Raw genomic sequence first — 55045 nt, forward strand, 5'->3', positions numbered from 1 at the left:
TTCGTCGACAGCTTCGAAAAAGTCGACCTGGCCCTGGCCAACGTCGCCGCCGTACGTGATGCGGTGGGCCCTAACGTCGGCATCGGCGTCGACTTCCATGGCCGCGTGCACAAGCCCATGGCCAAGGTGCTGATGAAAGAGCTCGACCCGTACAAACTGATGTTTATCGAAGAGCCGGTGCTCAGCGAAAACTACGAAGCGCTCAAAGAACTGGCGCCGCTGACCAGCACGCCGATTGCCTTGGGCGAGCGGCTGTTCTCGCGCTGGGACTTCAAGCGCGTGCTCAGCGAAGGTTACGTCGACATCATCCAGCCGGACGCCTCCCACGCCGGAGGCATCACCGAAACCCGCAAGATCGCCAACATGGCCGAAGCCTACGACGTGGCCCTGGCCCTGCACTGCCCGCTCGGCCCGATTGCCCTGGCGGCGTGCCTGCAACTGGACGCGGTTTGTTACAACGCGTTTATCCAGGAGCAAAGCCTGGGCATTCACTACAACGAGAGCAACGACCTGCTCGACTACGTGCGCGACCCGGGCGTGTTCGACTATGACAAGGGCTTCGTGAAGATCCCCAACGGGCCAGGCTTGGGTATTGAGATCAACGAGGAATATGTGATCGAGCGTGCGGCCATCGGCCACCGCTGGCGCAACCCGATCTGGCGCCATGCCGATGGCAGCTTTGCCGAGTGGTAAGCCCCTCCTGAAGAAACACCGTCAATGTGGGAGCTGGCTTGCCTGCGATAGCGGTGGGCCAGCTTGTATCTCTGGCACTGGCACACCGTCATCGCAGGCAAGCCAGCTCCCTCACTGACCGTCCCCGTCCTCAATAAACATAAGAAGAGGCACCCCCATGCAACCTGAGTCCTTCACCGGGCAGGCTTCTTTAGTCACGCCCAGCAGAAAGCGTTTCTTCATCATGGTGCTGCTGTTTATCACGGTGGTGATCAACTACCTCGACCGCAGCAACCTGTCGATTGCCGCCCCGGCGTTGACCAGCGAGCTGGGCATCGACCCGGTGCACGTCGGGCTGATCTTCTCCGCCTTCGGCTGGACCTACGCCGCCATGCAGATCCCCGGCGGCTGGTTGGTGGATCGGGTGCCGCCGCGCATTCTCTACACCGTCGCCCTGCTGTTGTGGTCGATTGCCACCGTGATGCTCGGGTTTGCCGCCAGCTTCATCGCGCTGTTTGTGCTGCGCATGGCGGTCGGCGCCTTGGAAGCACCGGCCTACCCGATCAACAGCCGTGTGGTCACCACTTGGTTTCCTGAGCGCGAGCGCGCCACGGCGATTGGCGTTTATACGTCGGGGCAGTTTGTCGGGCTGGCGTTTCTCACGCCGGTGTTGGCGTGGCTGCAGCACGCGTTTGGCTGGCACATGGTGTTTGTCGCCACCGGTGGCGTCGGCATTCTGTGGGCACTGGTGTGGTACGCGGTGTACCGCGAGCCGAAGGATTTCAAAGGTGCCAACGCCGCTGAAATCGAGCTGATCCGTGAAGGCGGTGGTTTGGTGGATATGCAGGCGCAAGCCACCAAGGCGCCGTTCAGTTGGGTCGACCTGGGCATCGTGCTGAGCAAGCGCAAGCTGTGGGGCATCTACCTGGGGCAGTTCTGCCTGAACTCCACGCTGTGGTTTTTCCTGACGTGGTTTCCGACCTACCTGGTGAAATATCGCGGGATGGACTTCATCAAGTCCGGCCTGCTGGCGTCGCTGCCCTTCCTGGCGGCGTTTGTGGGCGTGCTGTGTTCGGGGATTTTTTCTGACTGGCTGATTCGCCGGGGCGCATCGGTAGGCTTTGCGCGCAAGCTGCCGATCATTGCCGGGTTGCTGATTTCCACGGCGATCATTGGTGCCAACTATGTGGACTCAACGGCGTGGGTGATTGCGTTCCTGGCAGTGGCATTTTTCGGCAATGGCCTGGCGTCGATCACCTGGTCACTGGTGGCCACCCTGGCACCGGCGCGCCTGCTGGGGCTGACCGGTGGGGTGTTCAACTTTATCGGCAACCTGTCAGCAATAACCACGCCGATTGTGATTGGCTTTTTGGCCAGTGGTGATACGTTCGCGCCGGCGATTACCTACATTGCGGTGCTGGCGTTGCTGGGGGCGCTGTCCTACGTGTTGCTCGTAGGCAAAGTCGAACGCATCGAACTGAATGAATAACCTGTGGCCAGCCCGCTCGCCACAACAAGCCCGCCTGCCACAACAAGCCCGCCTGCCACAAAAGCACGGGCGTTAGTTGAGCACGCCGTCCAAAATCTCGTAGACGATGCCCGTGCCCACCGCGATCAACACCACGTCTGGCCCGGAGCGGCGCCATTCGTAACCTTGGTAAACCGGCAGGCGCGCCAGGGCGCGGTTGTCCAGGCGTTCGCCATAGTAACCACGTGGCAGTGGCTGGCCGCGCACCAGGCGTAGATTCGGTGGTGGCGGTGCACCACGGGAGAACTGGCCGTGGTTGTCGTGGATGATCTGCCGCACCGGGCCGAAGTCCTGAGGCGGGCCGCGGCGATTGTTCTGCGGGCCGCGATGGTCGTCGCCACGTTGCTCGTGTTGGCCTTGCGGGCCGCCACGGCCAGGGCCATCGCCATCACCGCGTTGGTCAGGCGGCGCTGCCTGCACCAAGGCACTCGCACCGAGCATCAGCACGCCGAGGCCAGCGATCAAGCGTTTAGGCATTTTCATGGGGTGTTTCCTCAGTACTTCACGAACAAAAAAGGGATTTCGAACGAGGTTCGAAATCCCTTGGTCTTGCCAGTTTAGGTACTGATTCGACAGTATGATTCCTCTGTATCCGGAACTTTACCTACCGCTACACGGCGTTTACTTACGGGCGTTACGGACACCTTCCGACAACGCCGCGCACAAGCTCAACACGCCATCAATTGCCTGCTGATCATTTTTGGCATTGGCGATGTGGTCGATCAGTGCCGAACCCACCACCACACCATCGGCCAAGCGCGCGATGGCGGCTGCCTGTTCTGGCGTGCGAATACCAAAACCAATGCTGATCGGCAGGTCGGTATGCCGACGCAGGCGAGTCACGGCTTCTTCAACGTGTTCCAAGGTGGCGGCGCCAGCACCGGTCACACCGGCCACCGACACGTAGTACACAAAGCCGGAGCTGCCGTTCAGCACGGTCGGCAGGCGCACGTCATCGGTGGTCGGCGTGGTCAGGCGGATGAAGTCGATGCCCGCCGCCTGGGCCGGGTCGCACAGCTCGCCGTTATGTTCAGGCGGCATGTCGACCACGATCAGGCCGTCCACGCCGGCTTCTTTGGCGTCAGTGATGAACTGCGGCACGCCGTATTTGTGGATCGGGTTGAAGTAGCCCATCAACACCAGTGGCGTGTCGTTGTTGTCTTTGCGGAACTCGCGAACCATTTGCAGGGTTTTGGCCAGGTTCTGCTTGGCTTCCAGCGCGCGGATGTTGGCCAGTTGGATGGCTGGGCCGTCGGCCATCGGGTCGGTGAAGGGCATGCCCAACTCGATCACATCGGCGCCGGCTGCGTGCAAGCCCTTGAGGATCGCCAGCGAGGTGTCATAACCCGGGTCGCCGGCGGTGACGAAGGTCACCAGGGCGGCGCGGTTTTGTTCTTTCAGCTGCGCAAAGCGGGTTTGCAGGCGGCTCATCAGTGTTTCTCCTGCTTGGCTGGCTCTTGTGGAGAGTTTTCCATGTGGTGCATCACGGTCTGCATGTCTTTGTCGCCACGGCCAGACAAGTTCACCACCATCAGGTGATCTTTCGGCAGGGTCGGTGCGCGTTTGAATACTTCGGCAAGGGCGTGGGCAGTTTCCAGTGCGGGAATAATCCCTTCCAGGCGGCAGCATTTGTGGAATGCTTCCAAGGCTTCGTCGTCAGTCACCGACGTGTACTGGGCGCGGCCGATGTCATGCAACCAGGCGTGTTCCGGGCCGATGCCGGGGTAGTCGAGGCCGGCGGAAATCGAGTGGGCGTCGATGATCTGGCCGTCGTCGTCCTGCAGCAGGAAGGTACGGTTGCCGTGCAGTACGCCCGGTACGCCGCCGTTGAGGCTGGCGGCATGCTTGCCGGTTTCGATGCCATAGCCTGCCGCTTCAACGCCGATGATTTCGACGCTGGTGTCATTCAGGAACGGGTGGAACAGGCCCATGGCGTTCGAGCCACCGCCGATACACGCCACCAGGCTGTCCGGCAGGCGACCTTCCTGGGCTTGCATCTGGTCACGGGTTTCCTTGCCGATCACTGCCTGGAAGTCGCGCACCATTGCAGGGTACGGGTGCGGGCCAGCCACGGTGCCGATCAGGTAGAAGGTGTCATCAACGTTGGTCACCCAGTCGCGCAGGGCTTCGTTCATCGCGTCTTTGAGCGTGCCGGTGCCGGACACTACCGGGATCACTTTGGCGCCCAGCAGCTTCATGCGGAACACGTTGGCCTGTTGGCGCTCGATGTCGGTGGTGCCCATGTAGATCACGCAGTCGAGGCCGAAGCGCGCAGCCACGGTGGCAGTGGCCACGCCGTGCATGCCGGCGCCGGTCTCGGCGATGATGCGTTTTTTGCCCATGCGCCGCGCCAGCAGGATCTGGCCGATGCAGTTGTTGATCTTGTGCGCGCCGGTGTGGTTCAGCTCTTCGCGCTTGAGGTAGATCTTGGCGCCGCCGCAGAACTCAGTCAGGCGCTCAGCGAAATACAGCGGGCTTGGGCGTCCGACGTAGTCGCGCTGGAAGTAGGCCAGTTCTTTGTTGAAAGCCGGATCAATCTTGGCCGCTTCGTATTCGCGGGCCAGTTCGAGGATCAACGGCATCAGGGTTTCAGCGACGTAGCGGCCGCCGAACGCGCCAAACAGGCCGTTGGCGTCAGGGCCGTTGCGTAGATCGGTCTGGGACTGAGTCATGGGGCGCTCCGATAAAGAATGTGAGGAGAGGCAATGACGGCCACTCTACCCCTGACGCGCTACGCTGAAAACCGATAAGATCGCCGTAACCTGTCAGGAAAACTCACAGATGAGCCGAGACCTTCCACCTCTCAATGCCTTGCGCGCGTTTGAAGCCACAGCCCGGCTCAACAGCGTCAGCCAGGCTGCCGAGCAACTGCATGTGACCCACGGCGCCGTCAGCCGCCAGTTGAAGGTGCTCGAAGAGCATTTGGGTGTCAGCCTGTTCGCCAAGGACGGTCGTGGCCTTAAACTCACAGATGCCGGGGTTCGGCTGCGGGATGCCAGTGCGGAAGCCTTCGAACGTTTAAGGGATGTGTGCGCCGAACTGACCCAGGCCAGCGCCGACGCGCCGTTCGTGCTGGGCTGCTCGGGCAGTTTGTTGGCGCGTTGGCTGATTCCGCGCCTGGGTCGCTTGAACGCCGACCTGCCGGACTTGCGCCTGCACCTGTCGGCGGGTGACGGCGATCTCGACCCCCGGCGCCCCGGCCTTGACGCCCTATTGGTGTTCGCCGAGCCGCCGTGGCCGGCGGATATGCAGGTGTACAGGCTTGCCAGCGAACGCATCGGGCCGGTGATGAGCCCGCGCTTTGTCGGTTATGAACGCCTGCGCCAAGCCCCGGCACAGGCTCTGTGCGGCGAAGCCTTGTTGCACACCACATCCCGCCCGCAAGCCTGGCCCAGCTGGGCGCAGCAACACGGCATCGCGCCCGGCGCGTTGAAACACGGCCAGGGGTTTGAGCATTTGTATTATTTGTTGGAGGCGGCCGTAGCCGGTTTAGGCGTGGCGATTGCGCCAGAACCGCTGGTAGCAGAGGACCTGCGCGCGGGCCGCCTGGTGGCGCCGTGGGGTTTCAGCGAAACCCCGGCGCACCTGGCGTTGTGGCTACCCAAGCGCGCCGCAGACGGGCGCGCGGGGCAGTTGGCGCAGTGGCTCAAAGCTGAGCTGTTGCGCCAGCCGCTATAGCCGGTCGGTCAATCAGTCACCGCGTTTGCACAGCAGGTAAGCCGCCAGCAGGCCCAGTGCACCAACGGCGACGCCGGCGGTAGTCCATGGGTGCTCTTGTGCGTAGTCCCGGGTTGCAACACCGGTTTCGCGGATTTTGACTTTGCTTTCTTCGTAGGCATCGCTGATCAGATGGCGGGAGTGCTTGAGGGCATTCTCGGCATTGCTTTTCAGGGCCTTCAGCGTTTTGCGCGACTCGTCGGACGCATCGTCCTTGAGGCTCTCAAGGGATTTGAGCAGGCTCGAAATCTCGGCTTCCATGCTTTCCAGCGACGCTTTGCGTAACGAAGTGTTGGCCATGTGGACATCTCCTGAAGTGATTGAGTGGCATGTGTAGATACCGACTCCAGCGTTTTCAGAAAGTGCAGTAATTCTGAACTTTCGTGTAGGAACGGCCGCCAGAAGCAGTACGAACATTGACTGCTACGCTCACTAGAGACCTCAGGAGAAAACGCTATGTCTGATCATCACACGTACAAGAAAGTCGAACTGGTGGGTTCGTCGACGACCAGCATCGAAGACGCGATCAACAACGCCATCGCTGAAGCGCACAAGAGCATCAAGCACTTGGAGTGGTTCGAGGTGACTGAAACCCGTGGCCACATCAAGGACGGCAAGGCCGCACACTTCCAAGTCACGCTTAAGGTGGGGTTCCGAATTGCCAGTAGTTGATCACGCTGGTTGAACTTTGAGGACTGGCCGATTGCCATAACCTGCGCTACAACCTTGGGGTGCCGATGCGATGCGTCGGCACGCTCTTTTGGATCAGCGCAAGGAAAGTATCGGATGAAGAAGCTTCTGTTAGCGGTAGGTTTGTTGAGCATTGCGGGGACAGCAATGGCGGCGGGCAAGCCTTGTGATGAGCTGAAAAGCGAAATCGCGGCGAAAATCGACGCCAAAGGTGCCTCGGGTTATTCGCTGGAAGTGGTAAACAAAGGCGCGACACCCAGCGACCACACAGTTGTCGGCAGTTGCGAAGGTGGCACCAAGGAAATCGCCTACAAGCGCGGTTAACCCTGTGTTCCAGACATAAAAAACCGACGCGAGTGCGTCGGTTTTTTTTCGCCTGTGGGTTATCAGCCCTTCATCAACTGCGCCAACAGCTCGTAGGAATGAATCCGGTCGGCATGCTCGTAGAGGTCGCAGGTAAAGATCAGCTCATCGGCGCCGGTCTGCTCGATCAGTACTTCCAGTTTGGCGCGGATCTTCGCCGGGCTGCCGACCATCGCCAGGCCGAGAAAGCTGCCGACCGCGTCTTTTTCATGGGGCAGCCACAGGCCGTCCATGGTTTTCACTGGTGGGCGCTGCACCAGGCTTTGCCCGCGCATCAGTGCGAGGATGCGCTGGTACACGGAGGTTGCCAGGTAGTCGGCCTGCTCGTCGGTGTCGGCGGCTACCAGCGGGATGCCGAGCATCACGTAGGGTTTGTCCAGTACGGCCGAAGGCTTGAAGTGATTGCGGTACACGCGAACCGCCTCATGCATCAAGCGCGGTGCGAAATGCGAGGCGAAGGCGTAGGGCAAACCGCGCTCACCGGCAAGCTGTGCGCTGAACAGGCTGGAACCCAGCAACCACACCGGCACGTTGGTGCCGGTGCCCGGTACGGCGATCACCCGTTGGTCGGGCGTGCGCGGGCCTAGGTACGCCATCAGCTCGGCCACATCTTCGGGGAAGTCATCGGCGCTGCCCGAGCGCTCACGGCGCAGGGCGCGGGCGGTCATCTGGTCGGAACCGGGCGCGCGGCCCAAGCCCAGGTCGATACGGCCGGGGTACAGGCTTTCCAGGGTGCCGAACTGTTCGGCGATCACCAACGGTGCGTGGTTGGGCAGCATCACGCCGCCGGAGCCGACGCGAATGGTCGAAGTGCCGCCCGCCAGATAGCCCAGCAACACCGAGGTGGCCGAGCTGGCGATACCGTCCATGTTGTGGTGTTCGGCCACCCAGAAACGGTTGTAGCCAAATTTTTCCACGTGCTGGGCCAGGTCCAGCGAGTTGCGCAGCGACTGCGCCGGGCTGCCATTGGCGCGCACGGGCACCAGGTCCAGGGTCGAGAACTTCACGTCGGACAGCGATTTCATAAGCCTGCTTCTCCAATAGGTGCGCAGGCTTATAGACGAACCAAAACCTGCCGCTTCATGTGCATGTTCTATGCAATGAGGGCATATACCCGAGATTCAATAGCGGTTAGGGATATTTCCTACTATATCGCTAGGTTTCTCCGACAAGATGAACTTTGGCGGGCCGTCTATCCTCAGAACCCTTACTGAAGCAAAACCACCGTTCGAGGAGAAAGCTATGAGTATCGTTAAAAAGGCATCCGCGCATTGGGAAGGTGATCTGAAGACTGGCCTGGGTTCCATTTCCACGGAAACCGGCGTTCTGCGCGAAGCGCCCTACGGCTTCAAGGCCCGTTTCGAGGGCGGCAAGGGCACAAACCCTGAGGAATTGATTGGTGCGGCCCACGCCGGCTGCTTCTCCATGGCGTTTTCTATGATTTTGGGCGACGCCGGCCTCAAGGCTGACAGCATCGACACCCAGGCCGAAGTGACGCTGGACCAAGTCGACGGTGGTTTTGCGATTACGGCCGTGCACTTGGTTCTGAAAGCCAAGATCCCAGGAGCGAGCCAGGCGCAGTTCGATGAACTGAGCAAAAAGGCCAAGGAAGGGTGCCCGGTGTCCAAGGTGCTGAATGCGAAAATCAGCCTGGATGCCACGCTCGTCAGCTAATGCGGACTGCGTAATACCGTAGATCGCTGTGGGAGCGGGTTTGTGTGGGAGCCGGGCTTGCCCGCGATAGGTACACCTCGGTTTTGCAGTTGCACCGAGGCGCTGCCATCGCAGGCAAGCCAGCTCCCACACAAGCCCGCTCCCATATTTAGTTCTGCGTTAAATCAGAACTCGTGTTTCCCAAGTGTGGTCCTATAGGCTATGCAGCCTAGGCGCACACCCGTGCGCAGTGCATTCAGGGAGCTACACACATGAAACGTTTTGCCTTGGCAATCATCTGCGGTGTTTTGGCCACGTCGGCTGTGGCCGCGCCAAAAGATTGTGAAGAGCTCAGGAAAGAGATCGAGGTCAAGATCCAGGCTAACGCCGTTCCGTCCTACACCTTGGAAGTGGTCAGCAAGGAAGAAGCCGACAAGCACGACAGCGCCATGGTCGTCGGCAGCTGTGAGAACGGTACTAAAGCCATCGTCTACCAGAAGAACAACGACTGATCAGATGCAGTTCACGCTGCGTTCCTCCGCCAACAACTGCCGCGCGGCGTTGTAGAGCCGGATGTTGGGCGTGAAGGCCAGCGAGCGACCTTCCAGTACGTAGCGCTGGCCCGCCTGGAAGTTGTCGTACTGCAAGGTCATGAAGCAGGTCCGGTCCTGGGTCTGCGACAACCCGCCCAAACTGCCGCCGGTCGGTACTTCGAAATCAAAGCGCACCATCAGCTCGTGACTGCCCGGCGGGACCTGGAAGAAGCGCCCATCGTTGAGGTTTTTCCCATCCACACGTTGCGCCATCACCAGTTTGGCCCCCGGTGTCGGGGTGCTGAAATCGACCCAGGCCTGGTGCGGGTCGGCCGGCGGTATCGGCGTCAAAGCACAAGCGCTTAGAAACAGGGCGGTGACGAGTAGCAAGAGCTGACGCATGGCAGGTACTCAACGGTAAGAAGGAGTTGAGCCCGGCGCCGATGGCAGCAGACTCGTGATGAGTATAAACATGCTGAGCATGGAAACATTCCGTGCAGGCAGGATAGTCTGGCGAGCCAATCACCCAGGAGCAGTCGGAGCATGTTGAGGGGTTTTCTTCCAGGGTTAATGGTTGTGCTGCTCAGCGGCTGTTCCAGTGTCAGTTATTACAGCCAGTTGGCCGGCGGCCAGTGGCAATTGTTGCGGGCGCGCGAGCCGGTTGCCGAGGTTATCGCCGACCCTTCCCGCCCACAGGTATTGCGCGATCACTTGGTGCAAGCGCAGAAGGCGCGTGCCTTTGCCAGCGAGCACCTGCATTTGCCCGACAACCAGAGTTACCGGCTGTACGCCGACATTGGCCGGCCCTATGTCGTCTGGAACGTGTTCGCTACTACGGAATTTTCCCTGTCTCCCCAGACCCATTGCTTCCCAATCGCCGGTTGCGTCGCTTATCGCGGTTATTACAATCAGGGCGCAGCCCGCGGTGAGGCGGCGTTGTTGCAGCAAAAAGGCATGGATGTGTCGATTGGCGGTGTCGAGGCCTATTCGACCTTAGGTTGGTTCAACGACCCGATCATGAATTCGATGATGAACTGGGGCGATGAACGCCTGGCCACGCTGATCTTCCATGAGCTGGCGCACCAGCGTTTTTATGTGCAGGACGACACCGAGTTCAACGAATCGTATGCCAGCTTTGTTGAGCAGGAAGGCACCCGCCAATGGCGCGCGGCGCGTGGCTTGGCGCCTTTGAACAATGCGGCGTTGCAGCAACGTGACCAATTTATCCGGTTGGTGCTCGATACCCGTAAGCGCTTGGAAAAACTCTACGCGCAACCGTTGTCGGCTGAGGTGATGCGCGTAGCCAAAGCCGCCGAGTTCGAGCGCTTGCGCACTGAATATCAGCACCTGCGTGACAGCCAATGGGCTGGGGATAAACGTTACGACGTGTGGATCAACCAGCCGATGAACAATGCGCGGTTGTTGCCGTTTGGGCTGTATGACCAATGGGTGCCGGCGTTTGCGGCGTTGTTTGCGCAGGAAAGTGGGGATTGGGTGAAGTTCTATACGGCGGTTGAGAAGTTGGGTGGGTTGCCGGTGGAGCAGCGTAAGGCGGCGTTGAGGCAGTTGGAGGGTGGGGGCCGTTAGGGCCTCATCGCAGGCAAGCCAGCCCCCACACTTGATCTGTGTACGCCGATCCAATGTGGGAGCTGGCTTGTCGGGTCGCCGCATCGCTGCGATAGCGGTCTCAAGCGCGCTGCAAAAACGCCTGATGCATCTCCTCCAACGTCTCAAAATGCCAAGTCGGCGCCTCAGCACTCAGCTCTTCAAAACTGCCAAACCCATACCCCACCGCCGCCGAATCCAGCCCATTGCTGCGCGCGCCGATCAGGTCATGCTTGCGATCGCCAATCATCAAGGTGGTCGCCGGGTCTAGGCCTTCCTCGCTCATCAAGTGCGCAATCAACTCAACCTTATTGGTGCGTGTGCCATCGAGCTCGCTGCCGTAGATCACCTTGAAGTGCTTGGCAAAATCGAAATGCCGCGCAATCTCGCGGGCAAACACCCACGGCTTGGACGTGGCCACATACAGCTGGCGACCCTGGCCATTCAGCGCTTCAAGCAGCGGCATCACGCCGTCGAACACGCGGTTTTCGTACAGCCCGGTGACCTTGAAGCGCTCGCGATAGAAATTCACCGCGTCCCACGCCTTGGCCTCGTCGAAGCTGTAGAACTGCATGAAGGCTTGCAGCAACGGTGGGCCGATGAAGTGTTCCAGTTTGGTCAGGTCCGGTTCGTCGATACCGAGCTTGCCAAGCGCGTACTGGATCGAGCGGGTGATGCCCTCACGCGGGTCGGTCAGGGTGCCATCCAGGTCAAACAGGACGGTTTGGTAACGCTGGGTCATTGGTCGAATCCTTCAGCCAGGTGCAGGTCTTTGAGCTTCACGTAGTTCGCCGCGCTGTAGGTGAAAAAGGCACGCTCCTTGTCAGTCAGCGCACGGATTTGTTTAACCGGGCTGCCCACGTACAAAAAACCGCTGTCGAGTTTTTTGCCCGGTGGCACCAGGCTGCCAGCGCCGATGATCACGTCGTCTTCGACCACGGCGCCGTCCATCACAATGCTGCCCATGCCGATCAGGATGCGGTTCCCCACCGTGCAGCCATGCAGCATGACTTTGTGGGCGATGGTCACGTCATCGCCGATCAGCAGCGGGAAACCGTCAGGATTAAAGGGACCTGCGTGGGTAATGTGCAGCACGCAGCCGTCCTGCACGCTGGTGCGTGCCCCGATGCGGATGCGGTGCATGTCGCCGCGAATCACCGTCAGCGGCCAAACCGAGCTGTCGGCGCCGATTTCGACATCGCCGATCACCACCGCCGAAATATCGACAAAAGCCCCGGCGCCCAGGGTTGGCGTGTGGTTCTGATAAGTGCGAAGGGTCACGATAGCCTCTCTCTTATGTGCTGATAGCTGCGGTGGGCGTTGATTGTAATTAAGATGGCCCCATCTTTGTTCTTACATGTTTCTTCAGCCAAGGTGCCAACCGTGAGCGCGAACAACCCTCTTCTGCAGTCCTACGACCTGCCGCCGTTCTCGGCGATCCGTGCCGAGCACGTGCAGCCGGCCATCGAACAGATCCTCGCCGACAACCGTGTTGCCATCGAAGGCATCCTGCAAAGCCAGGGCAAAAATCCGACATGGGCCGGCCTGGTGCTGGCCATGGACGAACTGAATGACCGCCTGGGCGCCGCCTGGAGCCCGGTCAGCCACTTGAATGCCGTGTGCAACAGCGCCGAACTGCGTGAAGCCTACGAGTCGTGCCTGCCGGCATTGAGCGCCTACTCCACTGAGATGGGCCAGAACCGCGCACTGTTCCAGGCCTTTGAAGCCCTGGCCAACAGCCCGCAAGCGGCTGGTTTCGACGTGGCGCAAAAAACCATCCTGGAACATTCCCTGCGCGACTTCCGCCTGTCGGGTATCGATTTGCCGCCTGAGCAGCAAAAGCGTTACGCCGAAGTGCAGAGCAAGCTCTCCGAGCTGGGCAGCAAATTTTCCAACCAACTGTTGGATGCCACCCAAGCCTGGACCAAACACGTCACCGACGAAGCCACCCTCGCCGGCCTGACCGACTCGGCCAAGGCACAAATGGCCGCCGCCGCCCAGGCCAAAAGCCTCGACGGCTGGCTGATTACCCTGGAATTCCCCAGCTACTACGCCGTGATGACCTACGCCCACGACCGTGCCCTGCGTGAAGAAGTCTACGCGGCCTACTGCACCCGTGCGTCGGACCAAGGCCCGAATGCCGGTAAGAATGATAACGGCCCGGTAATGGAACAAATCCTCGACCTGCGTCAGGAGCTGGCCAAACTGCTGGGCTACGCCTCGTTCTCCGAACTGAGCCTGGCCACCAAGATGGCCGAGTCCAGCGACCAGGTGCTGAGCTTCCTGCGCGACCTGGCCACGCGCAGCAAGCCGTTTGCTGCCCAAGACCTGCAACAGCTCAAGGCTTACGCTGCCGAGCAAGGCTGTGCTGATCTGCAAAGCTGGGACAGCGGTTTCTACGGCGAGAAGCTCCGTGAGCAACGTTACAGCGTGTCTCAGGAAGCGCTGCGCGCCTACTTCCCAATCGACAAAGTGCTGGGCGGCCTGTTTGCCATCGTGCAACGCCTGTATGGCATTGAGATCGCCGAGCAAAAAGGCTTCGACACTTGGCACCCGGACGTTCGCCTGTTTGAAATCAAGGAAAACGGCCAGCACGTCGGCCGCTTCTTCTTTGACCTGTACGCCCGCGCCAACAAGCGTGGCGGTGCCTGGATGGACGGCGCTCGCGACCGTCGTCGCACGGTCGACGGCGTGCTGCAAAGCCCAGTGGCTAACCTGGTGTGCAACTTCACCCCGGCCGACAGCGGCAAACCTGCCCTACTGACCCACGATGAAGTGACCACCCTGTTCCACGAATTCGGCCACGGCCTGCATCACCTGCTGACCCGCGTCGAGCATGCCGGCGTTTCTGGCATCAACGGCGTGGCTTGGGATGCGGTGGAGTTGCCGAGCCAGTTCATGGAGAACTGGTGCTGGGAGCCGGAAGGCCTGGCGCTGATCTCCGGCCACTATGAGACCGGTGAGCCGCTGCCGCAGGACCTGCTGGAAAAAATGCTCGCGGCGAAAAACTTCCAGTCCGGCCTGATGATGGTGCGCCAGCTGGAATTCTCGCTGTTTGACTTCGAACTGCACGCCACCCACGGCGATGGCCGCGCCGTGGCGCAGGTGCTTGAAGGCGTGCGTGATGAAGTCTCGGTGATGCGCCCACCGGCGTACAACCGCTTCCCTAACAGCTTTGCGCACATCTTTGCTGGCGGTTACGCGGCGGGTTACTACAGCTACAAGTGGGCTGAAGTGTTGTCGGCGGATGCCTTTTCCAAGTTTGAAGAAGACGGCGTGCTGAATGCCGAGACTGGCCGCGCATTCCGCGAGGCGATCCTGGCCCGCGGTGGTTCCCAGGCGCCGATGGTGCTGTTCGTCGACTTCCGCGGACGTGCGCCGTCGATTGACGCACTCTTGCGCCACAGCGGCCTGAGTGAGGACGCGGCAGCATGAGCGAAGGGCCTGTGATCACCAAAAAGCAATTTATCGCCGGGGCGGTTTGCCCGGCGTGCAGCGAGCCGGACAAGTTAAAGATGTGGACCGAAGACAGCGTGCCACACCGTGAGTGTGTGGCCTGCGGTTATACCGACACGTTGAATGACCAAGGTCTGTCGGTGCCCAAGGAATTGGGCACCCGGGTTAATACATCGGCGTTGAAAGCGCCGAACCCGAAGGTGCAGCCGGTGCAGTTTTTCCCCAATCCCAAGCTGAAAAAAGACTGAGGCCCTGTTAGGGCGTCAGTACCAGCTCAGTCTCTTTCTTTGGTTCAACACGGCTACTGCTGGTCGTGTTGAGCCAACTGTTCATCGAGCACAGCGCAAACGCGCTGGTGCTGCAATCGCCATTCGCCAGCGCTTTACGCAACTTGTCGACATCGGCCTTCATCATGTAGCGAACGCCGTCCTTGAAGCCATTACTGGTGCCGAAACCGCCTAAGGTCATCTCGTTCAGCGCGTCTTCTTTACTCCAACCCTGGATCACCACGCGGTACATCGCCGCCATCAGGCCGGTGCGGTCAGAGCCGTGTTTGCAGTGCATCAACACCGGACCGTTCGCTTGCGCTTCCTGAATAGCTCTTAGTGCTGCCAGCACGTCGGAATCGTCGACATGGTTGGTGCGATAAGTCAGCTGTACCTGTTTGATATCAGATGTTTTCAACCACGCCGCATCAGATTCCGGCAGGAAGTTGATCACCGTACCGATCTTGAGATTCTCCAGCACAGGCACCGCACTGCTGTCGGGCAGTGCGCTGCGATACAGCGTGGGCGTCATCTGGTGCAGGTTGAATTGGTCGCCCACCGGCTGGGCCCATTCCGGTGAGCGCAGCGAAGAGGCGCCGTCGGCTTGGGCGTGAGCGGTGGCGAACAAGGCCAGGAACGCCATGCCGAGGGCAGGCAGCAATCGAATCTCGAACATGCGTTGGGTGACCGAATAGGGAGTTGGCTGATGGGTCACAGATTCGCTTGCCGGGAGTCAACGCCGCGTGAGGTGCTCGTCAAAGGATCGTGAATATTCGGCCTGATCCGGTGTTTTTATCGCTGAATCGGTTCTTCTAATTCTTAGCCTGCTATCATTTGTAACTATTGTTTGCCAGTGTGTTCTATCCCTTTGGATCCCATTTCCTCGGCAAGCCTTCACGCTGCTCCCAGAAGCGGCTGATAAACCCGTGACCACATGATGAGGTGCACCCATGTCTGATCAAGATCAAGACAACCCCCGGCGTGACTTTTTGCGCAAATCCTTGACCTTGATCCCGGTGGTCACGGTTGCCAGCACCGGCTTTGGTGGCTCGATGCTGATGGCCACACCGGAATCGGCCCAGGCCGCCGAGGCTAAACCGCCCGCGAGCGACAAGGCCTACGAGCCGAGCTACTTCAGCGCCGAAGAGTGGGCGTTTATCAACGCCGCCGTCGCACGCTTGATTCCCGCTGACGCCCAAGGCCCTGGTGCTCTGGAAGCCGGCGCGCCGGAATACATCGACCGCCAGATGAACACGCCGTATGCCGCCGGCGCGCTGTGGTTCATGCAAGGCCCGTTCAACGCCGATGCACCGTCGGAGATGGGCTGGCAGAGCAAATTGGTGCCCAAGGACATCTATCGCTTGGGCATTGCTGCGACGGATGCTTGGTCGAAGGCGTTCAACGGGAAGCCTTTTGCTGCGCAAGACAGCGCTACCCAGGACGACATGTTGCGGCGCATGGAGGCGGGCGGCAGCGAAATGACTGCACATTTCGAGGCGGTGCCGGCGAAGATGTTTTTCAACTTGCTGCTGCAAAACACCAAGGAAGGGTTCTTCTGTGACCCGATCCACGGCGGCAACAAAGGCATGGTTGGCTGGACCATGATCGGCTTCCCCGGCGCCCGCGCCGACTTTATGGATTGGGTGGAACGCAACGAGCAATACCCCTTTCCGGCTGTTTCCATTCGCGGCGAGAGGGCATAAACGTGGCGACCATCATGAAGAAAGTCGATGCGGTGATCGTGGGTTTCGGCTGGACCGGCGCGATCATGGCCAAGGAGCTGACGGAAGCTGGCCTCAACGTGGTAGCGCTGGAGCGCGGCCCGATGCAGGACACTTACCCGGACGGCAACTATCCGCAGGTCATCGACGAACTGACCTACAGCGTGCGTAAAAAACTCTTCCAGGACATTTCCAAGGAGACGGTGACCATTCGCCATAGCGTGAACGACGTCGCCTTGCCCAACCGGCAGTTGGGTGCGTTCCTGCCGGGCAATGGCGTGGGTGGCGCGGGCCTGCACTGGTCGGGCGTGCATTTTCGCGTAGACCCTATTGAGCTGCGCATGCGCAGCCATTACGAGGAGCGCTACGGCAAGAACTTCATTCCCAAAGACATGACCATCCAGGACTTCGGCGTGAGTTACGAAGAACTGGAGCCGTTTTTCGACTACGCGGAAAAAGTCTTCGGCACCTCCGGCCAGGCCTGGACGGTTAAAGGTCAGTTGGTGGGCGAAGGCCGTGGCGGCAACCCGTATGCGCCGGATCGCTCCAACCCGTTCCCGTTGGAATCGCAGAAAAACACCGTCTCCGCACAGCTGTTTCAGAAGGCGGCTGCCGACGTTGGTTACAAGCCCTACAACCTGCCGTCGGCCAATACCTCGGGGCCATACACCAACCCCTACGGCGCGCAGATGGGCCCGTGCAACTTCTGCGGTTTTTGCAGCGGTTACGTGTGTTACATGTACTCCAAGGCCTCGCCGAACGTAAACATCCTGCCGGCGTTGCGCCAAGTGCCGAATTTTGAGCTGCGGGCCAATTCCCACGTACTCAAGGTCAACCTCGACAGCACCAAGAGCAAAGCCACCGGCGTGACCTATATCGACGGCCAGGGTCGCGAATGCGAGCAGCCGGCGGATCTGGTGATCATCGGTTCCTTCCAGTTCAACAATGTGCGCCTCATGTTGCTCTCGGGTATCGGCAAGCCCTACGACCCGATCACCAATGAGGGCGTGGTGGGCAGGAACTTCGCCTACCAGAACATGGGTACCATCAAAGCCTTCTTCGACAAGGACACCCACACCAACAACTTCATCGGTGCGGGCGGCAATGGCGTGGCCATCGACGACTTCAACGCGGACAACTTCGACCACGGGCCGCACGGCTTTGTTGGCGGTTCGCCGATGTGGGTCAACCAGGCCGGCAGCCGGCCGATTGCCGGTACGTCCAACCCGCCGGGCACCCCGGCGTGGGGCAGTGCATGGAAACGCGCCACCGCCGATTACTACACCCACCAAGTGTCGATGGACTCCCACGGCGCGCATCAATCCTACCGGGCCAACTACCTGGATCTGGACCCGGTGTACCGCGATGCCTACGGCCTGCCCTTGCTGCGGATGACGTTCGACTGGCAGGAAAACGACATCAAGATGAACCGTTTCATGATGGAGAAAATGGGCAAAGTCGCCGAAGCGATGAACCCCAAGGCCATTGCTGTGTTGGGCAAAAAGGTCGGTGAGCACTTCAACACCGCGGCTTACCAGACCACCCACCTCAACGGTGGCGCGATCATGGGCACCGACCCGAAAACCAGTGCCTTGAACCGTTACCTGCAATCTTGGGACGTACACAACGTGTTTGTCCCAGGCGCGTCGGCTTTCCCACAAGGCTTGGGCTACAACCCTACCGGCCTGGTAGCGGCGTTGACCTATTGGTCGGCGCGGGCGATCCGTGAGCAGTACCTTAAAAACCCCGGCCCACTGGTTCAGGCATAAGGAGCGATGACCATGAAAGCACTCGTTATCGCCTCCTTGGCGCTCTTCAGCAGCTGCTCGGTGAGCGCCGCCGAAACCGACCTGGTCAAACAGGGCGAATACTTGGCCCGCGCCGGTGACTGCGTGGCCTGCCACACCGCCAAGGGTGGCAAGCCCTTCGCTGGCGGCCTGCCGATGGAAACCCCGATCGGCGTGATCTACTCCACCAACATCACCCCGGACAAGACCGGCCTGGGCGACTACAGCTTCGAAGACTTCGACAAGGCCGTGCGCCATGGCGTCGCCAAGAACGGTAGTACGCTTTACCCGGCGATGCCCTACCCGTCTTACGCACGTGTCAGCGACAGCGACATGCAGGCGCTGTATGCGTACTTCATGAAGGGTGTTGAGCCGGTCGCCCAAGCGAACAAGGACAGCGATATTCCTTGGCCCCTGAGCATGCGCTGGCCGTTGGCGGCCTGGCGGTGGATGTTTGCGCCGACAGTGCAAGAGCATCCGGCACAAGCGGCTGCCGATCCGGCGGTTAGCCGTGGTGCGTATTTGGTTGAAGGCCTCGGCCACTGTGGCGCCTGCCACACGCCGCGCGCGCTGACCATGCAGGAAAAAGCCCTGAGTGCCACTGACGGCAACGCCTTCCTGTCCGGCAGCGCGCCGTTGGAAGGCTGGATCGCGAAAAGCCTGCGTGGCGACCACAAGGACGGCCTCGGCAGTTGGAGCGAGGAGCAGTTGGTGCAATTCCTCAAGACCGGCCGCAGTGATCGCAGCGCGGTGTTTGGCGGCATGAGCGATGTGGTGGTGCACAGCATGCAGTACATGTCCCAGGACGACCTGACCGCTATCGCCCGTTACCTCAAAAGCCTGCCGGCGGTGGACCCTAAAGATCAGCCGCACCAGTACGACAAACAGGTGGCCGAGGCGCTGTGGAAAGGTGACGACAGCAAGCCGGGCGCGTCGGTGTACATCGACAACTGCGCGGCCTGCCACCGTACCGACGGCCATGGCTATACGCGGGTGTTCCCGGCACTGGCGGGTAACCCGGTGTTGCAGACGGCAGATGCTACGTCGCTGATCAACATTGTGTTGAACGGCGGCACCTTGCCGGCCACCCACACGGCACCCTCGACGTTCACCATGCCGGCATTCGCGTGGCGGTTGTCGGACCAGGAAGTGGCGGATGTGGTCAGTTTCGTCCGTGGCAGCTGGGGCAATAAGGGCGCGCCGGTAAAAGCCAGCGACGTGACGGACCTGCGCAAGAGTGATATGCGCAAGAGTGATATGCGCACTACTTCGGGCGATGACCTGGGGCAAGTGACGCAAAAGCACTAATCCTGTGCTCGCCGCCAAACGGCACTGGTCATAACGATGATGCCTCTATACTGTACATAAAAACAGTATAGAGGCATTTTCATGTCTACACCTCTGCCGCCCCGTGGCCGGGGCACGGCTACCAACCTGCATAACCGTTTTGCGCCTACCGTCAGCGTGGCCGAAGACGACGGCTGGTTCCAGGAAGTGCCGCCGACCCAGGGCACCGAAGTGCGTATCGAAACGGCCAAGAGCATCATCACCCGCAATAACTCGCCGGACTTGCCGTTTGATCGCTCGATCAACCCCTATCGCGGCTGCGAGCACGGGTGGATATGTTCAGCGATAGGTTCCGTGACGCAGAAAAACTTTGTCAGCCCATCAGTGCTCATGTAAAGATGACTCTTATTACTCGCACATCCACATAGGATAGAAAGCATGGGTCATGAGTTGTTTCAATATCCAGACGGTAAAACTAATTATCAAATTATTAACGAGCTTGGCGAAAAGACAACTATCACACTTGAAAAATGGGTCGCCGATGTTATTCAATTAGAGTTTGATGATGTCCATGGAAGACTTCAAAAAGCTTATGATAAAATCTTAAATGATAAACCAGAGCTTTCTCGTCGTGAGCGAGGTAATGCAATACGTCAAATGGCGGAACGCTCCGCTAATAACTTCCAAGCCTCGAAAAAGAAAGTTCTTGGGTGGAATGATGATGAGCTTTTTGCTCTTTTATAGTGTATTTCTGGAAGTGTTTATATGAATAATGGAACTAGGGCTGCGGTTATATTTTTAGGTTTAATGGCATCGTTTCATGCACATGCGTGGAGCTATAATTTAGTTCAAGACATGGGGGTTCAAGGGACTGTTCGTTACTGTAAATATAATAATGGAGAAATTTACACAACCAACGCCACAGACATTTGCAAAATTTCTATCAGCGACAGCTCGCCGGGCTTTGGCAAAGGACAAGGATTTTTAAAGGGCGAATATGCTGATGGAATGAATAAGGTTTGTGTTTATGATGTTCTTGGTGAGCAAAAAGCTATTCGTATAAGTAGTGTTTCAATATGCCCACTGAATGCTGATTTTTAATATCGTAGCTGGATTAATTCAGCGATAGGTCCATACTCCAAGCAAGGTCGATTTTTGTGTTTGAACTTGTTCAAGCATAAAAATTGAGCACATAGAAAATTCATAAATGAAATTTGTGCTAAATCAAAAACAAGTCTTTTACAACCGCAAATCTCATCCTCGCACGGCAAGCATTAAAATGCTATTTTCAAAAAAAATCTAAAAGTTTTTTCATGCCTTTATATGAAATTATTGATAGTTTGATTTTTCTAACCATCAATTAATGGCTTATATACGGTAAAAAACGCTGTCAATAGCAAATCGAAAATATATTTATAGTCCGACCTTATTCGGATTTACGGGTCAACCTTGTTTGACTTTTTCTTAATTGAGTTTTGCAACTAACCACCTGAATAAAAATCATCGATACGCTTAAAAATCGCTCCCAGTTTAATTTCACCAAAAAACGTGTGGGTGGGCCACCCCCAAGAATGAAAAATTTCAAACCCTGCCACTCGATTTGAAAATAAAACACAACTTATAAAAACGACCATAAAAATCATTATTTCAGTTAATTGATATTAGGGTAGCGTAAAACGCTTACCCTCTCTAAAAACGTCTTTTACGTGAGTTTGTATTTTTAAGAGCATTTCGCTGCTTTTCTAAAAGCGAAGCTACCAGAAGCTTTGGACTTTATTCCCAGTTCAATCCGATAGGGAAAAGGGTTTATGATTTTCAAAGTGTCACACACACGGTAGTAAAGCACTGGAAAAACTACGTTTTATGATTTGCTTCGCTTCGCTACTCAAATCTACGAACTTCGTTCGCCTTTCCCAGATGCTTTTGACTTTTCGCCCCGAACGGGGCATGGCTTTTGATTTTGATTGTAAAAGTATTTAAAAGTAATTAAGAGTATTTAAGGGGGCTGTTTTAGGTTGAAAATAAGCAAATTTTCAGGTGCATAAGGGGGTCGTTATATGCAGATAGGGGGGGCGTTATATGGTGATAAGGGGGGCGTTATATGAAGTATAAGGTGGTCGTTATATGTAGCATTAAAATACTAGGTGTCCGTTATTCTATTGACTTACTCCAAATCTATGATTAGATAGTATTAGCAGAATAACAAAAGGAGCCTAAATGGAGTTAATATTTAACCATCTTGAAACCAAAAAAAAGATTTACGCACAAGATGCATACATGACGTTTGCCAAGTCAATCCTTCACTTACCAATATTTCAATCAGTTAAAAATGGCGAACGCAAAAGAACCGAGTTAAAAATTGACAGCCTTTATGGTTATAAAAATGTTGAGATGCGTTTTTACCCTTTGTCAGTGGGTTTTGATTTTGACGTATTCTATTACATTCTTCAAAAAAAGATAAAATCCGAAAAACTTTCATTCACAATCAACCTCAATCAATTTATGAAGTTTCACAAGGTTCACCCGAGCAACAAAAAGGTTTACATAGAGAAATTAAAGCAGTCGCTTGATAACATGCTTGATTTCTACTTAAAATTTTCATACGGCCCTAACACATACAAATGCCATTTATTAACCCACGTTGAAGAAAACGAAGAAAATAGAGAGGAGATAAAGATAACTTTCAGCAAGTTTTTTGAAAATTTCTACAAGCATGACCCGGACTTGATTTTTAATCTTCAACTTGACCAATTCAAAGAAATAAGTGGCGACTATGCAAAAATGCTTTACATGTTCTACTTCACAAACAAATACGAAGCTGCCGTAGAGTTTAAAATTGAAAGCATAATGAAACGACTGAACTCCGAGGGATACGATAGAAAGGAGGTCTTAAAAAACATCAAGAAAGCCCATGAGCAACTAATAAGCATTGGTTTTTTGAAGAGTGCAACGCCAATTAAAAAAGGACGTGAGCTAGCAGGGTATGAAATTGAATTTGAAAAAAGAAGAGGAAAACCATTGTCTGAGCCAAAAGAAACAGAGAAAAATATCACTGCTGACTTATCGTTATGTGATGAAGAACTGCCATTTTAACGTAGATAAAAAAGCCCTGATGGGCTTTATTTTTACATTTTCAATTTGAATTTTCTTTTGTTTGTCTGTTTCAACTCTCCATCAATTGGAGCACCTGAGCCGTCATCATCAATTAATTTTTGAACATAAGCTGAACATATCTCACGCTCGTCATCATCCAGCTGGTCAATCTTTTCAGTAATATCAAAGTAAATAACTGCGTCAGCTATAACATTTCCATTTTGCTCTAAAACATCTCGAACATATTTCAATATTTCAATTTCTTTGTAATTGTCATGCTTGTTAACCAATTCATCAATAAATATATGGAAATCACTTTCTACATTTTTAACATGTGCAGCGATAAGTTCCTTTTGATGCACATGTGTTGATGTGTCTTGTGTGATAGGCTCAAACTCTTTCATCAAGTCGTCAATCAAGTCGTCACTGGCAGGTCCAACCTGTTCTTGTTCAACCTGCTTTATAGGCTCTGGCGGCTTCTCTGGGGCGTTTTGAACAGGTGTAGGCGTGACGGGTGGAATAATGACAGTTTCGACTGGTTTAGGCTCTTCTATGGCTTTCTTGGCCTTCCATTTTTGAGCTTGTAATTCATAGTCAGCTTTTCTTTGTTCAAGCTCATTCAAGTCTTGTTGCGTAGGTTTATATCCTGCCAATGTGAAACCCTTATCTTCAAGGTTCATCATCTTGAACTCCATCCACATTTTCTTTTTTGCGTAGTCTGGGCCATGAACATATAACGGTCCCGGCTTCTTCATGTCAGTTGTTAGGCGTTGAAGCCCAGCTTTTACACTGTCCCTTGATAAGTCTTGAAATGTAACTTTTGAAGGGTCTTTATGGTATTCAAAAGCCTTCTGGCTGGTAGAGTTTTTAAAGAAATGCTCCACATTGTTGCCGGATTCTTGATGTGTAAATTTCTTTTCAAGGACGGTTTTGTATTTATTCTTTTTAAGAAACTCAATATCTTCATTTGTAGATAGATTTAATTCCTCATTGTATCTACGAGATTTTTTTGAATAGTGCTCCATCAGTTCACTAAATTGATGCTGTTCTTGAAGCTTGTTTTTTAGCTTCGAGTGTTGAATACCTAACTCACTGGCTTTGAATACTTGGCCTTCTTTCTCTAATGAATAGGCGTTTTGTCCATTCGGGATAATGTCAAAGCCTTGCTTGTGAAGGTTAGCAAGGAAAGCCGTTGTTGTAGTTACACCAATGAAAGCTTTTTCAATTTCGGACTTGAATTGTTTCTTGTGTGATTTGATACCCCTGACTTCAAGAGCTTTTTCGTTCCTGCTCTCTTGTGGTTTTGTTTCTAAGTCGGGGTTTAAAGATTTTCTGTTAGTGACTTGAAGTAGTCCGTGTTTCTTTTCGAGTTCAGTTAGCTTCTGCTCTATGATGAGATAATCATCAACCTGATTATATATTTTATTGTTGAAATCTCTGGGTGCCCAAATAAAGTGAACGTGGATTTGTTTAGTATCTGTATGAACAGCAAAAGCGTGCTCACGGTTTAAGCCGTGAGTATCTGAATAAAGTTCTTTTGCTATGGCAAGGGCTTGTTCGGGTGTGATTTTGTCGGATGGGTCAAAAGATACCATTTCGTGAAAGCTGGTATTTCTCTGCTTACCTTTACAAGATTTATCAATTTTTTTCGCTAAGAACTCAATGAACTCTTGCGTTGTTCCGGTTTGGAGTCTGTTGCTATCTATGAGAATAGATTTTTTCAAACCATACCCGAGTGTGTTCTGTGTCTCGCCTTTACTTTTCTGCGTGCTGAGTTTTTTCCTTATCATATTATCCTTATGTTGTTAGTTCAATTTTTTGCGTATTTTGCTCAATTTTTGAATAGTAGATACCAAAGGCTTTTATGGCACTCTGGAAAATACTCATATTAGAGTCGATTATATTGGCCTTCCCTGAGTTTATTGCGGCAGCTATTTGGTTTAAGTTAATGCCGATTTTATTTAAAACTGCTTCTTGCTGTTCCATGTAGCTAACAAACTCATCATTCCTAATTTCAATTACCTTGCAGCCTTCCAATGCTAATTTTTCAATATACTTGGCTTGACTAATTTCTAGCAGTTTTGCATTGGCGACAATTTTGTCTTTTGCTTCTTTTGATATCCTGATATTGAATTGCTCACCATTTCTTTTTTTCTTACTCATAGTTATCCTCGTGATTGGTTTGTGTTTTTCTGGAATGCCCGAAGGCATTGCAGCTACCTGATTTTGCTTTTGTATTTTCAAACGAAGTGTAGAAAATCGAGTAGGGAAGTAAGTGAAAAATGTCGAAGACTTTTGAGCGGTAGGATAAAACGAAGTTTTGTCCTATACATTCCCATTGCTCGCCTTCTTTTTCTTGACTTCATATTATTATGCTAACTCAAGTTTTAAAGTTTTCAATAGTGTACAGGAACAATAGTTCTTGATGATGTGCCTAGGAAGCTACCTAGGAGACTACCTAGGACTGGTATAGGAAAGGTGTAGGAATAAAAAAAGGCCACCTTAAAGGCAGCCTTAAAAAGCAATCTGGTGAAAATCTAGGCGTCTGGATTTATATAGTCCTTGTCATAGTTATAGATGGTTGTGAAATCATCGGGGGGGACAAAGTCTTTTTCGTATTCAAGAACGTTCCCATCACCACCAACAAGCCTCACGATTTTGTTAGTGAACTCTATTTCCATTACTGTCTCTAAGAAGTCAATGCGAATATGGTTTATGATATTCTTCAATTCATTATTGTAGGAAACTCGTTTCGCTACTGCTTCCTCTGTTTTGTCATAAATGATTTTTTCAATATCAATATCTTTTAAGTCATAGAATGATTTAAAAGATGAGAAAATTTGTTCAAGCTCTTTTTTCTTGTCTTCGATTTCTACATCAATGCTGGTAGTGGAGGTTTCTAATTCAATAATTATTTCATTGTAAGTTTCTGAAATGGCTTCGCCATCCATAATCATTGCTTTGATTTTAGATTTGAAATCATGAAGCCTGATGTTGATTTTGTTTCTGTTGTTCTCCAACTTCATAATCGAGTTTTTGACTTCGTCGGCATTGGAGTTTTCTTCTAATAATGTGCCGATATTTATTCCATCGGTGAAGCGAAAAAACATATTGAAAAGTTTTTTGCCGCGAATGGATTGCTGACCAAAATGGCTATTCAAATCACATTTGCCGGTCATCGAGTTTGTGCAAATGAAATAGTCCCTTTCTCCTTTATTCATATATCTAATGGTTCCACCACACCACTTGCAATAGATAAGGTCACGAAAGACGTTATATCGTTGATTTGAGTATCTGCCGGAGAAAGGCTTTCTTGACTTTATGACTGACTGAGCTTTTAAAAAAAGCTCTTCATCAATAACGGCTGGGTAATAGTTAGGGATTGGTTCCCCTTCATCTTTTCTTATGAGCTTTCCATTTTCGTCATAATGGATTTTTTGCGGGCTATGCTCTCCGATAAGCTTTCGATTGCTCAATAGATACTGAGCTTGATGAATGGCAATTTTATCAATGAATAGCTGATTATATTCTTTGGTTGCTTCTTGTAGGCCTTTTGACAAAGAAAGCTTGAAGAGTGTTCTAATTCTTTCTACTTTTTCCTCGTCAATTATGAAGGTGTTATTTTCAACTTTTAACCACGTCGGAACTTTTTTAGTGACGATTTCACCATCACGCATTTTTTTACGATTGTCTTTCCAAGCCTTGCTTGAAAAATCGCTTTTCCGCTTACTCTCTGCGTTAGCTCGTGCAAACTCTACTTGTGCATTAATCCAGTCGCCGACATCAAGGTTATCTGCGTCATAGACCTTGTTTCTATCAAGGATGACAATCTTGATACCGGAAAATAAAAGGTCTGTAAAAATCTTATTACTACGAACCATCTTGTCTCTTGACAGGCGGTCGAAGTTTTCAATGAGCAGGTATGAACCTCGCTCAATTGCACCTTTTCTGACTTCTTGAAGAAACTGACCGAGCACACCCTCAGCACTGGCATTTTTACCGTGGTATGCAGACGTTCCAGCGTCTTCAAGGTGTCGATCTACCTCCAAGCCATGCTTGGACACGAAAGCGTCTATAAGCTCATTCTGGCGTGTTCTGGTGCTGCCATCCTCTTGACGTTTAGATGAGAATCGAACGTAGGGATAACATTTTTTGGTCATTTTTTGAACAGCCAGAGACTATGGAACGTATAGCCTAGCACGTCTGCATCTACTGCTACGCGCGGCCCAGCCATGCCTATTGGGATATGTCGCCGGGGCTGGATTTCGAAACCAAACTGATCGCCAAGACCAATGCCGCCGATGTGCTGGAACAACAGCTGTCGAAGCCGGGCTATGTGTGTGCGCCGATCAACCTGGGCTCCAATACCGACCCGTACCAGCCCATCGAGCGCGAATACAAGATCACCCGGCAAACCCTCGAAGTGCTGCTGCGCTACCGCCATCCGGTGACCATCATCACCAAGGGCTCGCTGATTTTGCGCGATCTCGACCTGCTGACCGAGCTGGCCCGGCAACGGCTGGTGGCGGTGATGATCAGCCTTACCAGCCTGGACGACGAGCTCAAGCGCATCCTGGAACCGCGCACGGCGGCGCCCAAGGCGCGATTGCGGGCGATTCGGGTGATGCGTGAGGCCGGCATCCCGGTGGGCGTGCTGTGCTCGCCGATGATCCCCATGATCAACGACAGCGAGCTGGAAAGCCTGCTGACCGAAGCCCACGCCGCCGGTGCGCAAAGTGCAGCCTATATGATGCTGCGCCTGCCGCTGGAGGTGGCGCCGCTGTTCGAGGAGTGGCTGGCGGCGCATTACCCGCAGCGTGCGGCCCATGTGATGAGCCTGGTGCGCCAGGTGCGCGGGGGTGAGGTTTACGACAGCCGCTTTGGTGTGCGCATGCGTGGCGAGGGGCCATTTGCCGATCTGTTGGCGCAGCGTTTCAGCAAAGCCATCAAGCGCCTGGGGCTGAACCGGCGGGAAGGGTTTAATCTGGATTGCAGCGCGTTCTGTCCACCGGGCAGGCAGATGGCATTGTTGTAAACTGAAGAGGCAATGCCGTTCGATTTTGTAGGAATAGTCGCGTATTGATATCACCTAAACCCGCGATTTAGAGCGGTTCATTCAGTTTGAGTTAAGTTTAGACGGCTACCTTGTTCAGTGAGTGACTGACGGGTCGAAACCTGGGTCTTTGGCGTTCACAACTATTCCACTGGCTCAGCGTCGAATTGATCTGAACACTCTCCCTGCATTAATCAAGAGGATGAATCATGAGTGATAAGGATAAACAGCCGTCGGCTGCGTCGGCTTCAGCCTCTCAGGTGGCGGAAACCGCCGATGCAGCGCTAAAGCACATTGTTGACGGCTTTTTGCATTTCCATCACGACGTCTTCCCCCAGCAGGAAGAACTCTTCAAGAAACTCGCCACGGCCCAGAGCCCACGGGCGATGTTCATCACCTGCGCCGACTCGCGGATCGTGCCGGAGCTGATCACCCAAAGCTCCCCCGGCGACCTGTTCGTGACCCGTAACGTGGGTAACGTGGTGCCGCCCTACGGCCAGATGAACGGCGGTGTTTCCACGGCCATCGAGTACGCGGTACTTGCCCTGGGCGTGCAGCACATCATCGTGTGTGGGCATTCCGATTGCGGCGCCATGCGGGCGGTGCTCAACCCCCAGAGCCTGGAAAAGATGCCGACGGTACGGGCCTGGCTGCGACACGCCGAGGTCGCCAAGTCCATGGTCGAGGACAACTGCGACTGCGCCAATGAAGGCGAAAGCATGAAGGTGCTGACCGAAGAAAACGTCATCGCCCAGTTGCAGCATTTGCGCACCCACCCTTCCGTGGCTTCGCGCATGGCCAATGGTCAGTTGTTTATCCATGGTTGGATCTACAACATCGAGACCAGTGAAATCCGCGCTTACGATGCGGATCAAGCGGCGTTCCGACCGCTGAGCGGCGACGGGCCAATCCCTTGCGCGACGCCTAAAGCGCGCTTCTAAACACTTCCCTGCCGGGTAATGCGGTGGCTGTCATGGATGCAGCCAGGCATTGCCGCGCCCGGCGAATGCCTCGGGAGAGTCATCATGCGTGCTGCTCAATTAAAAGCTGTATTGCCGCGGGAGCTGCTCGCCTCCGTGGTTGTGTTTCTGGTTGCCCTGCCCTTGTGCATGGGCATTGCGATTGCTTCCGGTATGCCGCCGGCCAAAGGGCTGCTCACTGGGATTATCGGTGGTTTGGTGGTGGGCTGGCTGGCGGGTTCGCCGCTGCAAGTCAGCGGCCCCGCAGCGGGCTTGGCGGTGTTGGTGTTCGAGCTGGTGCGCCAGCACGGCATGATGATGCTCGGGCCGATCCTGCTGCTGGCGGGGTTCCTGCAACTGGTGGCCGGGCGTTTGCGCCTGGGCTGCTGGTTCCGTGTCACGGCGCCGGCGGTGGTGTACGGCATGCTGGCGGGGATCGGTGTGTTGATCGTGCTGTCCCAGGTCCACGTGATGCTCGACGGCGCACCCAAGCCTTCAGGGCTGGATAACCTGGCGGGCTTCCCGGCAGCAGTGATCGAGGCGATCCCGACCCTCGGCGGCGGCCTTGGCTGGCAAGCCGGGTTGCTCGGCCTGTCGACGATGCTGGTGATGTACCTGTGGGATAAATTCCGCCCGCAAAAACTGCGTTTCGTGCCCGGCGCCTTGTTGGGCGTGGGCTTGGCAACCGTCACCAGCCTGGTGCTGGCGTTGCAGGTCAAGCGCGTGGAAGTCCCGGAAAACCTCGCCGATGCCATTGACTGGCTGCGCCCCAGCGACCTGCTGAACCTGGCCGACCCACAGCTGTTGATCGCCGCGTTCGCTGTGGCGTTCATCGCCAGTGCCGAGACGCTGCTGTCTGCCGCAGCGGTTGACCGCATGCACAGCGGTCAGCGTTCCGATTTCGACAAAGAATTGTCTGCTCAAGGTGTGGGCAACATGCTCTGTGGTTTGGTCGGCGCGCTGCCGATGACCGGCGTGATCGTACGCAGCTCGGCTAACGTGCAGGCCGGTGCGACCACGCGCTTGTCGGCGATGTTCCACGGTGTGTGGCTGCTCGGGTTCGTGCTGCTGCTGTCGAGTGTGCTGCAAAGCATTCCGGTGGCGAGCCTGGCGGGTGTGCTGGTGTACACCGGGATCAAGCTGGTGGACGTGAAAGCATTCCGAGCGCTGGGCCGCTATGGGCGGATGCCGATGTTCACCTATGCCGCAACGGCGTTGGCGATCATCTTTACCGACCTGCTGACCGGCGTGTTGGTGGGCTTCGGGCTGACGTTGGTCAAACTCGCCTTCAAGGCGTCGCGACTGAAAATCAGCCTGATCGACCTGCCCCAGGACGGTGAGATGGAGTTGCGTCTGACCGGTGCGGCGACCTTTCTGAAAGTGCCGGCGCTGACCCAAGTGCTGTCCTCGGTACCTGCGGGGACTACGTTGCATGTGCCGCTGAGCAACCTGAGTTACATCGACCATTCCTGCCTGGAGTTGCTGGAGGAATGGGGCCGGGCCAATGCGGCCAAGGGCTCGAAGCTGATGATCGAGGCGCGCGGGTTGAAGCGCCGGCTGGAAGGCCGGGTGCGCACGACGGTGGGGATTGGTTCGGCCCCTGTCTGAGCACCACAAAACAATGTGGGAGCCGGGCTTGCCCGCGATGAGGGAGTGTCAGTCAACACATTAGCTGACTGACCCACTGCCATCGCGGGCAAGCCCGGCTCCCACATTTGGCTCGCGTCCGATCGGAAGTTTAAGCCGGCTGATCCAACGCCAACTCAACCCCCAACTGCCGCGACAGGCACGGCCAGCGCTTCCACGCCGCTTCCGTTTCCGGGCTTTTCAGCTGTTCGCGATACGCCTCGACCGACTCCAGCGCAAAGCTCTCCTCGTTGAGCATCTCATCCACTGCCAGGTGCACGGCTTCATCCAGCTTATTGGCGAATGTTTCACCAATCAGCTGATGGGCAATCACGTTAGCCACAGTGGTGTCCGCCGGAATAAGCGGCTGGCCGAAATGCTTGATGTACAGATCGTTGACCTCTTCCACCAAGCGGTGAGCCAGGTAAGCCTCGTCCAGCAGGCTGTCGAGGCCTTCATGGCCGGCCAGGATCGCGGGCGGCTGCAGGAAGAAATGCTCGGCGATTTTCAGCACCGGTTTGATCTGGCTTTCGATGCCGGCTTCGCGGGCCACGTCATTGGCGGCTTCGAGCAAGTCCGGGACGAGTTCGATGTAGGCAGTAACAAAACGGGTCATGACAATGTTGCGATCACCGTCAGTCAGGGAAATGGCCGAATGCAGGTGCGGCAATTGTTTTTCCAGTTGCTGGGCAAGCTGGCCAGTGCTGGCTTCGTGTTGATGGGCACGGGAAATCTGCTCGCGCAATGCGGCGGTGTTCATGAAAACTCCAGTGAAACAGGCGTAGGAAAAGGGAAAGGACAAGGTAGCTCGTTTATACGAGAGCCTAAGACGCGTTTGTCATAATTATTTCATGGTTATGCGCATGCGTTATATCGAATTGCCATCGTTCGTCGGATAAACGTTTGCGGCCCCGTAGTTATTAGGTCCGCCCGTCTGTTTTTGCTCATTTGGCCTTACACATTGCGGGGTTGGTGCGGCTGTCTATACTCGGTTTTGTACGCAATTAGCTGATGACGCCCAACTGCATGACGCAGGCAAGGCTTGGCGGTTGTAAGCAGTATGGAAGCCGCTCCCTTCGCCGCAGGTGCAAACCGGCGGGATAACAAGAAACATAAAGGGGAACCCGCAATGACGCGACATCCACACGTTTGGATGGGCCCACTGTTGTGGTCAGTATTCGGCCAGGCGCACGCCGCCTGGACAACGAATATGACGCCAGGGGCTACTGAAGTCAGTCACGCCGTGTTCGACCTGCACATGACCATTTTCTGGATTTGTGTGGTGATCGGCATTGTCGTGTTTGGCGCGATGTTCTGGTCGATGATCCTGCACCGTCGGTCCACGGGCCAGGTGGCCGCCAAGTTTCACGAGAGCACGACCGTGGAAATCCTCTGGACCGTGGTGCCCTTGCTGATCCTGGTGGCGATGGCGATTCCGGCGACCAAGACCCTGATCAATATCTACGACAGCAGTGAGTCGGATATCGATATCCAGGTCACCGGCTACCAGTGGAAGTGGCATTACAAATACCTGGGCCAGGACGTGGAGTTCTTCAGCAACCTGGCCACACCCGCCGAGCAGATCCACAACCAGGCCACCAAGGGCGAGCACTACTTGCTCGAAGTCGACCAGCCGCTGGTGCTGCCGGTGGGCGCCAAGGTGCGTTTCCTGGTGACTGCCGCCGACGTGATCCATTCCTGGTGGGTGCCGGCCTTTGCAGTCAAGCGCGACGCCATCCCCGGCTTCGTCAACGAGGCGTGGACTCGGGTCGAGAAACCCGGCATCTACCGTGGCCAGTGCGCCGAATTGTGCGGCAAGGACCACGGCTTCATGCCGATTGTGGTCGAGGTCAAATCCAAGGCCGACTACGACACCTGGCTCGGCGAGCGTAAGGCAGAAGCGGCCAAGCTTAAGGAGCTGACCTCCAAAGAGTGGACCCTCGAAGAGCTGGTGGCACGTGGCGACAAGGTCTACCACACCACCTGCGTGGCCTGTCACCAGGCAGAAGGCCAAGGCTTGCCGCCGATGTTCCCGGCGCTCAAAGGCTCGCCGATTGCCATCGGACCCAAGGAAGACCACCTGCACCGCGTGTACTTCGGCAAGCCCGGCACCGCGATGGCCGCCTTCGGCAAACAGCTGTCGGAAGTGGATATCGCCGCCGTAGTGACTTACGAGCGCAACGCCTGGGGCAACAACAAAGGCGACATGGTCACGCCTAAAGACGTGCTGGCCATCAAGCAGGCGCAAAGCAAATGACAGCCCTTACTGCGTATGCCACGAAACGCCTCGCCCACTTGCCTGCAGGAGAACGGCCATGAGCACTGTGATCGATGACCATGGTCACACCGACCATGCCCACGGCCCCGCCAAAGGCCTGATGCGCTGGGTGCTGACCACCAACCACAAAGACATCGGCACGATGTACCTGTGGTTCGCCTTCACTATGTTCCTGCTCGGCGGCTCGTTCGCCATGGTGATCCGCGCCGAGCTGTTCCAGCCCGGCCTGCAGATCGTGCAGCCGGCGTTCTTCAATCAGATGACCACTATGCACGGCCTGATCATGGTGTTCGGTGCGGTGATGCCGGCCTTTGTCGGCCTGGCCAACTGGATGATCCCGCTGATGATCGGCGCGCCGGACATGGCCCTGCCGCGCATGAACAACTTCAGCTTCTGGCTGCTGCCGGCGGCGTTCCTGCTGCTGGTCTCCACCTTGTTCACCCCGGGCGGCGGGCCGAATTTCGGCTGGACCTTCTACGCCCCGCTCTCCACCACCTACGCGCCGGAAAGCGTGACGTTCTTTATCTTTGCCATCCACCTGATGGGCATCAGTTCGATCATGGGCGCGATCAACGTGGTCGCGACCATTCTCAACCTGCGCGCGCCGGGCATGACCCTGATGAAAATGCCGCTGTTCGTCTGGACCTGGCTGATCACCGCGTTCCTGCTGATCGCGGTGATGCCAGTGCTGGCCGGGTGCGTGACCATGATGCTGATGGACATCCACTTCGGCACCAGCTTCTTCAGTGCGGCCGGCGGCGGTGACCCGGTGCTGTTCCAGCACGTGTTCTGGTTCTTCGGCCACCCCGAGGTGTACATCATGATCCTGCCGGCCTTCGGCGCCGTCAGCTCGATCATCCCGACCTTTTCGCGCAAGCCACTGTTCGGCTACACCTCGATGGTCTACGCCACAGCGAGTATCGCGTTCCTGTCGTTCATCGTGTGGGCGCACCATATGTTCGTGGTCGGCATTCCCTTGGTGGGCGAGCTGTTCTTCATGTACGCCACGCTGCTGATCGCCGTGCCGACGGGCGTGAAGGTGTTCAACTGGGTGAGCACCATGTGGCAAGGCTCGCTGACCTTCGAGACGCCGATGCTGTTCGCCGTGGCCTTCGTGATCCTGTTCACCATCGGCGGCTTCTCCGGGCTGATGCTGGCGATTGCTCCGGCGGACTTCCAGTACCACGACACCTACTTTGTGGTGGCGCACTTCCATTACGTACTGGTGCCCGGGGCGATCTTTGGCATCTTCGCCTCTGCCTACTACTGGCTGCCGAAATGGACCGGCCACATGTACGACGAAACCCTGGGCAAGCTGCACTTTTGGCTGTCCTTCGTGGGCATGAACATGGCGTTCTTCCCGATGCACTTTGTGGGGCTGGCCGGCATGCCGCGCCGGGTGCCGGACTACAACCTGCAGTTCGCCGACTTCAACATGGTTTCCTCGATTGGCGCATTCATGTTTGGCGCCACGCAAATCTTCTTCCTGTTCATCGTCATCAAATGCATCCGCGGCGGCCCGCCAGCCCCGGCCAAACCGTGGGATGGCGCCGAAGGTTTGGAATGGAGCATTCCCTCGCCTGCGCCGTACCACACGTTCACCACGCCGCCGGAGGTCAAGTGAACACTCTGGCCCAGGCTACCTCGCTCTCCTGTGGGAGCTGGCTTGCCTGCGATAGCGGTGTGAACTGCCAAACCCTCATCGCAGGCAAGCCAGCGCCCACAGAAAGTCAAAAGCGGGGTGGCTGCCATGCTTGAGTCCGTGCCCATCAAGCGCCTGGTCACCCGCCTGCTGATCCTGGTGGTGGCGATGTTCGCCTTCGGTTTCGCCTTGGTGCCGATCTACGACGTGATGTGCAAGGCGTTCGGCATCAACGGCAAAACCGCCGGGCAGTACGAGGGCGAGCAGATGGTCGACCCTACGCGCCAGGTGCGCGTGCAGTTCCTGTCGACCAATGCCATCGACATGGTCTGGGAGTTTCATTCCAAGGCTGACGAGGTAGTGGTCAACCCCGGCGCAGTCACCGAGATGCTGTTCGTCGCCTACAACCCCACCGACAAGGCCATGACGGCACAGGCGGTGCCGAGCATTTCCCCGGCCGAAGCGGCGATGTATTTCCACAAGACCGAGTGCTTTTGCTTCACCCAGCAAGTGCTGCAGCCAGGTCAGCGCATCGAAATGCCGGTGCGTTTCATTGTCGACCGTGACATGCCCAAGGATGTGAAGCATTTGACCCTGGCGTACACCCTGTTTGATATCACTGCGCGCCAACCGCCGGTGGCTGTCCACACCGGCGGCTAGCTACTGTTTGCCCCCTCAATCAGGAGAGCGAATACATGTCGTCTCATGATACGTACTACGTACCAGCACAAAGCAAATGGCCAATAATTGCTACGTTTGGCATGTTGATCACCGTGTACGGCCTGGCCGTGTGGTTCAACGACCTGAAGGCGGCGCGCCCGGAATCCCACGGCCCGTGGATCTTTTTCGTCGGTGGCCTGCTATTGGCCTACATGCTGTTCGGCTGGTTTGGCGCGGTGATCAAGGAAAGCCGTGCCGGTTTGTACAGCCCGCAGATGGACCGCTCGTTTCGCTGGGGCATGACCTGGTTCATCTTTTCCGAGGTGATGTTCTTTATCGCCTTCTTCGGCGCGTTGTTTTATGTGCGGCACCTGTCGGCGCCGTGGTTGGCGGGTGAAGGCTCCAAAGGCGTCGCGCATATGCTGTGGCCGAACTTCGAGTTCGCCTGGCCGCTGCTCAACAACCCGGACCCCAAACTGTACCCAGCGCCGGAGGGCACTATCAGCCCGTGGGGCCTGCCGCTGGTCAATACCATCCTGCTGGTGAGTTCCAGTGTGACCATCACCATCGCCCACCATGCCTTGCGCAAAGGCCATCGCGGCGCGCTGAAAATCTGGCTGGCGATCACAGTGCTGCTGGGGCTGGCGTTTCTCGGGTTCCAGGCTGAGGAATATATCCACGCCTACAAAGAACTGGGCCTGACCCTCGGCTCGGGCGTTTACGGCGCGACCTTCTTCATGCTCACCGGCTTTCACGGCGCCCACGTGACCATCGGCACCATCATTCTGTTTGTGATGCTGATGCGCATCCTGCGCGGGCACTTCAATGCCGAGCACCAGTTTGGCTTCGAAGCGGCCAGTTGGTATTGGCACTTTGTGGATGTGGTGTGGATCGGCCTGTTTTTCTTCGTTTATGTGCTGTGAGGCGCCTTACCACGGCGCATGAGACACCAACTGGCCGCTGAAAAAGCCCCAGGCGATCAAGCCTACGGTGATCGCGGCCAGTACGACACGCACGGTCAAGGCAGTGACGAGGCGGTTGGAGTTGCCCTCGTCCTTGACCAGAAAAAACAAGCCACTGAACAGGCTCACGACAGTCGCGATCAGCATCAGGGCAATAGCTGCTTTGAGCATGGTCAGGTTCCATTCGGATGGGCGGGCAATGAAAACCAGTATAGCCAGCGCCATAAAAGACTTTCGCCCAGGGCTCGCACCCACGTTGGTGGTGCTGGTGCTGCTGCCGTTGATGGTGGGCCTGGGGTTCTGGCAATTGGCGCGCGGCCATGAAAAACAGCTGCTGGTGGACAGCTATGCCGAGCGGCGCGTGGCCGAGCCCATCGACAGTGTGCAACTCAATGGCAGGGCAGACCCGGCCTTTCGCCGCGTACGCCTGCGTGGCCAGTTCGACGCCGAGCACAGCGTGTTGCTCGACAACCGCATGCGCGATGGCAAGGCCGGTGTCGAGTTGTTGCAACCCTTTCACGACCAGGCCAGCGGCCTGTGGCTGTTGCTCAATCGCGGCTGGTTGCCGTGGCCGGACCGACGCACGCCACCGGTCTTCAGCACACCCGAGCAACCGTTGAATCTTGACGCCTGGGTGTATGTCGCCCCCGGCGAAACCTTCCAACTGCACGCCGACCCCGCGACCACGCAATGGCCGCGCCTGCTTACCGCGCTTCACCCCACCGCCCTCTGGGCTGAATTGGGCCGTAGCGGCTTTGCCTACGAGCTACGCGCGGAACCCGGCCCCGGTACGTACGACACCACCTGGCCGGTGGTCGCCATGGGCCCGGAAAAACACGTCGGCTACGCCGTGCAGTGGTTCGCCATGGCGCTGGCGTTGCTTGCGCTTTACCTCTACCTCGGCTGGCACAACAAAAAGGAGAAGTCCCATGGGAGCGGCCATGAATCCACCCAGCGCATCTGAGGCGCCCGACCGGCGCAAAGGCCGCTGGCAGCTGATTTTGATTTTGATGATGGTGATCGGCCCGATGGCGCTGGCCACCTTTATGTACAAACTGCAGTTCTGGGTGCCGGACAACCGCAGCTACCATGGCGAACTGATCGGCAATGGCCAGACCCGCGCCGACATCGGCGTGCAGGCCGATGAGGATCGCTGGCAGTTGCTGGTCACCGCGCCCGCTGCCTGCGCCGCCGACTGCCAGCAACTGGTGTACCTGGCGCGCCAGCTGCAAATCAGCCTGGGCCGCGATGCGTCCCGCGCCAGCCATGCCTTGGCCAGTGCGCAGCCGGTGAGCAGCGATTACGAGGCCAAGCTCAAAGCCGAATACCCGCAACTGCAACGCTACCCGCTGGACCTGTCGACCTTCAGTAAAGACGCCGCCGCACCTGGCGATGCGCAACTGTGGATCGTCGACCCGCACGGCAACCTGGTGTTGCGCTACGACGCCAAGGTCAAGGGCAAGGACTTGCTCAACGACCTGCGCCTGCTGCTGAAACTGTCGAACATCGGATAAGGGCATCGTCATGGCCAAACCTGGATTTCGCCTCGCGTTGTTTGCCACCTTGCTGGCGCTGATCGTCGTGCTGCTCGGTGCCTATACCCGCCTGACCCACGCGGGCCTCGGTTGCCCAGACTGGCCGGGCTGCTACGGCTTTATCAGCGTGCCGCAAAGCGAAGCCCAGCTGGCGCACGCCGAGCTGCATTTCCCCGATGCGCCGGTGGAGGCTGACAAGGGTTGGGCGGAGATGACCCATCGCTATTTTGCCGGCACCTTGGGTGTGCTGATCGTGCTGCTGGCGGCGCGTTCGTGGAGCCATCGGCGTGATCCGGGCCAGCCGGTGAAGTTGCCGTTGTTCCTGTTGGCGGTAGTGTTTGCCCAGGCAGCGTTCGGCATGTGGACGGTGACGTTGAAGCTGTGGCCGCAAGTGGTCACGGGCCATCTGCTCGGTGGTTTTGCCACCTTGAGCTTGTTGTTTCTGCTGACCCTTCGGCTGTCCGGCGTGCTGCCTGCGTTGATCGTGCCCAAACGCCTGCAATATTGGGCAACCGCCGGGTTGGTGTTGGTGATCGGCCAGATCGCGCTGGGCGGCTGGGTCAGTTCCAACTATGCAGCGGTGGCCTGTATCGATTTGCCCACGTGCCATGGCGAGTGGTGGCCTGCGGCGGACTTTGCTAATGGCTTCCACCTCACCCAACACATCGGCCCCAATTACCTCGGCGGGCAGCTCGACAGTGAAGCGCGCACGGCCATTCACCTGACCCACCGGATCGGCGCGGTGCTGGTCACGCTGGTGCTGTTGGGCTTGGCCTGGCAGTTGCGCGCCGTGGGCATGACCCGGCTCGCGGGCTTGCTGCTGATCGCGCTGGCGGCACAACTCTGTCTGGGTTTGAGCAACGTCTACTTTCACCTGCCGCTGCCGGTTGCAGTCGGCCATAACGCCGGCGGTGCGGCGTTGTTGCTGACGCTGGTGCTGGTCAATTACCACGCGCGCACCAGCCTGGTCCGGGTGCGCCATCAGTTGCCGTTCGGCTGGCGCTTCATTCCACGCAAACACGTTTCGGGCCTCATCACCCTTAAAGGAGAGATGCCATGGCGACCTTGATCGGCGCGCGTCACGATCAGGCGATCTGGCGGGACTATTTGGAGCTGACCAAGCCGAAAGTGGTGGTGCTGATGCTCATCACATCGCTGGTGGGCATGTTCCTCGCGACCCGCGCCGGTGTGCCGTGGGCGGTGCTGATTTTCGGCAACTTGGGCATTGCCCTTTGTGCCGGTGGCGCGGCGGCGGTCAACCATGTGGTGGATCGGCGCATTGATGCAGTCATGGCGCGCACGCATAAACGGCCAATGGCAGAAGGGCGCGTGTCGCCGGTGGCCGCCCTGGCCTTTGCTTTGTTTCTGGCTGTTGCAGGTTTGGCCCTGCTGCTGGCGTTTACCAATCCCTTGGCGGCGTGGCTGACGCTGGCCTCGCTGCTCGGTTATGCGGTGATCTACACCGGGTTTCTCAAGCGCGCGACGCCGCAAAATATTGTCATCGGCGGCCTCGCTGGCGCCGCGCCGCCGCTGCTGGGTTGGGTTGCGGTTACCGGGCATATCAGCGCCGAGCCGCTGCTGCTGGTGTTGATCATCTTCGCCTGGACCCCGCCACACTTCTGGGCCCTGGCCATTCACCGCAAGGAGGAATACGCCAAGGCCGACATCCCCATGCTGCCGGTCACCCACGGCGAGCATTACACCAAGGTGCATATCCTGCTCTACACCTTCGCCCTGTTGGCGGTAAGCCTGTTGCCGTATGTGATCCACATGAGCGGCCTGCTGTACCTGGCGTGCGCGTTAGTATTGGGCGGGCGCTTTCTGCAATGGGCCTGGGTGCTGTACCGTGGCAGCAAGCCGCACGCGGCGATCAACACGTTCAAGTACTCTATCTGGTACCTGTTCCTGCTGTTTATCGCGCTGCTCGTAGACCACTACTTACTGTTGAACCTATGACTCGAACTCAAAAAACCGTCTTTATCCTGGTGGCCATCGTCGCGTTGATCATGGGCCTGACCGTTAACAAAGTGCTCAGCGGCAAGGGCCAGGGTGACCCCACCGCGCTGATCGACGCCGGCATCATCCTGCTGCCGCAAAGCCGCCAGTTGCCGCCAGTGACCATGACAAACCAGAACGGCCAGCCGGTGGTGGTCAATGAGTTGAAAGGCAAATGGAGCCTGCTGTTCTTCGGCTACACCTTCTGCCCCGACATCTGCCCGACCACCCTCGCTCAACTGCGTCAGATCAAGAGCGAACTGCCCAAAGAGGCTGTGGATAAGTTGCAGGTGATCCTGGTCAGCGTTGACCCAAACCGCGATACCCCGGCTCAGCTCAAGCAGTACCTGGGCTACTTCGACCCGCAGTTCGAAGGCCTGACCGGCGCGAATGTGGACGATGTGCAGAAGGTTTCGAATGCGGTGAGCATTCCGTTCATTCCGGCGGATACCAGCAAGCCCAACTACACCGTCGACCACAGCGGCAACCTGGCGCTGATCGGGCCGGATGGTACGCAGCGCGGGTTTATTCGTGCGCCGTTGAACAATCAAAAGCTGGTGGCGCAGTTGCCAGGGTTGTTGCAGCGTAAGTAAGCACGTAGGCGCTGATCGTTCCCACGCTCCGCGTGGGAATGCCTCTGGTGACGCTCCGCGTCACGACCTGAAGAGCGGACGCAGAGCGCCCTGGGTTGCATTCCCACGCAGAGCGTGGGAACGATCGGAGCAACACAAAACAAATGTGGGAGCTGGCTTGCCTGCGATAGCGATGGGCCAGTCACCATCTTCGGTGACTGACACTCTGCTATCGCGGGCAAGCCCGCTCCCACATTTTTGATCTTCAGTGTTTTGGAGATCGGGTCAGATCAGAACGCCGGCAGAATCGCGCCTTTGTACTTCTCAAGAATGAACGCTTTGACTTCCGGCGAGTGCAGGGCTGCTACCAGCTTCTTCACGGCGTCCGAGTCTTTGTTGTCGTCGCGGGTCACCAGGATGTTGACGTAAGGCGAGTCGTTGCCTTCGATCACCAGGGCGTCCTTGGACGGGTCTAGTTTGGCTTCCAGCGCGTAGTTGGTGTTGATCAGCGCCAGGTCGACCTGGGTCAGCACGCGCGGCAGGGTGGCGGCTTCCAGTTCGCGGAATTTCAGCTTTTTCGGGTTACCGGAGATGTCCTTGATGGTCGACAGGATGTCTGTCGGGTCCTTCAGGGTGATCAGGTTGTGCTTGGCCAGCAGCAGCAATGCGCGGCCGCCGTTGGTGGCGTCGTTCGGGATCACGACGTTAGCGCCGTCAGGCAGGTCTTCCAGCTTTTTGTACTTGCTGGAGTAGGCGCCCAGTGGCTCCAGATGCACAGCGGCGACGCTCACCAGGTGAGTGCCTTTGGTTTTGTTGAACTCATTCAGGTACGGCTGGTGCTGGAAGAAGTTAGCGTCCAGGCGCTTTTCAGCCACCTGGACGTTTGGCTGCACGTAGTCGGTGAAAACTTTGACCTGCAAATCCACGCCTTCTTTAGCGAGTGCAGGTTTCACGAATTCGAGGATTTGCGCGTGAGGCACAGGCGATGCGGCGACTGTAATAGTCTCGGCAGCGTGGGCGGAAAACGCGGCAACGGCGGCGAAAGCAACCAGTAGTTTTTTCATCCAACAAGCTCCTTGTTCGGGCATGTGCCGGCGGGGGCCGGGCAATGGCCGTTATTTTCGAGAATAGTGTGTCACCAGCTTGTCGCCGATGGTTTGCAGAATTTGTACCAGCACAATCAACATGACGACGGTGACGACCATGACATCGTCTTGGAAACGCTGGTAGCCATAACGGATCGCCAGGTCACCCAACCCGCCGGCGCCCACCACGCCCGCCATGGCGGTGTAGCCCACCAGGGCAATTGCGGTGACAGTGATTGCAGCAATGATGCCGGGCTTTGCCTCGGGCAGCAGTGCCTTGACGATGATCTGCCGCGTGGTGGCGCCCATGGCCTGGGTCGCTTCGATGATGCCGCGATCCACCTCGCGCAAGGCGGTTTCGACCAGCCGCGCGAAGAACGTCGAAGCGCCTACCACCAACGGGGGAATCGCGCCGGCCACGCCAAGCGAAGTGCCCGTGATAAAGATCGTAGTAGGGATCATCACAATCAGCAGAATGATAAACGGCAGAGAGCGTATAGCGTTGACGATGAAGGCCAGCACGCCATAAGTGGCTTTCTGCTCGAGCAACTGACGTGGGCTGAACAGGAACAGCAGAATGCCCAGCGGCAGGCCCACCAGTACGGTGAAAAACAGCGAAGTGCTGAGCATCAGCATGGTGTCGCCCGTGGCAACCCAGATATCAGCCCAGTCAACTTTGTCGAAGTAATGCAGTAACACGTCCATTAACGCAGGACCTCCATGTGCACATCGGCCGCAGTGAAGCGGGCGAACGCCGCTTCCATGTCACCACCGGTGATGGCCAGGGTCAGTTGCCCGTAGGGGGTGTCTTTGATGTGGTCGATGCGACCGGCAAGGATGCTGTAGTCCACCCCCGTTTCGCGGGCGACGGTGCCCAGCAGCGGCGCGTAAGTCGATTCGCCCTGGAACGTCAGGCGTACGATACGCCCCGGCACATGGGCGAACACGTCATGCTGCTCGCCTTCGTCGACCTGCTCGGCTTCTTGCACAAAGCGCTTGGTGGTCGGGTGCTTGGGGTGCAGGAACACATCGGTCACTGAGCCTTGCTCGACGATCACGCCGTCATCCATCACAGCCACCTGATCGCACACGCGGCGGATCACGTCCATTTCATGGGTGATCAGCACGATGGTCAGCTTCAGCTCGCGGTTGATTTCGGCCAGCAGTTTCAGCACCGAGGCGGTGGTCTGCGGGTCGAGGGCGCTGGTGGCTTCGTCGCACAGCAAGATTTTTGGCTTGGTCGCCAGGGCGCGGGCGATGCCGACGCGTTGCTTCTGGCCACCGGACAACTGCGCCGGGTACTTCTTGGCGTGGTCCGACAGGCCGACGCGGGCGAGCAACTCAGCCACGCGCAGGTCGATTTCTTTGCGCGACAGCTCACCGGCCAGGGTCAGCGGCAGCGCCACGTTGTCGGCAACGGTCTTGGAGGCGAGCAGGTTGAAGTGCTGGAAGATCATCCCGACTTGCTGGCGGAAGCGGCGCAGGCCGTTGGCGTCCAGCGCGGTGACTTCTTCACCGTCAACGTGGATCTGCCCACCGCTGGGTTGCTCCAGGCGGTTGATCAGGCGCAGCAGGGTGCTTTTACCCGCACCGGAGTGGCCAATGAGGCCGAACACCTGGCCGTTTTCGACGCGCAGGCTGGTGGGGTGCAGGGCGGGGATTTCCTTACCGGCGACGCGGTAGGTTTTATGGACGTTATGAAACTCGATCACGTAGCGAACCTTGTGGGGCGCATGGAAAAGGGATCAGCTGTTAGCCGGGCGCGCATTTTAGCCTGTCCGTATAGTGTTTCTTAGCATTTATTTCGCATTCAACCAGCGATTTGGCAATAACGCGATCAAAGGTCATAAAAAAGGAACGGTGCAAAACCGTGTCAGTCACTACTTAAGCAACTCAATTTCCCAGGTGCCGTGCCTGGGTGTTTGCTCAAACGAGCCGGGGACCGCTCTGGCCACTTTGAATAAGGAGTTTTGACTGATGAGTACCAAGAAGCCAGCTACCCCGCCGAAGAGTGAGCTTGCGGGCACCGACACCCTGGACCGTGGCAACACCAACGCCAAGCTGCAGGCCTTGGAGGAATTCCGTTCCGACGCGACCGGCCAGGCGCTGCGCACCAACCAAGGCGTAAAGATTTCCGATAACCAGAACACCCTCAAAGTTGGCGCCCGTGGCCCGTCGCTGCTGGAAGACTTCATTATGCGTGAAAAGATCACGCACTTTGACCACGAGCGCATCCCGGAGCGCATCGTGCATGCCCGCGGTACGGGCGCCCATGGTTACTTCCAGACCTATGAGAACCATTCGGCGCTGAGCAAGGCCGGTTTCCTGCGTAACCCTGAGCATAAAACCCCGGTGTTCGTGCGCTTCTCCACCGTACAGGGCCCGCGTGGTTCGGGCGATACGGTGCGTGACGTGCGCGGCTTTGCCGTGAAGTTCTTCACCGACGAAGGCAACTTCGACCTGGTGGGCAACAACATGCCGGTGTTTTTCATTCAGGACGCGATCAAGTTTCCCGACTTCGTGCACGCAGTAAAACCTGAGCCCCACAACGAGATTCCTACCGGCGGCTCGGCCCATGACACGTTCTGGGATTTTGTCTCGCTGCAGCCGGAATCGGCGCACATGGTGCTGTGGGCCATGTCCGACCGTGCCATCCCCAAAAGCCTGCGCACCATGCAGGGCTTTGGTATTCACACGTTCCGCTTGATCAATACCGAAGGTAAGTCGAGCTTCGTGAAGTTCCACTGGCATCCCAAAGTCGGCACCTGCTCGCTGGTGTGGGACGAAGCGCAAAAGCTTGCCGGTAAAGACACCGATCACCACCGTCGCGACTTGTGGGAAGCGATTGAGGGCGGCGACTACCCTGAGTGGGAGTTGGGCGTACAAATCGTTGCGGAAGAGGACGAACACAAGTTCGACTTCGACCTGCTCGACCCGACCAAGATCATCCCCGAAGAGCTGGTGCCGATTACGCCGCTGGGCAAGATGGTGCTGAACCGTAACCCGGACAACTTCTTCGCCGAAGTCGAACAGGTCGCCTTCTGCCCAGGCCACATCGTGCCGGGTATCGACTTCACTAACGACCCGCTGCTGCAAGGCCGTCTGTTTTCCTACACGGACACACAGATCAGCCGTCTCGGTGGCCCGAACTTTCATGAGCTGCCGATTAACCGGCCGGTGACGCCGTTCCATAACGGCCAGCGCGACGCCCAGCATCGCACCGTGATCGACAAAGGCCGTGCGGCCTACGAGCCGAACTCGATTGATGGCGGCTGGCCGAAAGAAACCCCTCCGGCTGCTCAGGATGGCGGTTTCGAGACCTACTACGAGCGCGTCGACGCCAACAAGGTGCGTGAGCGCAGTGAGTCTTTTGGCGACCACTTCTCGCAAGCCACGCTGTTTTTCCACAGCATGAGCCACCACGAGAAAGAGCACATCATTGCGGCCTACAGCTTCGAGTTGGGCAAGGTGGAGCGCGAGTTTATCCGTGCCCGTCAGGTCAATGAGATTTTGGCCAATATCGACCTGGAACTGGCCAAGCGCGTTGCGCAGAACCTCGGTTTACCGGCGCCGACCAAAGGCACTGTGGCGCCGCGTAAGTCCTCGCTGAAAGAGTCGCCGGCATTGAGCCAGGTGAACCTGCTCTCGGGCGATATCAAGACGCGCAAAGTCGCGATCCTGGCGGCTAACGGTGTAGAGGGTGCAGCGATTGCCGCGCTGAAGAAGGCGCTGGAGGCTGAGGGCGCACACGCCAAGCTGCTGGGGCCGACGTCGGCACCGGTGACCACCGCCGATGGCAAGAGCCTGAAGGTGGATGCGTCAATGGAAGGTATTCCGTCGATTGCGTTTGATGCGGTGTTTGTACCGGGCGGCGCCAAGTCGGTGCAGGCATTGAGTGGCGATGGCGTGGCGTTGCACTTCCTGTTGGAGGCGTACAAGCATTTGAAGGCGATTACGGTTGCCAGTGATGCCAAGCCGTTGTTGGATCTGCTGAAGCTGGAAGTGGATGCGGGGTTGATCGTTGGGTCGGATGCCAAAGCATTTAAGGCGTTTTTCGCCGCGATTGCACAGCATCGGGTTTGGGATCGTGAGCCTAAGGCTAAGGCGATTCCGGCTTAAGTTATTGGTTGACCGTTAGACCGCTATCGCGGGCAAGCCCGCTCCCACACTTGGATGTATTCACAGTTCAAATGTGGGAGCGGGCTTGCCCGCGATGCTTTATTCCGCCTTGCGCGGCGTCAGCACAATCTGCGCCGGGATGTGTTTCACAACCTGCCGGTGAATTTTCAGGTCATATCCCGAATCAATTCGCTTCACCCGTTTGCTCAGCAACGTGGCCAGCCATGGGTAATCCTGGGTGCGCGGCGCCTGGATGGTCACGTCGCATTGGTAATTCACCACATCGGTGGCGATCGCATCCAATTGATGGCGAAGTTCTTCGATATCGGTGAGGTTCAGCGCAACCGTGGTGCTTTCAGCGGCCGGGTCGATGACCTTGGCTTGTGGTTTGGCTTCGGCAGCTTTTAAGGCGGCTTCGGCTTTATCCAACTCGGCTTTGCGGGCGTGGCTGATGGCGCTGTTTACGCCGCCGGTCAGCGCCGGGGCCTTGGGCATCAGTGCGCGGGCACGGCTCAGGGCAGTGGCGGCGGCGTTGACGTCACCTTTTTGCAGCACGATCTGGCTGCGCTGCAGGTAGGCTTCGGCCAATTGGCGCTGGTAAGCTTCCAGAGCCGGATCGTTGGGCGACTGGGCCTGCAAAGCGGCCAGCTCATCCTCGGCAGTGGCTAGCTCACTGCTGGCCAGGTTTTGATCCAGCTGCGCGATGGCCGCAGCGCGTGCGTCCAGTACCTCGGGGGTAGCGGGCGGTGTGCTTTGACAGGCGCCCAGCAGCAGGGAAAATGCGGCAAGGAGCAGATAACGGGCGTTGAACAGCTTCATTCCTGCGACTCTCTATTTGCGCAAAAAGCGAGCAAGTCTACACCCCTCGACGGGGCAGGACAAAACTCAGCAGAAAGAGGGCGGCCGCCGTGACGACAATCGACGGACCGGCTGGCGTGTCCTTGAACCACGACAGCGCCAGGCCCCCGCACACTGCTAGCATGCCCAACAGGCTGGCGCCGATCGCCATTTGCTCCGGTGACCGGGCGTGGCGCTGGGCGGCGGCTGCGGGAATGATCAGCAGCGAAGTAATCAACAATACGCCGACAATCTTCATCGCGACAGCAATCACCACCGCGATCAATAACATCAGGGTCATGCGCAGGGCCGGCACGGGCAAACCTTCCACCGTGGCCAGCTCTTCATGCACGGTGATCGCCAGCAATGGGCGCCACAGGGCCACCAGCAAGAGCAGCACCGCGGCGCTGCCGCCGAGGATCCAGGCCAGGTCGGTGGGGCTGATCGCCAGCAAGTCACCGAACAGGTAAGCCATCAGGTCGATGCGCACCTCATGCATGAAGCTCAGTACCACCAGGCCCAGGGACAGGGTGCTCGGCGCCAGGATGCCCAGCAGCGTGTCGGAGGCCAGCGGCTGGCGCTGTTGCAGGGTCACCAGCAGTACCGCCAGCAGCAGGCAGCCGACGGTGACGGCGATGGTGGGGCTCACATCCAGCAAAAAGCCCATGGCCACGCCCAACAGCGCGGCGTGCGACAACGTGTCGCCGAAGTAAGCCATGCGCCGCCAGACCACGAACGAGCCCAATGGGCCCGCCACCAGTGCCAAAGCCAAGCCTGCCAGCAGGGCGTAGAGCAGAAAATCAGCCATGCTTGCAGCTATCTCCATGGACGTGGGTATGGGGTGTGGCGGGATCGTCGACTACAGCGCCATGCAAATCATGAGCGTGGTCGTGATGGTGGTGGTAAATCGCCAGGCTCTGGGCGTTTTTTCCGAACAGTTCGACAAACGCCGGGTCGCTACTGACCTGCTCCGGGTGGCCGGAGCAGCATACGTGACGGTTGAGGCACACCACTTGGTCGGTGGTGCTCATCACTAAGTGCAGGTCGTGGGAGACCATCAGCACGCCGCAGCCATGGCGGTCGCGCAGGCGGGTGATCAGGCTGTACAGCTCGGCCTGGCCGGCGACGTCGACGCCTTGCACGGGCTCATCAAGCACCAGCAACTCGGGCTCGCGCAATAAGGCGCGGGCCAGCAGCACGCGCTGCATTTCGCCGCCGGAGATGCTTTGCACCGGGCTGTCGATCACCTGTTCGGCACCGACTTCCTTGAGCGCAGCCTGCGCGCGGGCGCGGTCTACACCGGGTACCAGGCGCAAAAAACGCAGCACGGACAGCGGCAATGTCGGGTCGACGTGCAGTTTTTGCGGCATGTAGCCCACGCGCAGCTTCGGCTTGCGCCACACGCTGCCGGTGTCAGGCTTGAGCAGGCCGAGCACGGCACGCACCAGGGTGGTCTTGCCGGCGCCGTTGGGGCCGATCAGGGTGACGATCTGCCCGGGCTCCACGCTGAGCGCGATGTTATCCAGCACGTTTTGCCCGGCGAACGTGACCCCAACCTGTTCCAGGCGGATTAACGCGTTGCTCATCAAGCCCCCTGGCAACCCGAGCAGAGCCCGACCACTTCGACCGTTTGCCCTTCGACCCTGAAGCCGACCTCGGCCGAGCTCTTGATAATGGCGTCGCTGATGCTTTTTTGTTCAAGCTCAATGGCGGCGTGGCACTCGCGGCAAATCAGGAACTGGCCTTGGTGCGCGTGTTCCGGGTGGTTGCAGCCGACGAAGGCGTTGAGCGAGGCAATGCGGTGCACTAGGCCGTTTTCCAGCAGGAAATCCAGCGCGCGGTACACCGTTGGCGGCGCGGCGCGGCGGCCGTCCTGCTCGCTGAGCACGCCCAGAATGTCATAGGCGCCCAGCGGCTTGTGGCTTTGCCACACCAGTTCCAGCACCCGACGACGCAACGCGGTCAGGCGAAGGCCCTTTTGTGCGCACAGGGTATCGGCCTCCGACAGCGCGGTGTGCACGCAGTGAGAGTGGTCGTGGGGACGGCTGGCAAGCGGTGTTTTAGGCATGAGCGGCGACAGACATTTGATAGAGACGTTATTATGTTACCCGTTCCTACGTCATTGAGTGGTCATCGTGTCCCGACTTTTTCCTGTTTTTGTCGTATTTGTCACCAGTTTGTTCGTCGCCGGGGCGGCGCAAGCCGAGGTCAAGGTGCTGACCAGTATCAAGCCGTTGCAGTTGATCGCCGCGGCGGTGCAGGACGGCGTGGCCGTTCCAGAAGTTTTGCTGCCGCCCGGCGCGTCACCGCATAACTATGCCTTGCGCCCATCCGACGTACGGCGCGTGCAGTCGGTGGACCTGTTGTATTGGATCGGCCCGGACATGGAGAGCTTCCTGCCGCGCGTGCTCAAGGGGCGTAGTCTGCCCACCGTGGCGGTACAGGACCTTGCGGGAATGAAACTGCGTCGTTTCGGTGAAGATAGCCACTCGCATGCCGACGATGCCGACGAACACGACCACGATCACCGCCCAGGCAGCCTGGATGCGCACTTGTGGCTGTCGACGGTTAACGCGCGTGTGATTGCTGCACGCATGGCGGCTGACCTCAGCACTGCCGACCCGGCCAATGCTGCGCGGTATCAGAGCAATGTGAAGGCGTTCGATGAGCGTCTGGATGCGTTGGACGCGCGCTTGAAAGCGCGTTTGGCGAGCGTGGGCAACAAGCCTTACTTCGTGTTCCACGAAGCCTTCGATTACTTCGAGGACGCTTACGGGCTCAAGCATACCGGCGTGTTCAGCGTTGCCGCCGAAGTGCAGCCAGGCGCCCAGCATGTAGCGGCGATGCGTACGCGGTTGCAGGAAGTCGGTAAGACCTGTGTGTTCAGCGAGCCGCCGTTGCGCCCGCGTTTGGCTGAGACACTGGTGGCTGGTTTGCCGGTGAAGTTGGCGGAGTTGGATGCGTTGGGTGGTTACACGCCAGCGACGGCTCAGGGTTATGAGCAGGTGCTGGAGAAATTGGGGAATGATCTGGCTGGGTGCCTGGACTCGCTCTAACCATTGCCGCATAACCAATGTGGGAGCGGGCTTGCCCGCGATGGCGGCGTGTCAGTCGACACCGCTATCGCAGGCAAGCCAGCGCCCACATTTTTTTGACCGAGTAGGCCTTTTAGAGCGCGAACGGCAGGTGGATGGTTACCTGCTGACGCTGCGCCAGCCGATGCTCAAACTCCGCCGGGTCATGAATCAACACATCCTGCCCGGCAAACGACTCCGCGGCGATCAGGCGTGACAGCCAGAACCGCACGCATGCCACGCGCAACAGGGTCGGCCACAACTCGGCCTCCTTGGCTGTAAACGGGCGCAGACCCGCGTAGGCGCCCAGCAGCGCACGGGCGCGTTGCCCATCGATCACCCCGTCCGCATCCGAGCACCAGTCATTCAAGGCAATCGCCACGTCATACAGCATTGGGCCTGAGCAGGCGTTGTAGAAGTCGATCAACCCTGTCAGATACGTGCCTTCGAACATTGCGTTGTCACGGAACAGGTCGGCGTGAACGTTGGCGCGTGGCAGGGCGAGGATCTCGGCCTTGTGGGTTTCGATCTCGGTCAGCGCATCTTGTAGCAGGCGCTGCTGCGCGTCGTTCAGGTGCGAAATAAGCTGCGCACCCTCAGTGAGCATCCAATCCAGCCCGCGATCGGTCTTGCGCTCCAGCACCTTTTCGCCTTGAGTGGCCAGGTGCAGATGGCCGAGCAGGTCGCCAACCTGGGCGCAATGCTGGGCGTTGGCGTCCTTGATGTGCTTGCCGGCCAGGCGCGGTTGCAGCAACGCCGGTTTGCCCTTCAGCTCGCGAAGCGCCACACCGTCGGTGGTGCGCAGCGCGTAAGGCACCGGCAGGTCGGCGTCATGAAGTACGTCGAGCAGTTCGATGAAGAATGGCATTTCTGCGACCGGGCCGCGTTCAACCAGGGTCAGGACGAACTCGCCCTGTTCCAGGCTGATAAAGAAATTGGTGTTTTCGCTACCGGCGGCAATCCCCTGGAAATCAAGCAGGCGGCCGAGCCCGTAAGGGGCGAGAAAGGTTTCCAGCTCGGGCCGAGCCAGCGGGGTGAACACAGACATGGTTAAAACTGCCAGTACGGGCGCCGTGGTGTGCGGCGCCAATTTAAGTTAAGAAATCATTTCCATTCGAAAATCTTCCATGACGGGATCAGCATATCCGGCTGGTCAGAGCGGATGAAGTTCGCATCGGTTCCGTCCGCGCGCACCAGGAAATACGGTGGCGCGCCCTTCACGGTGACCTTGATCGCGTACAGGAAACCGTTTTGGCGGTACTCCTGGATGGTTCTGTCACCCTCGGTGCGGATCGTGACTTCCGGGTCTCCTGAGGGCGCGGTGTCAGCTGCCGTGGCGGCCAGCGGCAAGAACGCAATCAAGCCGGTCAACAACAGGCGATTTACTGTACGCATGATAACCTTGTCCCTTTGTCGTCATTGGTCCGGCTATTCTAGCGCCTGACCCGCCGAAAAGGTTGATCCTGCTCATGAGCCAAGCCCCCCTCGTCCTGGTGGACGGTTCTTCTTATCTGTACCGCGCCTTTCACGCGCTGCCACCGTTGACCACCTCCAAAGGCCTGCCGACCGGTGCGGTCAAGGGCGTGTTGAACATGCTCAAAAGCCTGCGCAAGCAGTATCCGGGCAGCCCGTTCGCCGTCGTATTCGACGCCAAGGGTGGGACCTTTCGCGATGACATGTACGCCGAATACAAGGCCAACCGCCCGAGTATGCCCGATGACATGCGCCTGCAAATCGAGCCGCTGCACCAAAGTGTGATCGCCCTTGGCTTCCCGTTGCTGTGCGTCGAAGGCGTGGAGGCCGATGACGTAATCGGTACTTTGGCCCGCAGCAGTGCGGCGGCGGACCGCCCGGTGGTGATTTCTACCGGTGACAAAGACATGGCGCAGTTGGTCGACGGGCACATTACCTTGGTCAACACCATGACCGGTAGCGCGATGGACATTGAGGGCGTGAAGGAGAAATTCGGTGTCGCTCCGGAGCAGATCATCGATTATCTGGCGCTGATGGGCGATTCGTCGGACAACATCCCAGGCGTTCCGGGCATTGGGCCGAAGACTGCTTCCGGCCTTCTGGTGGGCGTAAACGGCGGCCTCAAAGAGCTTTATGAGCAGCTGGATATCGTACCGACCCTGCCGATCCGCGGGGCCAAGAATCTGCCGGCCAAGCTCGAAGAGCATAAGGAGATGGCATTCCTGTCCTATCAGCTGGCGACGATCAAGATCGACGTACCGCTGGATGTGGGGCTGGACGATCTGCACCTGATCGAGCCGGACCGCGAAAAGTTGCTGGAGCTGTATACGCTGCTTGAGTTCAAGAGCTGGATTGACGAGATTCAGCGCGATGCCAAGCGTGTTGAGCTCAAGGCGTCGACTGAGGCTGCTCCGGCTGCTGAAGAAGTGATTGAGGCGGCTGCGCCGGTGGAAGCGTCTTACACCACCATCCTTGACCAGGCCACGTTCGACACTTGGCTAAAAAAGCTGAATGCCGCAAAACTGTTTGCTTTCGACACCGAAACCACCGGGATCGACGCCCAGCAGGCGCAGTTGGTAGGCGTTTCCTTTGCCGTGCAGCCGCATGAAGCAGCCTACATCCCGCTGACCCATTCCTACATCGGCGCGCCGGAGCAGTTGGATCGCGACACGGTTCTGTTGGCGTTGAAGCCGCTGCTGGAAGACTCGACCAAGCTCAAGGTCGGGCAGCACGCCAAGTTCGACATGAACATCCTGGCCAACTGCGCCATCGGTGGCGACCCTGCGCAAGGCATCACCGTGCGCGGCATTGCCTTCGACACCATGCTTGAATCCTACGTGTTGAACTCCACCGCGACCCGGCATGACATGGACAGCCTGGCCAAGAAGTACCTGGACTACGACACCGTCAGCTTCCAGGACATCGCCGGCAAAGGCGCCAAGCAGCTGACGTTCGACCAGATCGCGCTTGAGCAGGCTGGCCCGTATGCCGCCGAAGATGCCGACGTGACCCTGCGCCTGCATCAGGCCTTGCATGCACAGCTGGCGGCCATACCGAGCCTGGCCAGTGTGCTGACGGACATCGAAATACCGCTGGTGCCCGTGCTGGCGCGTATCGAGCGCCAGGGTGCGCTGGTGGATAAAGAGCTGCTGGGTATCCAGAGCATCGAACTCGGTAACAAGATGGTTGAGCTGGAGCGCCAGGCGTTCGAGATCGCTGGTGAAGAGTTCAACCTGGGTTCGCCCAAGCAGCTCGGGGCGATTCTCTATGAAAAACTTGGCTTGCCGGTACTGAAGAAGACCGGCAAGGGCCAGGCGTCCACGGCTGAGGAAGTGCTGGCCAAGTTGGCCGAAGACGATTTCCTGCTGCCCAAGGTACTGATGCAGTACCGCAGCATGAGCAAGCTGAAAAGCACTTACACCGACCGCCTGCCGGAGCAGATTAACCCGCGTACCGGGCGCATTCACACGTCTTATCATCAGGCTGTGGCCGCGACCGGGCGCTTGTCGTCCAGCGATCCGAACCTGCAGAACATCCCGGTACGCACCGCTGAAGGGCGGCGGATTCGCCAGGCGTTTGTCGCGCCAAAAGGCTACAAGCTGCTGGCGGCGGACTATTCGCAGATCGAACTGCGGATCATGGCGCACTTGTCCAAGGACGAGGGCTTGATGAATGCGTTCCGTAACGATTTGGACGTGCACACCGCTACGGCGGCCGAGGTGTTCAAGGTTGAATTGGCTGAAGTCAGTTCCAACCAGCGTCGCAGTGCCAAGGCGATCAACTTTGGCCTGATTTACGGCATGGGCGCGCAGAAGCTGGGTAAAGACATTGGCGTCGATACCAAGACCGCCAAGGCCTACATCGATGTGTACTTCGCGCGCTACCCCGGCGTTCGCGAGTACATGGAACGCACGCGCGCCCAGGCGGCCGATCAAGGCTATGTCGAAACCTTCTTCGGGCGCCGGCTGTACTTGCCGGATATCAATTCCAACAAGCCTCAGGAGCGAGCGGCGGCCGAGCGCACGGCGATCAACGCGCCGATGCAGGGCACCGCAGCGGACATCATCAAGAAAGCCATGGTGTTGGTGGATAATTGGCTGACTGAGTCGGGCCTGGATGCCAAGGTCATCCTGCAAGTGCACGATGAACTGGTGCTGGAGGTGCGTGAGGATCTGGTTGCAGAGGTCAGCGAGAAGATCCGCGAGCACATGAGCGCGGCGGCCAAGCTGGATGTGCCTTTGGTAGTAGACGTGGGCGTTGGCGATAACTGGGACGAGGCGCATTGATTTCGCGGCTCTGCCGTCACCGGGCGTGGTGGCAGAGCGCTTTAGATCAGAAGCGGGCGCCAGTTATTTCCAATAGTTTTTTGGACCTGCCGGAACTTAACCCGTGAACTGCTACTCAGAGTTACTGAATGGGTGGTGAAGCCCTTCAATGCTCCTATGTTGTGTTAAGTGTTGGCAGATATCTGGACCCCGCCCTAGCGGTCCGGAACTTGGACCCCGAACTTCCCCTCCCCATACGAAGTCCGGGGTTTTTTTTGCCTGCAGAAAAGTTATTCCGCGATTTCCGCGCCTTTGTCGGCTAACTCCATCCAACCGGCCAGCACAGTGTAGGCGTCTTCCAGGCCCATGCGCTTAGGCGCTGAGAACAGCTGGATGGTGATCGCATCACCCCAACCCTTACGGATTTCGGACTGCACTTTGAGCAGCGTGTTCTTGGCCGCGCCGTAGGTCAGCTTGTCGGCCTTGGTCAGCAGGATATGCATCGGCATGCCGCTGGCGACGGCCCAATCGAGCATCAACAGGTCGAAGTCGGTCATTGGATGACGGATGTCCATCATCAGAATCAGCCCCTTCAAACTCTCGCGACCACCCAGATAAGCCTCCAGGTGACGCTGCCAGTGCAGCTTCAACGGGATGGGTACTTTTGCATAACCGTAGCCCGGCAGGTCGACCAGACGCCGATCATCGTCTAGCTTGAAGAAATTGAGAAGTTGCGTGCGGCCCGGGGTTTTCGAGGTGCGCGCCAGGCTGGCGTGGGTCAGGGTGTTCAACGCGCTGGATTTGCCGGCGTTGGAACGGCCAGCAAAGGCGACTTCAAAGCCTTCGTCATCGGGGCATTGGTCCACTTTGGCGGCGCTGAGCATGAACGTGGACTGTTGGCACAGGCCGAGGATGGGGTTCTTGAGTTGCATGAGATTTCCGATGTGGGCGGTGCCGAAAAAGGGTGCGGCAAGCGGTGTCGTTTCCGTTTCAGTAGCGCCAGTATATAATGCCGCAGATTTTGTGTGTGCTTTGTCCCAGCGAAGGATGAAGTTCACGGGAGCGAAAGACCTTCATTGCGCATTAGAACGCAAAACGCTCTCAAACCCTGAAAAGGTCGATGTATGACCCGATGGTTGCTCGCTTTTGGTGTCCTGATTCCGCTTTACGGCGCTCAGGCTACACAGGATCCGGAGGCGGTGTACAACCGAGTTTGCGTGGCTTGCCATGCTGGCCAACTGCCCAATGCCCCTAAACGGGGTGACCAGGTAGCTTGGGCGCCCAGACTGGCGCAAGGTATGGACACGCTGGTGCAACACGTGACCCAGGGTTTCAAGGCAATGCCGCCGCGTGGTTTGTGCATGGACTGCAGTACTGAGGATTACCAGGCCATCATTGAGTTGATGGTGAGTAAACCCGGTAGATAACTCTTAAACCCTTAGCCGTAGTTGGATTAGCTGATGAACAAACTGATCGTGAGTCTGCTGTTGACCTTGGGCATCACCGGTGTTGCCCATGCTGCAGGCGACGCTACAGCGGGCCAGGCGAAAGCCGCCGTGTGTGGTGCTTGCCATGGACCGGATGGCAATAGCCCGGCGCCGAATTTCCCCAAACTGGCCGGCCAGGGTGAGCGTTACCTGACCAAGCAGATGCACGACATCAAGGACGGCAAGCGCACGGTGTTGGAAATGACCGGCCTGCTGACTAACCTCAGCGATCAGGACCTGGCGGACATCGCGGCGTATTTTGCCAGCCAGAAGGGCAGTGTGGGAGCTGCCGATCCGAAGCTGGTCGACAAAGGCCAGGCGTTGTTTCAGGGTGGCAAGCTCGCTGAAGACCAGCCCATCGGCGGCATGCCCGCCTGTAAGGCTTGCCACATCGCAGGCGGCAGTGGCCTGGCAGAGGCTGGCTTCCCTCACCTGAGTGGTCAGCACGCCCAATACACCGCCAAGCAATTGAAGGAATTCCGCGAGAAGGTTCGCTACATCGATGGCGATGCCAGCAACAAAATGATGACTGACATTGCGGCAAAGCTGTCG

Annotated in this window: 56 protein-coding genes and 2 pseudogenes (2 of these 58 cut by a window edge); 34 read left to right on the forward strand and 24 right to left on the reverse strand. The window is 57.5% G+C overall.

Annotation, left to right across the window (positions count from 1 at the left end; translation table 11 throughout):
- Positions 1-693, forward strand: partial view of a galactonate dehydratase gene (gene dgoD, locus KZH41_RS01320; RefSeq protein WP_017137927.1) — the 3' portion only. Its footprint begins 456 nt before the window's first position; 693 of the gene's 1149 nt are visible here — the last part of the coding sequence; its start codon lies beyond the left edge, outside the window; it ends in the stop codon at positions 691-693.
- A gap of 157 nt (positions 694-850) precedes the next feature.
- Positions 851-2161: an MFS transporter gene (locus KZH41_RS01325; protein ID WP_263274243.1), complete on the forward strand. Its 1311-nt coding sequence runs from the start codon at positions 851-853 to the stop codon at positions 2159-2161.
- A 72-nt stretch (positions 2162-2233) separates the two neighbouring features.
- On the opposite strand, the gene KZH41_RS01330 is transcribed toward KZH41_RS01325, so the two are convergent.
- The 3 genes from KZH41_RS01330 to trpB all read right to left on the reverse strand — a co-directional run bounded on the left by KZH41_RS01330 (position 2234) and on the right by trpB (position 4872).
- On the reverse strand, positions 2234-2683 hold the full coding sequence (locus KZH41_RS01330) for an anti-virulence regulator CigR family protein (RefSeq protein ID WP_242153687.1): 450 nt from the start codon (positions 2681-2683) through the stop codon (positions 2234-2236).
- Between the two features lie 138 nt (positions 2684-2821).
- Positions 2822-3631, reverse strand: a complete 810-nt coding sequence (trpA, locus tag KZH41_RS01335; RefSeq protein WP_263274244.1) for a tryptophan synthase subunit alpha — start codon at positions 3629-3631, stop codon at positions 2822-2824.
- Positions 3631-4872 carry a tryptophan synthase subunit beta gene (trpB, locus tag KZH41_RS01340; protein WP_263274245.1) on the reverse strand — a complete coding sequence of 414 codons (1242 nt, stop codon included), beginning with the start codon at positions 4870-4872 and terminating at the stop codon, positions 3631-3633. The genes trpA and trpB overlap by 1 nt, the downstream gene beginning before the upstream one ends.
- 109 nt (positions 4873-4981) lie before the next feature.
- Between trpB and KZH41_RS01345 the strand changes: the two genes are divergently transcribed.
- Positions 4982-5878 (forward strand): LysR family transcriptional regulator, encoded by an 897-nt coding sequence (locus KZH41_RS01345; protein WP_263274246.1) that lies wholly within the window; start codon positions 4982-4984, stop codon positions 5876-5878.
- A gap of 12 nt (positions 5879-5890) precedes the next feature.
- Here KZH41_RS01345 and KZH41_RS01350 read toward each other — a convergent pair whose 3' ends face one another.
- On the reverse strand, positions 5891-6217 hold the full coding sequence (locus tag KZH41_RS01350) for a DUF883 family protein (protein WP_003170746.1): 327 nt from the start codon (positions 6215-6217) through the stop codon (positions 5891-5893).
- A gap of 156 nt (positions 6218-6373) precedes the next feature.
- Between KZH41_RS01350 and KZH41_RS01355 the strand changes: the two genes are divergently transcribed.
- Together KZH41_RS01355 and KZH41_RS01360 are read left to right on the forward strand one after the other, a co-directional pair.
- Entirely contained in the window at positions 6374-6589 is a 216-nt protein-coding gene (locus KZH41_RS01355; protein ID WP_016969657.1) for a dodecin, read from the forward strand.
- Between the two features lie 114 nt (positions 6590-6703).
- Positions 6704-6931, forward strand: a complete 228-nt coding sequence (locus tag KZH41_RS01360; protein ID WP_263274247.1) for a DUF1161 domain-containing protein — start codon at positions 6704-6706, stop codon at positions 6929-6931.
- 62 nt (positions 6932-6993) lie between these two features.
- Here KZH41_RS01360 and KZH41_RS01365 read toward each other — a convergent pair whose 3' ends face one another.
- Positions 6994-7995, reverse strand: a complete 1002-nt coding sequence (locus KZH41_RS01365; RefSeq protein WP_094949705.1) for an LLM class flavin-dependent oxidoreductase — start codon at positions 7993-7995, stop codon at positions 6994-6996.
- A gap of 217 nt (positions 7996-8212) precedes the next feature.
- On the opposite strand from KZH41_RS01365, the gene KZH41_RS01370 reads away from it, so the two are divergent.
- Positions 8213-8644, forward strand: coding sequence for an OsmC family protein (locus tag KZH41_RS01370; protein ID WP_027608131.1), 432 nt, complete (start codon positions 8213-8215; stop codon positions 8642-8644).
- 251 nt (positions 8645-8895) lie between these two features.
- Complete coding sequence (locus tag KZH41_RS01375) at positions 8896-9135, forward strand: DUF1161 domain-containing protein (protein WP_064450020.1); 240 nt, start codon at positions 8896-8898, stop codon at positions 9133-9135.
- Here the strand turns inward: KZH41_RS01375 and KZH41_RS01380 are convergent, their stop codons facing one another.
- The gene (locus tag KZH41_RS01380) at positions 9136-9558 is read right to left on the reverse strand and encodes a hypothetical protein (RefSeq protein WP_242153691.1); all 423 of its coding nucleotides are present in this window, start codon (positions 9556-9558) and stop codon (positions 9136-9138) included.
- A 141-nt stretch (positions 9559-9699) separates the two neighbouring features.
- On the opposite strand from KZH41_RS01380, the gene KZH41_RS01385 reads away from it, so the two are divergent.
- Positions 9700-10743: an aminopeptidase gene (locus KZH41_RS01385; RefSeq protein WP_263274248.1), complete on the forward strand. Its 1044-nt coding sequence runs from the start codon at positions 9700-9702 to the stop codon at positions 10741-10743.
- Between the two features lie 100 nt (positions 10744-10843).
- On the opposite strand, the gene KZH41_RS01390 is transcribed toward KZH41_RS01385, so the two are convergent.
- Positions 10844-11503 (reverse strand): HAD family hydrolase, encoded by a 660-nt coding sequence (locus KZH41_RS01390; protein WP_094949701.1) that lies wholly within the window; start codon positions 11501-11503, stop codon positions 10844-10846.
- Positions 11500-12042 carry a gamma carbonic anhydrase family protein gene (locus KZH41_RS01395; RefSeq protein ID WP_094949700.1) on the reverse strand — a complete coding sequence of 181 codons (543 nt, stop codon included), beginning with the start codon at positions 12040-12042 and terminating at the stop codon, positions 11500-11502. The genes KZH41_RS01390 and KZH41_RS01395 overlap by 4 nt, the downstream gene beginning before the upstream one ends.
- Before the next feature lie 54 nt (positions 12043-12096).
- Here KZH41_RS01395 and prlC point away from each other — a divergent pair, with 54 nt between their 5' ends.
- Both prlC and KZH41_RS01405 read left to right on the forward strand, forming a co-directional pair.
- Positions 12097-14196 carry an oligopeptidase A gene (gene prlC, locus KZH41_RS01400; RefSeq protein WP_263274249.1) on the forward strand — a complete coding sequence of 700 codons (2100 nt, stop codon included), beginning with the start codon at positions 12097-12099 and terminating at the stop codon, positions 14194-14196.
- Complete coding sequence (locus KZH41_RS01405; protein WP_094949698.1) at positions 14193-14465, forward strand: YheV family putative zinc ribbon protein; 273 nt, start codon at positions 14193-14195, stop codon at positions 14463-14465. Before prlC ends, KZH41_RS01405 begins: the two co-directional genes overlap by 4 nt.
- Positions 14466-14472: 7 nt before the next feature.
- Here KZH41_RS01405 and KZH41_RS01410 read toward each other — a convergent pair whose 3' ends face one another.
- On the reverse strand, positions 14473-15159 hold the full coding sequence (locus KZH41_RS01410; protein WP_094949697.1) for a dual specificity protein phosphatase family protein: 687 nt from the start codon (positions 15157-15159) through the stop codon (positions 14473-14475).
- 274 nt (positions 15160-15433) lie between these two features.
- On the opposite strand from KZH41_RS01410, the gene KZH41_RS01415 reads away from it, so the two are divergent.
- The 7 genes and pseudogenes from KZH41_RS01415 to KZH41_RS01445 all read left to right on the forward strand — a co-directional run bounded on the left by KZH41_RS01415 (position 15434) and on the right by KZH41_RS01445 (position 22371).
- The gene (locus KZH41_RS01415) at positions 15434-16186 is read left to right on the forward strand and encodes a gluconate 2-dehydrogenase subunit 3 family protein (protein ID WP_094949696.1); all 753 of its coding nucleotides are present in this window, start codon (positions 15434-15436) and stop codon (positions 16184-16186) included.
- A gap of 2 nt (positions 16187-16188) precedes the next feature.
- A complete protein-coding gene (locus KZH41_RS01420; protein ID WP_094949695.1) occupies positions 16189-17973 on the forward strand; it encodes a GMC family oxidoreductase in 1785 nt (594 codons plus the stop codon).
- 12 nt (positions 17974-17985) lie between these two features.
- Complete coding sequence (locus tag KZH41_RS01425) at positions 17986-19299, forward strand: cytochrome c (protein ID WP_263274250.1); 1314 nt, start codon at positions 17986-17988, stop codon at positions 19297-19299.
- An 81-nt stretch (positions 19300-19380) separates the two neighbouring features.
- Positions 19381-19614: pseudogene (locus KZH41_RS01430) on the forward strand (radical SAM protein); the annotation flags it as partial.
- 102 nt (positions 19615-19716) lie between these two features.
- A complete protein-coding gene (locus tag KZH41_RS01435; RefSeq protein ID WP_205893944.1) occupies positions 19717-20022 on the forward strand; it encodes a hypothetical protein in 306 nt (101 codons plus the stop codon).
- Between the two features lie 21 nt (positions 20023-20043).
- Complete coding sequence (locus tag KZH41_RS01440) at positions 20044-20379, forward strand: hypothetical protein (RefSeq protein WP_205893943.1); 336 nt, start codon at positions 20044-20046, stop codon at positions 20377-20379.
- A gap of 1116 nt (positions 20380-21495) precedes the next feature.
- Positions 21496-22371 (forward strand): hypothetical protein, encoded by an 876-nt coding sequence (locus tag KZH41_RS01445; protein WP_205893942.1) that lies wholly within the window; start codon positions 21496-21498, stop codon positions 22369-22371.
- A gap of 32 nt (positions 22372-22403) precedes the next feature.
- Here KZH41_RS01445 and KZH41_RS01450 read toward each other — a convergent pair whose 3' ends face one another.
- The 3 genes from KZH41_RS01450 to KZH41_RS01460 form a co-directional block, all read right to left on the reverse strand.
- On the reverse strand, positions 22404-24161 hold the full coding sequence (locus KZH41_RS01450; RefSeq protein WP_263274251.1) for a relaxase/mobilization nuclease domain-containing protein: 1758 nt from the start codon (positions 24159-24161) through the stop codon (positions 22404-22406).
- Positions 24162-24168: 7 nt separating this feature from the next.
- Positions 24169-24534, reverse strand: coding sequence for a plasmid mobilization protein (locus KZH41_RS01455; RefSeq protein WP_205893940.1), 366 nt, complete (start codon positions 24532-24534; stop codon positions 24169-24171).
- Between the two features lie 374 nt (positions 24535-24908).
- Positions 24909-26531: a recombinase family protein gene (locus KZH41_RS01460; protein ID WP_263274252.1), complete on the reverse strand. Its 1623-nt coding sequence runs from the start codon at positions 26529-26531 to the stop codon at positions 24909-24911.
- A gap of 38 nt (positions 26532-26569) precedes the next feature.
- Here KZH41_RS01460 and KZH41_RS01465 point away from each other — a divergent pair.
- The 3 genes and pseudogenes from KZH41_RS01465 to KZH41_RS01475 form a co-directional block, all read left to right on the forward strand.
- Positions 26570-27406 (forward strand): annotated as a pseudogene (locus tag KZH41_RS01465) (PA0069 family radical SAM protein); the annotation flags it as partial.
- A 227-nt stretch (positions 27407-27633) separates the two neighbouring features.
- Positions 27634-28365: a carbonic anhydrase gene (locus KZH41_RS01470; RefSeq protein WP_094949692.1), complete on the forward strand. Its 732-nt coding sequence runs from the start codon at positions 27634-27636 to the stop codon at positions 28363-28365.
- A gap of 84 nt (positions 28366-28449) precedes the next feature.
- A complete protein-coding gene (locus KZH41_RS01475; protein ID WP_242153699.1) occupies positions 28450-29991 on the forward strand; it encodes a SulP family inorganic anion transporter in 1542 nt (513 codons plus the stop codon).
- 130 nt (positions 29992-30121) lie between these two features.
- On the opposite strand, the gene KZH41_RS01480 is transcribed toward KZH41_RS01475, so the two are convergent.
- Entirely contained in the window at positions 30122-30769 is a 648-nt protein-coding gene (locus KZH41_RS01480; protein WP_094949690.1) for a hypothetical protein, read from the reverse strand.
- 369 nt (positions 30770-31138) lie between these two features.
- Between KZH41_RS01480 and coxB the strand changes: the two genes are divergently transcribed.
- The 4 genes from coxB (at position 31139) to KZH41_RS01500 (ending at position 35512) form a co-directional block, all read left to right on the forward strand.
- The gene (gene coxB / locus KZH41_RS01485) at positions 31139-32266 is read left to right on the forward strand and encodes a cytochrome c oxidase subunit II (RefSeq protein WP_263274253.1); all 1128 of its coding nucleotides are present in this window, start codon (positions 31139-31141) and stop codon (positions 32264-32266) included.
- A gap of 58 nt (positions 32267-32324) precedes the next feature.
- Positions 32325-33911, forward strand: a complete 1587-nt coding sequence (ctaD, locus tag KZH41_RS01490; protein ID WP_094949688.1) for a cytochrome c oxidase subunit I — start codon at positions 32325-32327, stop codon at positions 33909-33911.
- Positions 33912-34037: 126 nt separating this feature from the next.
- Entirely contained in the window at positions 34038-34589 is a 552-nt protein-coding gene (locus tag KZH41_RS01495; RefSeq protein ID WP_094949687.1) for a cytochrome c oxidase assembly protein, read from the forward strand.
- A 35-nt stretch (positions 34590-34624) separates the two neighbouring features.
- Positions 34625-35512, forward strand: coding sequence for a cytochrome c oxidase subunit 3 (locus KZH41_RS01500; protein ID WP_094949686.1), 888 nt, complete (start codon positions 34625-34627; stop codon positions 35510-35512).
- 6 nt (positions 35513-35518) lie between these two features.
- Here KZH41_RS01500 and KZH41_RS01505 read toward each other — a convergent pair whose 3' ends face one another.
- Positions 35519-35722, reverse strand: coding sequence for a twin transmembrane helix small protein (locus KZH41_RS01505; protein ID WP_016969525.1), 204 nt, complete (start codon positions 35720-35722; stop codon positions 35519-35521).
- A gap of 28 nt (positions 35723-35750) precedes the next feature.
- On the opposite strand from KZH41_RS01505, the gene KZH41_RS01510 reads away from it, so the two are divergent.
- The 5 genes from KZH41_RS01510 to KZH41_RS01530 are packed head-to-tail and all read left to right on the forward strand — an operon-like array spanning position 35751 to position 39674.
- Positions 35751-36515, forward strand: a complete 765-nt coding sequence (locus KZH41_RS01510) for an SURF1 family protein (protein ID WP_094949685.1) — start codon at positions 35751-35753, stop codon at positions 36513-36515.
- Positions 36481-37065 carry a hypothetical protein gene (locus KZH41_RS01515; RefSeq protein WP_094949684.1) on the forward strand — a complete coding sequence of 195 codons (585 nt, stop codon included), beginning with the start codon at positions 36481-36483 and terminating at the stop codon, positions 37063-37065. Before KZH41_RS01510 ends, KZH41_RS01515 begins: the two co-directional genes overlap by 35 nt.
- Before the next feature lie 10 nt (positions 37066-37075).
- Positions 37076-38155 carry a COX15/CtaA family protein gene (locus tag KZH41_RS01520; protein WP_263274254.1) on the forward strand — a complete coding sequence of 360 codons (1080 nt, stop codon included), beginning with the start codon at positions 37076-37078 and terminating at the stop codon, positions 38153-38155.
- Complete coding sequence (gene cyoE, locus KZH41_RS01525; protein ID WP_263274255.1) at positions 38143-39042, forward strand: heme o synthase; 900 nt, start codon at positions 38143-38145, stop codon at positions 39040-39042. Before KZH41_RS01520 ends, cyoE begins: the two co-directional genes overlap by 13 nt.
- On the forward strand, positions 39039-39674 hold the full coding sequence (locus tag KZH41_RS01530) for an SCO family protein (protein ID WP_094949682.1): 636 nt from the start codon (positions 39039-39041) through the stop codon (positions 39672-39674). Before cyoE ends, KZH41_RS01530 begins: the two co-directional genes overlap by 4 nt.
- 269 nt (positions 39675-39943) lie before the next feature.
- On the opposite strand, the gene KZH41_RS01535 is transcribed toward KZH41_RS01530, so the two are convergent.
- The 3 genes from KZH41_RS01535 to KZH41_RS01545 are packed head-to-tail and all read right to left on the reverse strand — an operon-like array spanning position 39944 to position 42450.
- Positions 39944-40717: a MetQ/NlpA family ABC transporter substrate-binding protein gene (locus tag KZH41_RS01535; RefSeq protein ID WP_094949681.1), complete on the reverse strand. Its 774-nt coding sequence runs from the start codon at positions 40715-40717 to the stop codon at positions 39944-39946.
- A gap of 51 nt (positions 40718-40768) precedes the next feature.
- Positions 40769-41443: a methionine ABC transporter permease gene (locus tag KZH41_RS01540; protein WP_094949680.1), complete on the reverse strand. Its 675-nt coding sequence runs from the start codon at positions 41441-41443 to the stop codon at positions 40769-40771.
- Complete coding sequence (locus KZH41_RS01545) at positions 41443-42450, reverse strand: methionine ABC transporter ATP-binding protein (protein ID WP_094949679.1); 1008 nt, start codon at positions 42448-42450, stop codon at positions 41443-41445. Before KZH41_RS01545 ends, KZH41_RS01540 begins: the two co-directional genes overlap by 1 nt.
- A 265-nt stretch (positions 42451-42715) precedes the next feature.
- Here KZH41_RS01545 and katE point away from each other — a divergent pair, with 265 nt between their 5' ends.
- The gene (katE, locus tag KZH41_RS01550) at positions 42716-44857 is read left to right on the forward strand and encodes a catalase HPII (RefSeq protein WP_263274256.1); all 2142 of its coding nucleotides are present in this window, start codon (positions 42716-42718) and stop codon (positions 44855-44857) included.
- A gap of 99 nt (positions 44858-44956) precedes the next feature.
- On the opposite strand, the gene KZH41_RS01555 is transcribed toward katE, so the two are convergent.
- From KZH41_RS01555 to zur, 4 genes are read right to left on the reverse strand one after another with little or no spacing between them, the layout of a single operon-like run.
- On the reverse strand, positions 44957-45676 hold the full coding sequence (locus KZH41_RS01555; RefSeq protein WP_263274257.1) for a PA5502 family lipoprotein: 720 nt from the start codon (positions 45674-45676) through the stop codon (positions 44957-44959).
- A gap of 37 nt (positions 45677-45713) precedes the next feature.
- Complete coding sequence (gene znuB, locus KZH41_RS01560) at positions 45714-46502, reverse strand: zinc ABC transporter permease subunit ZnuB (RefSeq protein ID WP_094949676.1); 789 nt, start codon at positions 46500-46502, stop codon at positions 45714-45716.
- Complete coding sequence (znuC, locus tag KZH41_RS01565; protein WP_263274258.1) at positions 46495-47280, reverse strand: zinc ABC transporter ATP-binding protein ZnuC; 786 nt, start codon at positions 47278-47280, stop codon at positions 46495-46497. The genes znuB and znuC overlap by 8 nt, the downstream gene beginning before the upstream one ends.
- The gene (zur, locus tag KZH41_RS01570; protein WP_094949674.1) at positions 47280-47762 is read right to left on the reverse strand and encodes a zinc uptake transcriptional repressor Zur; all 483 of its coding nucleotides are present in this window, start codon (positions 47760-47762) and stop codon (positions 47280-47282) included. The genes znuC and zur overlap by 1 nt, the downstream gene beginning before the upstream one ends.
- A gap of 58 nt (positions 47763-47820) precedes the next feature.
- Here zur and KZH41_RS01575 point away from each other — a divergent pair, with 58 nt between their 5' ends.
- The gene (locus KZH41_RS01575) at positions 47821-48750 is read left to right on the forward strand and encodes a zinc ABC transporter substrate-binding protein (protein ID WP_263274259.1); all 930 of its coding nucleotides are present in this window, start codon (positions 47821-47823) and stop codon (positions 48748-48750) included.
- A 112-nt stretch (positions 48751-48862) separates the two neighbouring features.
- Here the strand turns inward: KZH41_RS01575 and KZH41_RS01580 are convergent, their stop codons facing one another.
- Positions 48863-49816, reverse strand: a complete 954-nt coding sequence (locus tag KZH41_RS01580; protein WP_263274260.1) for a homoserine kinase — start codon at positions 49814-49816, stop codon at positions 48863-48865.
- Positions 49817-49872: 56 nt separating this feature from the next.
- The gene (locus KZH41_RS01585; RefSeq protein WP_094949671.1) at positions 49873-50163 is read right to left on the reverse strand and encodes a DUF2782 domain-containing protein; all 291 of its coding nucleotides are present in this window, start codon (positions 50161-50163) and stop codon (positions 49873-49875) included.
- 74 nt (positions 50164-50237) lie between these two features.
- Here KZH41_RS01585 and polA point away from each other — a divergent pair, with 74 nt between their 5' ends.
- The gene (gene polA / locus KZH41_RS01590; protein ID WP_263274261.1) at positions 50238-53027 is read left to right on the forward strand and encodes a DNA polymerase I; all 2790 of its coding nucleotides are present in this window, start codon (positions 50238-50240) and stop codon (positions 53025-53027) included.
- A gap of 269 nt (positions 53028-53296) precedes the next feature.
- Here the strand turns inward: polA and yihA are convergent, their stop codons facing one another.
- Complete coding sequence (yihA, locus tag KZH41_RS01595) at positions 53297-53938, reverse strand: ribosome biogenesis GTP-binding protein YihA/YsxC (protein ID WP_042943980.1); 642 nt, start codon at positions 53936-53938, stop codon at positions 53297-53299.
- Positions 53939-54130: 192 nt separating this feature from the next.
- Here yihA and KZH41_RS01600 point away from each other — a divergent pair, with 192 nt between their 5' ends.
- Complete coding sequence (locus KZH41_RS01600; protein ID WP_094949669.1) at positions 54131-54433, forward strand: c-type cytochrome; 303 nt, start codon at positions 54131-54133, stop codon at positions 54431-54433.
- Positions 54434-54466: 33 nt separating this feature from the next.
- Positions 54467-55045 carry the 5' portion of a c-type cytochrome gene (locus tag KZH41_RS01605; protein ID WP_094949668.1) on the forward strand. Its footprint extends 48 nt past the window's final position, so 579 of the gene's 627 nt are visible here — the first part of the coding sequence; the start codon lies at positions 54467-54469; the stop codon falls past the right edge of the window.

The organism is Pseudomonas sp. YeP6b, from assembly GCF_025642995.1.
Taxonomy (GTDB): domain Bacteria; phylum Pseudomonadota; class Gammaproteobacteria; order Pseudomonadales; family Pseudomonadaceae; genus Aquipseudomonas.

What these genes read in the sequence shown, in the direction of transcription:
- ctaD (WP_094949688.1), top strand. Translation starts at nt 32,325, where the DNA reads ATGAGCACTGTGATCGATGACCATGGTCACACCGACCATGCCCACGGC.
- KZH41_RS01580 (WP_263274260.1), bottom strand. Translation starts at nt 49,816, where the DNA reads ATGTCTGTGTTCACCCCGCTGGCTCGGCCCGAGCTGGAAACCTTTCTC.
- trpB (WP_263274245.1), bottom strand. Translation starts at nt 4,872, where the DNA reads ATGACTCAGTCCCAGACCGATCTACGCAACGGCCCTGACGCCAACGGC.
- KZH41_RS01470 (WP_094949692.1), top strand. Translation starts at nt 27,634, where the DNA reads ATGAGTGATAAGGATAAACAGCCGTCGGCTGCGTCGGCTTCAGCCTCT.
- zur (WP_094949674.1), bottom strand. Translation starts at nt 47,762, where the DNA reads ATGCCTAAAACACCGCTTGCCAGCCGTCCCCACGACCACTCTCACTGC.
- KZH41_RS01330 (WP_242153687.1), bottom strand. Translation starts at nt 2,683, where the DNA reads ATGAAAATGCCTAAACGCTTGATCGCTGGCCTCGGCGTGCTGATGCTC.
- KZH41_RS01415 (WP_094949696.1), top strand. Translation starts at nt 15,434, where the DNA reads ATGTCTGATCAAGATCAAGACAACCCCCGGCGTGACTTTTTGCGCAAA.
- KZH41_RS01495 (WP_094949687.1), top strand. Translation starts at nt 34,038, where the DNA reads ATGCTTGAGTCCGTGCCCATCAAGCGCCTGGTCACCCGCCTGCTGATC.
- prlC (WP_263274249.1), top strand. Translation starts at nt 12,097, where the DNA reads ATGGCCCCATCTTTGTTCTTACATGTTTCTTCAGCCAAGGTGCCAACC.
- polA (WP_263274261.1), top strand. Translation starts at nt 50,238, where the DNA reads ATGAGCCAAGCCCCCCTCGTCCTGGTGGACGGTTCTTCTTATCTGTAC.
- katE (WP_263274256.1), top strand. Translation starts at nt 42,716, where the DNA reads ATGAGTACCAAGAAGCCAGCTACCCCGCCGAAGAGTGAGCTTGCGGGC.
- KZH41_RS01345 (WP_263274246.1), top strand. Translation starts at nt 4,982, where the DNA reads ATGAGCCGAGACCTTCCACCTCTCAATGCCTTGCGCGCGTTTGAAGCC.
- KZH41_RS01505 (WP_016969525.1), bottom strand. Translation starts at nt 35,722, where the DNA reads ATGCTCAAAGCAGCTATTGCCCTGATGCTGATCGCGACTGTCGTGAGC.
- KZH41_RS01585 (WP_094949671.1), bottom strand. Translation starts at nt 50,163, where the DNA reads ATGCGTACAGTAAATCGCCTGTTGTTGACCGGCTTGATTGCGTTCTTG.
- KZH41_RS01530 (WP_094949682.1), top strand. Translation starts at nt 39,039, where the DNA reads ATGACTCGAACTCAAAAAACCGTCTTTATCCTGGTGGCCATCGTCGCG.
- KZH41_RS01440 (WP_205893943.1), top strand. Translation starts at nt 20,044, where the DNA reads ATGAATAATGGAACTAGGGCTGCGGTTATATTTTTAGGTTTAATGGCA.
- KZH41_RS01350 (WP_003170746.1), bottom strand. Translation starts at nt 6,217, where the DNA reads ATGGCCAACACTTCGTTACGCAAAGCGTCGCTGGAAAGCATGGAAGCC.
- KZH41_RS01540 (WP_094949680.1), bottom strand. Translation starts at nt 41,443, where the DNA reads ATGGACGTGTTACTGCATTACTTCGACAAAGTTGACTGGGCTGATATC.
- yihA (WP_042943980.1), bottom strand. Translation starts at nt 53,938, where the DNA reads ATGCAACTCAAGAACCCCATCCTCGGCCTGTGCCAACAGTCCACGTTC.
- cyoE (WP_263274255.1), top strand. Translation starts at nt 38,143, where the DNA reads ATGGCGACCTTGATCGGCGCGCGTCACGATCAGGCGATCTGGCGGGAC.
- KZH41_RS01360 (WP_263274247.1), top strand. Translation starts at nt 6,704, where the DNA reads ATGAAGAAGCTTCTGTTAGCGGTAGGTTTGTTGAGCATTGCGGGGACA.
- KZH41_RS01500 (WP_094949686.1), top strand. Translation starts at nt 34,625, where the DNA reads ATGTCGTCTCATGATACGTACTACGTACCAGCACAAAGCAAATGGCCA.
- KZH41_RS01370 (WP_027608131.1), top strand. Translation starts at nt 8,213, where the DNA reads ATGAGTATCGTTAAAAAGGCATCCGCGCATTGGGAAGGTGATCTGAAG.
- KZH41_RS01460 (WP_263274252.1), bottom strand. Translation starts at nt 26,531, where the DNA reads ATGACCAAAAAATGTTATCCCTACGTTCGATTCTCATCTAAACGTCAA.
- KZH41_RS01475 (WP_242153699.1), top strand. Translation starts at nt 28,450, where the DNA reads ATGCGTGCTGCTCAATTAAAAGCTGTATTGCCGCGGGAGCTGCTCGCC.
- KZH41_RS01365 (WP_094949705.1), bottom strand. Translation starts at nt 7,995, where the DNA reads ATGAAATCGCTGTCCGACGTGAAGTTCTCGACCCTGGACCTGGTGCCC.
- KZH41_RS01385 (WP_263274248.1), top strand. Translation starts at nt 9,700, where the DNA reads ATGTTGAGGGGTTTTCTTCCAGGGTTAATGGTTGTGCTGCTCAGCGGC.
- KZH41_RS01520 (WP_263274254.1), top strand. Translation starts at nt 37,076, where the DNA reads ATGGCCAAACCTGGATTTCGCCTCGCGTTGTTTGCCACCTTGCTGGCG.
- KZH41_RS01535 (WP_094949681.1), bottom strand. Translation starts at nt 40,717, where the DNA reads ATGAAAAAACTACTGGTTGCTTTCGCCGCCGTTGCCGCGTTTTCCGCC.
- KZH41_RS01455 (WP_205893940.1), bottom strand. Translation starts at nt 24,534, where the DNA reads ATGAGTAAGAAAAAAAGAAATGGTGAGCAATTCAATATCAGGATATCA.
- KZH41_RS01515 (WP_094949684.1), top strand. Translation starts at nt 36,481, where the DNA reads ATGGGAGCGGCCATGAATCCACCCAGCGCATCTGAGGCGCCCGACCGG.
- KZH41_RS01405 (WP_094949698.1), top strand. Translation starts at nt 14,193, where the DNA reads ATGAGCGAAGGGCCTGTGATCACCAAAAAGCAATTTATCGCCGGGGCG.
- KZH41_RS01390 (WP_094949701.1), bottom strand. Translation starts at nt 11,503, where the DNA reads ATGACCCAGCGTTACCAAACCGTCCTGTTTGACCTGGATGGCACCCTG.
- znuB (WP_094949676.1), bottom strand. Translation starts at nt 46,502, where the DNA reads ATGGCTGATTTTCTGCTCTACGCCCTGCTGGCAGGCTTGGCTTTGGCA.
- KZH41_RS01425 (WP_263274250.1), top strand. Translation starts at nt 17,986, where the DNA reads ATGAAAGCACTCGTTATCGCCTCCTTGGCGCTCTTCAGCAGCTGCTCG.
- KZH41_RS01510 (WP_094949685.1), top strand. Translation starts at nt 35,751, where the DNA reads ATGAAAACCAGTATAGCCAGCGCCATAAAAGACTTTCGCCCAGGGCTC.
- znuC (WP_263274258.1), bottom strand. Translation starts at nt 47,280, where the DNA reads ATGAGCAACGCGTTAATCCGCCTGGAACAGGTTGGGGTCACGTTCGCC.
- KZH41_RS01325 (WP_263274243.1), top strand. Translation starts at nt 851, where the DNA reads ATGCAACCTGAGTCCTTCACCGGGCAGGCTTCTTTAGTCACGCCCAGC.
- KZH41_RS01445 (WP_205893942.1), top strand. Translation starts at nt 21,496, where the DNA reads ATGGAGTTAATATTTAACCATCTTGAAACCAAAAAAAAGATTTACGCA.
- KZH41_RS01375 (WP_064450020.1), top strand. Translation starts at nt 8,896, where the DNA reads ATGAAACGTTTTGCCTTGGCAATCATCTGCGGTGTTTTGGCCACGTCG.
- KZH41_RS01410 (WP_094949697.1), bottom strand. Translation starts at nt 15,159, where the DNA reads ATGTTCGAGATTCGATTGCTGCCTGCCCTCGGCATGGCGTTCCTGGCC.
- KZH41_RS01355 (WP_016969657.1), top strand. Translation starts at nt 6,374, where the DNA reads ATGTCTGATCATCACACGTACAAGAAAGTCGAACTGGTGGGTTCGTCG.
- coxB (WP_263274253.1), top strand. Translation starts at nt 31,139, where the DNA reads ATGACGCGACATCCACACGTTTGGATGGGCCCACTGTTGTGGTCAGTA.
- KZH41_RS01555 (WP_263274257.1), bottom strand. Translation starts at nt 45,676, where the DNA reads ATGAAGCTGTTCAACGCCCGTTATCTGCTCCTTGCCGCATTTTCCCTG.
- KZH41_RS01480 (WP_094949690.1), bottom strand. Translation starts at nt 30,769, where the DNA reads ATGAACACCGCCGCATTGCGCGAGCAGATTTCCCGTGCCCATCAACAC.
- KZH41_RS01600 (WP_094949669.1), top strand. Translation starts at nt 54,131, where the DNA reads ATGACCCGATGGTTGCTCGCTTTTGGTGTCCTGATTCCGCTTTACGGC.
- KZH41_RS01435 (WP_205893944.1), top strand. Translation starts at nt 19,717, where the DNA reads ATGGGTCATGAGTTGTTTCAATATCCAGACGGTAAAACTAATTATCAA.
- KZH41_RS01380 (WP_242153691.1), bottom strand. Translation starts at nt 9,558, where the DNA reads ATGCGTCAGCTCTTGCTACTCGTCACCGCCCTGTTTCTAAGCGCTTGT.
- trpA (WP_263274244.1), bottom strand. Translation starts at nt 3,631, where the DNA reads ATGAGCCGCCTGCAAACCCGCTTTGCGCAGCTGAAAGAACAAAACCGC.
- KZH41_RS01450 (WP_263274251.1), bottom strand. Translation starts at nt 24,161, where the DNA reads ATGATAAGGAAAAAACTCAGCACGCAGAAAAGTAAAGGCGAGACACAG.